The organism is Streptomyces sp. NPDC048434 (assembly GCF_043200375.1).
Taxonomy (GTDB): domain Bacteria; phylum Actinomycetota; class Actinomycetes; order Streptomycetales; family Streptomycetaceae; genus Streptomyces.
Genome location: NZ_JBICXQ010000002.1, coordinates 288,789 through 345,459, shown reverse-complemented (window position 1 = coordinate 345,459; position 56,671 = coordinate 288,789). Strand labels below are relative to the sequence as shown.

Annotated in this window: 50 protein-coding genes and 1 riboswitch (2 of these 51 only partly in view); of the genes, 29 read left to right on the top strand and 21 right to left on the bottom strand. The window is 69.3% G+C overall.

Going from position 1 to position 56,671, the window contains the following annotated elements; all coding sequences use genetic code 11:
* Window positions 1-359 carry the 5' portion of a PadR family transcriptional regulator gene (locus ACGFWI_RS03865; RefSeq protein ID WP_393904286.1) on the bottom strand. The gene continues 322 nt to the left of window position 1, outside the view, so the window shows 359 of its 681 coding nt (coding positions 1-359); its start codon is at window positions 357-359; the stop codon falls past the left edge of the window.
* Between the two features lie 361 nt (window positions 360-720).
* Here ACGFWI_RS03865 and ACGFWI_RS03860 point away from each other — a divergent pair, with 361 nt between their 5' ends.
* Both ACGFWI_RS03860 and ACGFWI_RS03855 read left to right on the top strand, forming a co-directional pair.
* A complete protein-coding gene (locus ACGFWI_RS03860) occupies window positions 721-3,387 on the top strand; it encodes a transglycosylase domain-containing protein (protein ID WP_393904285.1) in 2,667 nt (888 codons plus the stop codon).
* A 125-nt stretch (window positions 3,388-3,512) separates the two neighbouring features.
* Entirely contained in the window at window positions 3,513-4,997 is a 1,485-nt protein-coding gene (locus tag ACGFWI_RS03855) for a glycosyltransferase family 87 protein (protein WP_393904284.1), read from the top strand.
* Window positions 4,998-5,093: 96 nt separating this feature from the next.
* Here ACGFWI_RS03855 and ACGFWI_RS03850 read toward each other — a convergent pair whose 3' ends face one another.
* The 3 genes from ACGFWI_RS03850 to ACGFWI_RS03840 all read right to left on the bottom strand — a co-directional run bounded on the left by ACGFWI_RS03850 (window position 5,094) and on the right by ACGFWI_RS03840 (window position 7,750).
* Window positions 5,094-6,125: an alanine racemase gene (locus tag ACGFWI_RS03850; RefSeq protein ID WP_393904283.1), complete on the bottom strand. Its 1,032-nt coding sequence runs from the start codon at window positions 6,123-6,125 to the stop codon at window positions 5,094-5,096.
* A 65-nt stretch (window positions 6,126-6,190) separates the two neighbouring features.
* Window positions 6,191-7,309 (bottom strand): lipid II:glycine glycyltransferase FemX, encoded by a 1,119-nt coding sequence (locus ACGFWI_RS03845; RefSeq protein WP_393904282.1) that lies wholly within the window; start codon window positions 7,307-7,309, stop codon window positions 6,191-6,193.
* Window positions 7,310-7,432: 123 nt separating this feature from the next.
* Window positions 7,433-7,750, bottom strand: coding sequence for a hypothetical protein (locus ACGFWI_RS03840; protein WP_393904281.1), 318 nt, complete (start codon window positions 7,748-7,750; stop codon window positions 7,433-7,435).
* A 228-nt stretch (window positions 7,751-7,978) separates the two neighbouring features.
* On the opposite strand from ACGFWI_RS03840, the gene rpsF reads away from it, so the two are divergent.
* The 4 genes from rpsF to rplI all read left to right on the top strand — a co-directional run bounded on the left by rpsF (window position 7,979) and on the right by rplI (window position 9,767).
* Window positions 7,979-8,269, top strand: coding sequence for a 30S ribosomal protein S6 (rpsF, locus tag ACGFWI_RS03835; protein ID WP_006604399.1), 291 nt, complete (start codon window positions 7,979-7,981; stop codon window positions 8,267-8,269).
* A gap of 82 nt (window positions 8,270-8,351) precedes the next feature.
* Window positions 8,352-8,954: a single-stranded DNA-binding protein gene (locus ACGFWI_RS03830; RefSeq protein ID WP_393904280.1), complete on the top strand. Its 603-nt coding sequence runs from the start codon at window positions 8,352-8,354 to the stop codon at window positions 8,952-8,954.
* Between the two features lie 111 nt (window positions 8,955-9,065).
* Window positions 9,066-9,302 carry a 30S ribosomal protein S18 gene (rpsR, locus tag ACGFWI_RS03825; RefSeq protein ID WP_003978893.1) on the top strand — a complete coding sequence of 79 codons (237 nt, stop codon included), beginning with the start codon at window positions 9,066-9,068 and terminating at the stop codon, window positions 9,300-9,302.
* An 18-nt stretch (window positions 9,303-9,320) separates the two neighbouring features.
* Window positions 9,321-9,767, top strand: coding sequence for a 50S ribosomal protein L9 (gene rplI, locus ACGFWI_RS03820; RefSeq protein ID WP_393893019.1), 447 nt, complete (start codon window positions 9,321-9,323; stop codon window positions 9,765-9,767).
* An 80-nt stretch (window positions 9,768-9,847) separates the two neighbouring features.
* On the opposite strand, the gene ACGFWI_RS03815 is transcribed toward rplI, so the two are convergent.
* The gene (locus ACGFWI_RS03815; RefSeq protein WP_393904279.1) at window positions 9,848-10,717 is read right to left on the bottom strand and encodes a trypsin-like serine peptidase; all 870 of its coding nucleotides are present in this window, start codon (window positions 10,715-10,717) and stop codon (window positions 9,848-9,850) included.
* 40 nt (window positions 10,718-10,757) lie between these two features.
* On the bottom strand, window positions 10,758-12,095 hold the full coding sequence (locus ACGFWI_RS03810) for an MATE family efflux transporter (protein ID WP_393904278.1): 1,338 nt from the start codon (window positions 12,093-12,095) through the stop codon (window positions 10,758-10,760).
* A gap of 477 nt (window positions 12,096-12,572) precedes the next feature.
* Here ACGFWI_RS03810 and dnaB point away from each other — a divergent pair, with 477 nt between their 5' ends.
* The gene (dnaB, locus tag ACGFWI_RS03805) at window positions 12,573-14,030 is read left to right on the top strand and encodes a replicative DNA helicase (RefSeq protein WP_393904367.1); all 1,458 of its coding nucleotides are present in this window, start codon (window positions 12,573-12,575) and stop codon (window positions 14,028-14,030) included.
* 322 nt (window positions 14,031-14,352) lie between these two features.
* On the opposite strand, the gene ACGFWI_RS03800 is transcribed toward dnaB, so the two are convergent.
* On the bottom strand, window positions 14,353-15,525 hold the full coding sequence (locus ACGFWI_RS03800; protein WP_393904277.1) for an epoxide hydrolase family protein: 1,173 nt from the start codon (window positions 15,523-15,525) through the stop codon (window positions 14,353-14,355).
* A 103-nt stretch (window positions 15,526-15,628) separates the two neighbouring features.
* Between ACGFWI_RS03800 and ACGFWI_RS03795 the strand changes: the two genes are divergently transcribed.
* Both ACGFWI_RS03795 and ACGFWI_RS03790 read left to right on the top strand, forming a co-directional pair.
* Entirely contained in the window at window positions 15,629-16,204 is a 576-nt protein-coding gene (locus ACGFWI_RS03795; protein WP_393904276.1) for a CGNR zinc finger domain-containing protein, read from the top strand.
* Between the two features lie 74 nt (window positions 16,205-16,278).
* Window positions 16,279-16,569: a hypothetical protein gene (locus ACGFWI_RS03790; protein ID WP_393904275.1), complete on the top strand. Its 291-nt coding sequence runs from the start codon at window positions 16,279-16,281 to the stop codon at window positions 16,567-16,569.
* Window positions 16,570-16,930: 361 nt separating this feature from the next.
* Here the strand turns inward: ACGFWI_RS03790 and ACGFWI_RS03785 are convergent, their stop codons facing one another.
* Complete coding sequence (locus tag ACGFWI_RS03785) at window positions 16,931-17,896, bottom strand: NADP-dependent oxidoreductase (RefSeq protein ID WP_393904274.1); 966 nt, start codon at window positions 17,894-17,896, stop codon at window positions 16,931-16,933.
* Window positions 17,897-18,041: 145 nt separating this feature from the next.
* On the opposite strand from ACGFWI_RS03785, the gene ACGFWI_RS03780 reads away from it, so the two are divergent.
* The 5 genes from ACGFWI_RS03780 (at window position 18,042) to ACGFWI_RS03760 (ending at window position 23,500) form a co-directional block, all read left to right on the top strand.
* Window positions 18,042-19,016, top strand: a complete 975-nt coding sequence (locus ACGFWI_RS03780) for a GlxA family transcriptional regulator (RefSeq protein WP_393904273.1) — start codon at window positions 18,042-18,044, stop codon at window positions 19,014-19,016.
* Between the two features lie 78 nt (window positions 19,017-19,094).
* Entirely contained in the window at window positions 19,095-19,235 is a 141-nt protein-coding gene (locus ACGFWI_RS03775) for a MerR family DNA-binding transcriptional regulator (RefSeq protein WP_393904272.1), read from the top strand.
* A 283-nt stretch (window positions 19,236-19,518) separates the two neighbouring features.
* Window positions 19,519-20,967, top strand: coding sequence for a serine hydrolase domain-containing protein (locus ACGFWI_RS03770; protein ID WP_393904271.1), 1,449 nt, complete (start codon window positions 19,519-19,521; stop codon window positions 20,965-20,967).
* Window positions 20,968-21,069: 102 nt separating this feature from the next.
* Entirely contained in the window at window positions 21,070-22,206 is a 1,137-nt protein-coding gene (locus tag ACGFWI_RS03765) for a pyridoxal-phosphate-dependent aminotransferase family protein (protein ID WP_393904366.1), read from the top strand.
* Between the two features lie 547 nt (window positions 22,207-22,753).
* Window positions 22,754-23,500: a TetR/AcrR family transcriptional regulator gene (locus tag ACGFWI_RS03760; protein WP_393904270.1), complete on the top strand. Its 747-nt coding sequence runs from the start codon at window positions 22,754-22,756 to the stop codon at window positions 23,498-23,500.
* A 33-nt stretch (window positions 23,501-23,533) separates the two neighbouring features.
* Here the strand turns inward: ACGFWI_RS03760 and ACGFWI_RS03755 are convergent, their stop codons facing one another.
* A complete protein-coding gene (locus tag ACGFWI_RS03755; RefSeq protein WP_393904269.1) occupies window positions 23,534-23,986 on the bottom strand; it encodes a GNAT family N-acetyltransferase in 453 nt (150 codons plus the stop codon).
* 98 nt (window positions 23,987-24,084) lie between these two features.
* Window positions 24,085-24,618 carry a MarR family winged helix-turn-helix transcriptional regulator gene (locus tag ACGFWI_RS03750; protein WP_393904268.1) on the bottom strand — a complete coding sequence of 178 codons (534 nt, stop codon included), beginning with the start codon at window positions 24,616-24,618 and terminating at the stop codon, window positions 24,085-24,087.
* A 144-nt stretch (window positions 24,619-24,762) separates the two neighbouring features.
* Between ACGFWI_RS03750 and ACGFWI_RS03745 the strand changes: the two genes are divergently transcribed.
* A complete protein-coding gene (locus ACGFWI_RS03745) occupies window positions 24,763-25,983 on the top strand; it encodes an MFS transporter (RefSeq protein ID WP_393904267.1) in 1,221 nt (406 codons plus the stop codon).
* A gap of 118 nt (window positions 25,984-26,101) precedes the next feature.
* Complete coding sequence (locus tag ACGFWI_RS03740) at window positions 26,102-26,548, top strand: heme-binding protein (RefSeq protein ID WP_393904266.1); 447 nt, start codon at window positions 26,102-26,104, stop codon at window positions 26,546-26,548.
* Between the two features lie 76 nt (window positions 26,549-26,624).
* Here the strand turns inward: ACGFWI_RS03740 and ACGFWI_RS03735 are convergent, their stop codons facing one another.
* Window positions 26,625-27,182 carry a DUF2269 domain-containing protein gene (locus ACGFWI_RS03735; protein WP_393904365.1) on the bottom strand — a complete coding sequence of 186 codons (558 nt, stop codon included), beginning with the start codon at window positions 27,180-27,182 and terminating at the stop codon, window positions 26,625-26,627.
* Window positions 27,183-27,412: 230 nt separating this feature from the next.
* Here ACGFWI_RS03735 and ACGFWI_RS03730 point away from each other — a divergent pair, with 230 nt between their 5' ends.
* The 3 genes from ACGFWI_RS03730 (at window position 27,413) to ACGFWI_RS03720 (ending at window position 31,384) form a co-directional block, all read left to right on the top strand.
* Window positions 27,413-28,048: an HAD family hydrolase gene (locus ACGFWI_RS03730; protein WP_393904265.1), complete on the top strand. Its 636-nt coding sequence runs from the start codon at window positions 27,413-27,415 to the stop codon at window positions 28,046-28,048.
* Between the two features lie 452 nt (window positions 28,049-28,500).
* Window positions 28,501-30,396, top strand: coding sequence for a globin domain-containing protein (locus tag ACGFWI_RS03725; RefSeq protein ID WP_393904264.1), 1,896 nt, complete (start codon window positions 28,501-28,503; stop codon window positions 30,394-30,396).
* Window positions 30,397-30,445: 49 nt separating this feature from the next.
* A complete protein-coding gene (locus tag ACGFWI_RS03720) occupies window positions 30,446-31,384 on the top strand; it encodes a pyridoxamine 5'-phosphate oxidase family protein (protein WP_393904263.1) in 939 nt (312 codons plus the stop codon).
* Between the two features lie 39 nt (window positions 31,385-31,423).
* Here ACGFWI_RS03720 and ACGFWI_RS03715 read toward each other — a convergent pair whose 3' ends face one another.
* The 5 genes from ACGFWI_RS03715 to ACGFWI_RS03695 all read right to left on the bottom strand — a co-directional run bounded on the left by ACGFWI_RS03715 (window position 31,424) and on the right by ACGFWI_RS03695 (window position 35,290).
* Window positions 31,424-31,903, bottom strand: coding sequence for an NUDIX domain-containing protein (locus tag ACGFWI_RS03715; RefSeq protein WP_393904262.1), 480 nt, complete (start codon window positions 31,901-31,903; stop codon window positions 31,424-31,426).
* Window positions 31,904-31,951: 48 nt separating this feature from the next.
* Window positions 31,952-32,848, bottom strand: coding sequence for a LysR family transcriptional regulator (locus tag ACGFWI_RS03710; RefSeq protein ID WP_393904261.1), 897 nt, complete (start codon window positions 32,846-32,848; stop codon window positions 31,952-31,954).
* Between the two features lie 310 nt (window positions 32,849-33,158).
* Window positions 33,159-34,286 (bottom strand): cystathionine gamma-lyase, encoded by a 1,128-nt coding sequence (locus tag ACGFWI_RS03705; protein WP_393904260.1) that lies wholly within the window; start codon window positions 34,284-34,286, stop codon window positions 33,159-33,161.
* A complete protein-coding gene (locus ACGFWI_RS03700; RefSeq protein ID WP_393904259.1) occupies window positions 34,283-34,909 on the bottom strand; it encodes a low molecular weight protein-tyrosine-phosphatase in 627 nt (208 codons plus the stop codon). Before ACGFWI_RS03700 ends, ACGFWI_RS03705 begins: the two co-directional genes overlap by 4 nt.
* A 3-nt stretch (window positions 34,910-34,912) precedes the next feature.
* Entirely contained in the window at window positions 34,913-35,290 is a 378-nt protein-coding gene (locus ACGFWI_RS03695) for a phage holin family protein (RefSeq protein WP_393904258.1), read from the bottom strand.
* 49 nt (window positions 35,291-35,339) lie between these two features.
* Here ACGFWI_RS03695 and ACGFWI_RS03690 point away from each other — a divergent pair, with 49 nt between their 5' ends.
* The 3 genes from ACGFWI_RS03690 to ACGFWI_RS03680 all read left to right on the top strand — a co-directional run bounded on the left by ACGFWI_RS03690 (window position 35,340) and on the right by ACGFWI_RS03680 (window position 37,272).
* Window positions 35,340-35,657: a cupin domain-containing protein gene (locus ACGFWI_RS03690; RefSeq protein WP_393904257.1), complete on the top strand. Its 318-nt coding sequence runs from the start codon at window positions 35,340-35,342 to the stop codon at window positions 35,655-35,657.
* Between the two features lie 226 nt (window positions 35,658-35,883).
* Window positions 35,884-36,108, top strand: a complete 225-nt coding sequence (locus ACGFWI_RS03685) for a DUF5326 family protein (protein ID WP_393904256.1) — start codon at window positions 35,884-35,886, stop codon at window positions 36,106-36,108.
* Between the two features lie 741 nt (window positions 36,109-36,849).
* Window positions 36,850-37,272, top strand: a complete 423-nt coding sequence (locus ACGFWI_RS03680) for an SsgA family sporulation/cell division regulator (protein WP_088798884.1) — start codon at window positions 36,850-36,852, stop codon at window positions 37,270-37,272.
* A gap of 168 nt (window positions 37,273-37,440) precedes the next feature.
* On the opposite strand, the gene ACGFWI_RS03675 is transcribed toward ACGFWI_RS03680, so the two are convergent.
* Complete coding sequence (locus tag ACGFWI_RS03675; RefSeq protein WP_393904255.1) at window positions 37,441-38,847, bottom strand: YibE/F family protein; 1,407 nt, start codon at window positions 38,845-38,847, stop codon at window positions 37,441-37,443.
* Between the two features lie 71 nt (window positions 38,848-38,918).
* Window positions 38,919-39,075: riboswitch (TPP riboswitch) on the top strand.
* On the opposite strand from ACGFWI_RS03675, the gene thiC reads away from it, so the two are divergent.
* On the top strand, window positions 39,069-40,853 hold the full coding sequence (thiC, locus tag ACGFWI_RS03670; RefSeq protein WP_393904254.1) for a phosphomethylpyrimidine synthase ThiC: 1,785 nt from the start codon (window positions 39,069-39,071) through the stop codon (window positions 40,851-40,853). It overlaps the preceding riboswitch by 7 nt.
* 113 nt (window positions 40,854-40,966) lie before the next feature.
* Here the strand turns inward: thiC and ACGFWI_RS03665 are convergent, their stop codons facing one another.
* From ACGFWI_RS03665 to ACGFWI_RS03655, 3 genes are all read right to left on the bottom strand, one after another.
* On the bottom strand, window positions 40,967-41,851 hold the full coding sequence (locus ACGFWI_RS03665) for a hypothetical protein (protein WP_393904253.1): 885 nt from the start codon (window positions 41,849-41,851) through the stop codon (window positions 40,967-40,969).
* A gap of 229 nt (window positions 41,852-42,080) precedes the next feature.
* On the bottom strand, window positions 42,081-43,208 hold the full coding sequence (locus tag ACGFWI_RS03660; RefSeq protein ID WP_393904252.1) for a metallophosphoesterase: 1,128 nt from the start codon (window positions 43,206-43,208) through the stop codon (window positions 42,081-42,083).
* Between the two features lie 263 nt (window positions 43,209-43,471).
* Window positions 43,472-44,572, bottom strand: a complete 1,101-nt coding sequence (locus tag ACGFWI_RS03655) for a LacI family DNA-binding transcriptional regulator (RefSeq protein WP_393904251.1) — start codon at window positions 44,570-44,572, stop codon at window positions 43,472-43,474.
* 403 nt (window positions 44,573-44,975) lie between these two features.
* Here ACGFWI_RS03655 and hisC point away from each other — a divergent pair, with 403 nt between their 5' ends.
* From hisC to ACGFWI_RS03630, 5 genes are all read left to right on the top strand, one after another.
* Window positions 44,976-46,055, top strand: coding sequence for a histidinol-phosphate transaminase (gene hisC / locus ACGFWI_RS03650; protein WP_393904250.1), 1,080 nt, complete (start codon window positions 44,976-44,978; stop codon window positions 46,053-46,055).
* 326 nt (window positions 46,056-46,381) lie between these two features.
* Window positions 46,382-47,890, top strand: coding sequence for a cytochrome ubiquinol oxidase subunit I (locus ACGFWI_RS03645; protein ID WP_393904249.1), 1,509 nt, complete (start codon window positions 46,382-46,384; stop codon window positions 47,888-47,890).
* A 9-nt stretch (window positions 47,891-47,899) separates the two neighbouring features.
* Complete coding sequence (gene cydB / locus ACGFWI_RS03640; protein WP_393904248.1) at window positions 47,900-48,901, top strand: cytochrome d ubiquinol oxidase subunit II; 1,002 nt, start codon at window positions 47,900-47,902, stop codon at window positions 48,899-48,901.
* 49 nt (window positions 48,902-48,950) lie between these two features.
* The gene (cydD, locus tag ACGFWI_RS03635) at window positions 48,951-52,691 is read left to right on the top strand and encodes a thiol reductant ABC exporter subunit CydD (protein ID WP_393904247.1); all 3,741 of its coding nucleotides are present in this window, start codon (window positions 48,951-48,953) and stop codon (window positions 52,689-52,691) included.
* A 229-nt stretch (window positions 52,692-52,920) separates the two neighbouring features.
* Window positions 52,921-54,600 (top strand): GAF domain-containing sensor histidine kinase, encoded by a 1,680-nt coding sequence (locus tag ACGFWI_RS03630; RefSeq protein WP_393904364.1) that lies wholly within the window; start codon window positions 52,921-52,923, stop codon window positions 54,598-54,600.
* Window positions 54,601-54,652: 52 nt separating this feature from the next.
* Here ACGFWI_RS03630 and ACGFWI_RS03625 read toward each other — a convergent pair whose 3' ends face one another.
* On the bottom strand, window positions 54,653-55,630 hold the full coding sequence (locus ACGFWI_RS03625) for an HAD family hydrolase (RefSeq protein WP_393904246.1): 978 nt from the start codon (window positions 55,628-55,630) through the stop codon (window positions 54,653-54,655).
* A gap of 156 nt (window positions 55,631-55,786) precedes the next feature.
* On the opposite strand from ACGFWI_RS03625, the gene ACGFWI_RS03620 reads away from it, so the two are divergent.
* A protein-coding gene (locus tag ACGFWI_RS03620; protein WP_393904245.1) for an LLM class flavin-dependent oxidoreductase crosses the window boundary here: on the top strand, window positions 55,787-56,671 show its 5' portion. Its footprint extends 15 nt past the window's final position; the window shows 885 of its 900 coding nt (coding positions 1-885); the start codon lies at window positions 55,787-55,789; its stop codon lies off the right edge, out of view.

Genomic DNA, 56,671 nt, shown 5'->3' with positions numbered 1-56,671 from the left:
GTCTGGCCGAAGAACGCGAAGCGGACGCCGAAGTGCTCGTCCTCCCATGCATCCGGTCCGGAGTGCGCGAGCAGCTCTTCGAAGTGCTCTTTGCCCGCTGAGGTCAATCGGTAGACGATCTTGGCTCGGCGCCCTGTCAGCGTTGCGGCCGGTACGCCCTCCGCGGTGCTGTCCGTCTCCTCGATGAGCCAGCCGCTCGCGACCAGCGCCTTGAGACAGGGGTAGAGGGTGCCATAGCTGAACGCGCGGAAGACCCCGAGCGAGGTGTTGAGCCGTTTTCGCAGCTCATAGCCGTGCATCGGGGATTCGCGGAGCAGGCCGAGGACGGCGAACTCGAGGATGCCGGAACGTCTGCTCATCCTCCGCCTCCTTGGTCCTGTGCGTTCTTTATGTCGTGCTGATGTATCGACTCGATACATCCAGACGATAGAGGGGTCACCTGGGCGGAACAAGTGGGGGGATGGTGAACGGCATCACATCACCGAATCGTTCTCATCAACCTGACTGATTTGGAGTGAATTTCAACACTGGGGAGGTTTTGGCCGTGCGTAGTCTGTGCGGCATGCAGACTGCCGGGAACCGTGGGCCGATATCTGGCGTCCCTGTCCTCGGTGTAGTGCGGCTCGCGCCTCAGGAGCGGGTCGCGCATCGGGGGGACCTGAAGACAACTGCCGCCTTCAGGCGACGAGAAAGCGCGCCTGCCCGAGGAGTATTCGTTCCATGAGCGAGCACCGTCGCAAACCGCCACAGCCGCAGAGTGGCGGACGTGCCGCGGCCCGACGCGCCGCACAGCAGCCACCGGGGCGTCGTACCGCCCCTCCGCGTGGCTCCGCTGCCGGTCCTGCCTCCCACTCCGAGCCGACCGGGCAAGAGCCCCGGCAAGGAGGTCGTGCCGAGGCCCGTAGAGCTGCCCAGCGCAGCGGTCGCCGACGCGAGTCCGATGCCGCTGCGGTGGCTGCCGGTGAGGGCGCCGGCGGCCGTGGTGGTGGTGGCCGGCGCGGTAGTGGCGGCGGCGGCCCCGAGGGAGGCCGGGGACGCGGCCGCGGCAGCGGAAAGCCTGCCAAGAAGCGTCTGATCGACTACCCGCGTGCCAACCGCGTCGGGTGGCGCCGCTTTGTGCCCTCCTGGAAACAGGTCGCCACCATGAGCGTCGGTTTCATAGGGCTGATCGTGGGTGCCTCCGGCGTCGCGCTGGCCTTGGTGCACGTTCCCAACGAGAGCCTGGCCGCCAAGTCGCAGAACAACGTCTACCTCTGGGCCAATGGCAAGGTCATGGCGCGTGACGGTGAGACGAACCGGCAGAACGTCACGATCAACGAGATTCCGCGCTCGATGCAGAATGCCGCGATTGCTGCGGAGAACGCGTCGTTCAAGACGGACTCGGGTGTGGACCCGATGGGCATCGCACGTGCGGTGTTCAACATGGCCAAGGGTGGCGAGACCCAGGGTGGCTCGACCATCACTCAGCAGTACGTGAAGAACGCGATGCTGAGTCAGCAGCAGACCCTTGACCGCAAGTTCAAGGAACTGTTCATCGCGATCAAGGTCGGCTGGTCGAAGAGCAAGGACGAGATCCTTCAGGGGTATCTGAACACCAGCTACTACGGTCGTGGGGCCTACGGGATCCAGGCAGCGGCTCAGGCGTACTACGGAGTGGACGCCGCCAAGCTGGACGCGAACCAGAGCGCCTTCCTGGCCACTGTGCTCAAGGGTGCGGACCTGTATGACCCCGCGGGCGGCACCAGCCCGGGAGCCACGCGGGCGGCAAATACCGCGCGTGCCAAGGCGCGGTGGTCCTGGATCCTCGACCGTGAGGTCGATAACCACCTCTTGTCGAAGGCCCAGCGGAACAAGTTCCGACAGCACTTCCCCACGCCACATCTGCCGAAGCCGGTGGCCAGCAAGAGCGGCCAGATCGGCTACATGATGGACACCGCGAAGAAGTACGTGCTGAAGCACGCGGGTCTCAGCGAGGCCCAGTTCGACAAGGGCGGCTACACGATCCGGACGACCTTCGACGCGCATAAGACCAATGAGCTCGAGGGCGCGGTCAAGAAGGTCAACAAGCGCTATATCGACCCGAAGAAGCGCGCAAAGGACAAATACGTCCAGTTCGGTGGCGCCTCCGTGGTGCCGGGAGACGGCAAGATCGTCGCCCTGTACGGCGGCGAGGGCTACGACAAGGGACACTTCAGCAACAACGCCGACACCTTCGGTGTGCCGGTCGGCTCGACCTGGAAGCCGTTCGTGCTCGCAGCGGGGATGAAGTACGGAACGAGCAGGAGTGACGGGCCGATCTCACCGGACAGCCGTTACAACGGCAATGACCACCTCAAGGTGAAGAATGCCGACGGCAGCTACGTCACGAAGCGGGACAACTCGCCCTTCTACCAGGAGAACGAGAGTAATCACCGCTGGGGCTACATCCCCTTGACCAAGGCGATGGAACAGTCCGTCAACACTCCCTTCGTGCAGCTCGGCATGGATGTCGGGATGCCCAAGGTCCGGGAAATGGCGCACTCCGCGGGTATCGCGTCGGCCAGCTTCGACAAGAACCTGAACCCGTCCTTTGCGCTGGGTACCTCCACACCGAGCGCGATTCGTATGGCCGATGCCTATGCGACGTTCGCCCAATCGGGAACGAAGGTGGAGCCCTACTCGGTGACCAAGGTGACGTTCGAGGGTGAAGACCTGGGGGGCTTCGACAAGCCCAAGCAAGAGACGGCGATGGATTCCAACATCGCCAACAACGTGACCAAGGTGCTGCAGAACGTCATCAAGAACGGCACGGGCAAGTTGGCCAGTCGGCTGCACATGCCGGCGGCGGGCAAGACGGGTACCACCGACGAGAACAAGTCGGCCTGGTTCGTCGGCTACACCAGGCAGCTTTCGACGTCCGTCACCATGTTCCGTGAGGACGCCAAGAATCCGCGTCAGCTGTCCATGAACGGTGTCGGTGGTTTCGACTCGATCCACGGTGGTGCACTGCCCACAGAGGTGTGGACCGAGTACATGCTGCAGGCGATGAACGGCGTCACGGGGGAGCCTTTCCCGCCTGCCACGCCCATCGGGCGACGGGTGGACGAGGCCGGCATGCCGTCTCCGACGCCGACCCCCACGCCGTCGGACACGCCGTCGGACACTCCGTCGGGGACTCCCAGCGACTCCGCTTCCCCGTCGAACTCGCCCAGCCCGACCCCGACAGACACCTGCTCTCCTTGGGACATCAACTGCAAGAACAGTGGTGGAACCGGTAACGGCGGTGGCACCGGAGGAGGCCCTGGCGGGCCGGGTGGCCCGGGCGGTGGCACCGGAGGCACGAGTCCGACGCCTGACCCGACGGACGCGAACGGTGGTGGAGGCTTGTTCGGCGGCCCTAGCGGCTGACCGACCGTTTCACGTGAAACGGTCGAATGTTTCACGTGAAACGCAGAGCCATGAAGCCCCCGCCCGGCTCGACCGGGCGGGGGCTTCATCGTCTTCTGCACGGAGTTGTACGGCAAGATGGGCCCATGACGAGCGTGGGACGGGACGAGTCGGTACGGCCGACGCGGCGGGATGAGGTGGCGGCGGCCGGCAGCGAGCTGATCGGCGGGCCGATCGGCCGACGCGCACTGCTCGGGACGCACTGGCTGACGCCGGTGAGGATCATCGCGCTCGTCGCCATCGGCATGTTCGCCCTGGGGATGGTGCAGAAGCTGCCCTGCTACAACGGTGGCTGGTTCTTCGGTGCCACCAGTCAGTACACCCACGCCTGCTACTCCGATATCCCCCATCTCTATGCGGGGCGGGGCTTCGCCGATGGGCTGATCCCGTATTTCGACCGGCTGCCCGGCGATATGGAGTATCTCGAGTACCCCGTGCTCACCGGCGTCTTCATGGAGGTCGCCTCCTGGATGACACCGCACGGCGGGGGAATCCAGCACCGCGAACAGATCTACTGGCTGGTCAACGCCGGCATGCTGATGATCTGCGCCGCTGTCGTCGCGGTGTGCGTGACCCGCACCCACCGGCGGCGCCCCTGGGACGGCCTCCTCGTCGCCCTGGCGCCGGCCGCCGCCCTCACCGCCACCATCAACTGGGATCTGCTGGCGGTCGCCCTGACCGCCGCCGGGATGCTGATGTGGTCACGCAGCCGCCCGCTGGCGGCCGGTGTCCTCATCGGGCTGGCTACCGCGGCGAAGCTGTACCCGGTGCTGTTGCTGGGCCCGCTGCTGGTGCTGTGCTGGCGGGCGGGGGCCTGGCGCGCGTACGGGAGGGCGGTGGCCGGCGCCGTGGCGTCCTGGTTGGTGGTGAACCTGCCGGTGATGATCACGCACGATGGCGCGGGGTTTCACATCCGGGAAGGCTGGGCGAAGTTCTACACGTTCAGCCAGGAGCGGCCCATCGACTTCGGATCGCTCTGGCTCCTGATCTCGCAGCGGACCGGCAACCCCCTGGAGAACGCGAACACCTATGCCACGCTGCTGATGATCCTGGGCTGTGGCGCGATCGGCCTGCTGAGCCTCTATGCGCCGCGCCGGCCACGCTTCGCACAGCTGGCGTTCCTCGTCGTCGCGCTGTTCATCCTCACCAACAAGGTCTACTCGCCGCAGTACGTCCTGTGGCTGACCCCGCTCGCCGTGCTGGCCCGGCCGCGCTGGCGGGACTTCCTGATCTGGCAGGCCTGCGAGGTCATGTACTTCCTGGGGATCTGGACCTACCTCGCCTACACGGGTAACGGCGACAAGCACCAAGGCCTGCCGCTGGAGGGCTACCAGTTGGCCATCGTGCTGCACCTCCTGGGCACCCTCTATCTGTGCGCGGTCGTCGTACGGGACATTCTGCTGCCGGAGCGCGACGTGGTCCGCAGGGACGGAGACGACGACCCTTCGGGCGGAGTCCTGGACCGCAGCCCCGATGTCTTCGTGCTCGGTCGCCGGGCATACCACCGCCCCCGGCACGCGGTGCAGTTCGAGGGGGCGCCGCAGGTGCGCTGGGGCGCCGTACGGGAATGAGCCGGCACCGGCCCGTCCATGCACCGGGCCCGGTGTCGCAGAGAACGTCTGTGGCACCGGGCCCTTGGCGTGTGTCCGAGCTGGGGTGCGGCCGGCTCAGCGGTCCATGATGCGGTCGAACTGCGTGGTGGTGTGCCGCAGATGGGCCACCAGTTCCTCCCCGACCTGCGGCTCCGGTGCGTCGCTCGGCACGAACAGGATCGACACCTGCATGTGCGGCGGCTCCGCGAACCAGCGCTGCTTCCCGGCCCATACGTACGGGGCGAGGTTGCGGTTGACGGTTGCCAGGCCGGCCCGGGCCACGCCCTTGGCGCGCGGCATCACTCCGTGCAGTGCCTTGGGCGACTCCAGGCCGACACCGTGCGAGGTGCCGCCGGCCACCACGACCAAGTAGCCGTCGGAGGCGGCCTTCTGCTGGCGGTAGCCGAAGCGCTCGCCCTTGGCGACCCGGGTGACATCGAGCACCGAGCCGCGGTACTCGGTGGCCTCATGGTCGCCGAGCCACAGCCGCGTACCGATCCGCGCGCGGAACCGTGTCTGGGGGAACTGCTGCTGGAGACGGGCGAGTTCATCGGCCTTGAGGTGGCTGACGAACATGGTGTGCAGCGGGAGGCGGGCGGCGCGGAGCCGGTCCATCCAGCCGATGACCTCCTCGACCGCGTCGGACCCGTCGGTGCGGTCCAGCGGCAGGTGCAACGCGAAGCCTTCGAGCCGGATGTCCTCGATGGCCGCGGCCAGCTTCGGCAGATCCTCCGGCTTGACGCCATGGCGCTTCATGCTGCTCATGACCTCGATGACGACCCGGGCGCCGACCAGGCCACCCACGCCCTCGACCGAGGAGACCGAGCGGATCGCCCGGTCGGGCAGCGGCACCGGCTCCTCGCCGTGGCGGAACGGCGTCAGGACGAGCAGATCGCCGCTGAAGAAGTCCTTGATACGGGCCGCTTCGTAGGTCGTGCCGACTGCCAGGATGTCGGCACCCAGGCGGGTCGCCTCGTCGGCGAGGCGCTCATGGCCGAAGCCGTATCCATTGCCTTTGCAGACCGGGACCAGCCCGGGGAACTGCTGGAGAACGCTCTGCTGATGCGCCCGCCAGCGCGCGGTGTCGACGTAGAGGGTGAGCGCCATGGCCGGGCCCGGAACCTTTCTCGTGGCTGGGGTGTGTCAGGAGTACGGACGGTGCGGTGAAGCGGTCAGCGGCGCGACATATACATGTCGAGCGCCTTGTGCAGCAGCTTGTTGAGCGGGAAGTCCCACTCTCCGAGGTACTCCGCTGCCTGCCCACCCGTGCCGACCTTGAACTGGATCAGGCCGAAGAGATGGTCGTTCTCGTCCAGCGAGTCGCTGATGCCGCGGAGGTCGTAGACCGAAGCGCCGAGCGCGTAGGAGTCCTGCAGCATCTTCCACTGCATCGCGTTCGAGGGCCGGACCTCACGCTTGTGGTTGGCGGAGGCGCCGTAGGAGTACCAGACGTGGCCACCGACGATCAGCATCGTGGCCGCCGCGACGTTCTCGCCCTCGTGGCGGGCGAAGTAGAGCCGCATGCGGTTGGGGTCCTCGGAGTTGAGGGCCGTCCACATACGCTGGAAGTAGCCCAGCGGCCGCGGGCGGAAGTGGTCACGCTCCGCGGTGATCTCGTAGAGCCGCTGCCACTCGGCCAGCTCCTCGTAGCTGCCCTGGACGACCTCGACCCCGGCCTTTTCGGCCTTCTTGATGTTGCGGCGCCACAGCTGGTTGAAGCCCTTGTGGACCTCCTCCAGCGAGCGGTCGGCCAGCGGCACCTGGAAGACATAGCGGGGCTGCACATCGCCGAAGCCGGCGCCGCCGTCCTCGCCCTGCTGCCAGCCCATGCGCCGCAGACGGTCGGCCACCTCGAAGGCGCGTGGCTCGATGTGGCTCGCCTCGACGTCCCGCAGGCGCTTGACGTCCGGGCTCTGGATGCCGGACTTGATCGCGGCGGAGTCCCAGCGGCGGATGATCACCGGCGGGCCCATCTTCACGGAGAAGGCGCCCTTCTGCTTGAGGTGGCTGAGCATCGGCTGCAGCCAGTCCTCAAGGTTCGGTGCGAACCAGTTGATGACCGGACCCTCGGGCAGATAGGCGAGGTAGCGCTTGATCTTGGGCAGCTGGCGGTAGAGCACCAGACCCGCGCCGACCAGCTCGCCGCTCGCGTCGAACCAGCCCAGGCTCTCCGAGCGCCATTCGGCCTTGACGTCTGCCCAGGCAGGGACCTGCATGTGGCTGGCCGCGGGCAGACTCTGGATATATGCCAGATGCTGCTCTCGGCTGATGGTCCTCAGGGTCAGGCTCATGCGGGGCGCTCCTCGGCAGGTGTGTCCCCTTGGTCGGGGCTCCGGCTCTCGCGCCGAAGCCTACTGTGACCGGGGAGCGCCCCGTCTGGGCCATACGGGCCGGGGCCCCGTATGCCGCAGTGGCTAGCCGATAATGCCGCCGAAGAGGCCACCGTGAGCCAGGCCGAGGTAGAAGCCGACGGCCGCTGCCCCGAGGCCGATGATCAACAGGAAGCGTTCACCTGTCGTCGACGAGATGAACTGTCCCCACAGGCCGGTGCCGATTCCGATCAGACCGACCCAGGAACTGACCAGGTGCAGGCTGGGAGAGAGCGTGGTGAAGACCGCGATCGCGCCGAGAACCACGGTCACGATGGCGATGGTGTTCTCGACGGGATGGTCCTTGCCGTCGCTGTTGAGAAGCGAGAGCAGACTGCGCTGGGTCCGTGCTGCCTGTGCCATGCGGCACCTCCGATGACAGGGCGGCGCACTGTAACGCCGCTCACACCCGTTGTGTTCCAGATTGAGGGGTGGAGCGGGCGGATTTCAACCGGAAGGCTTCAGGCGGGTACTCTGTACGGTCTGCGCCCATGTCTGTCCGGATGACCGGACGGGCTCGGTGCGGAACGCATACGACCCTCCTGCCACGGAACGACCGTGGCCGCTGAGTCCAAAGGAGGTGGGTTCTACATGCGTCACTACGAGGTGATGGTCATCCTCGACCCCGATCTCGAGGAGCGCGCTGTCTCCCCGCTGATCGAGAACTTCCTCTCCGTCGTCCGTGAGGGCAACGGAAAGGTCGAGAAGGTCGACACCTGGGGCCGTCGTCGTCTCTCTTACGAGATCAAGAAGAAGCCCGAGGGCATCTACTCGGTCATCGACCTGCAGGCCGAGCCTGCGGTCGTCAAGGAGCTCGACCGTCAGATGAACCTGAATGAGTCGGTCCTCCGGACCAAGGTCCTTCGTCCCGAGACCCACTGAGCGCGTAAGCGTCCAGCGGTAACCGGGTCCGAGTAGCAGCAACACCAGCAGCCAGCAGCACACCCGCCGAGAGGTTCCCCTAATGGCAGGCGAGACCGTCATCACGGTCGTCGGCAATCTTGTCGACGACCCCGAGCTGCGCTTCACCCCGTCCGGTGCGGCGGTCGCGAAGTTCCGCGTCGCGTCCACTCCCCGCACCTTCGACCGTCAGACCAATGAGTGGAAGGACGGCGAGAGCCTGTTCCTGACCTGCTCGGTGTGGCGTCAGGCGGCGGAGAACGTCGCCGAGTCCCTGACGCGGGGTACCCGCGTGGTCGTCCAGGGCCGCCTCAAGCAGCGGTCGTACGAGGACCGCGAGGGCGTGAAGCGCACGGTCTACGAGCTCGACGTCGAGGAAGTCGGCGCGAGCCTGAAGAACGCCACGGCCAAGATCACCAAGACCAGTGGTCGCGGTGGCCAGGGCGGTGGCGGCTTCGGCGGCGGTCAGCAGGGCGGTGGCCAGGGTGGCGGCGGCTGGGGCGGCGGCCCCGGCGGCGGTCAGCAGCAGGGCGGCGGCGGTGCTCCCGCCGACGACCCGTGGGCGACCAACGGTCCTGCCGGCGGCGGTCAGCAGGCTGGCGGCGGCGGTGGCGGTGGCTGGGGCGGTAGCTCCGGCGGTGGCTACTCGGACGAGCCGCCCTTCTAGGTCCGTACAGCTGGTTCGACTCCGCGCTGTTTCACGTGAAACAGCGCCGTGAGGCGGCCAGGGGCCTTGAGGGCGTCAGCACAAACTTCTTGAACTCATTGGAGAGAGATAATGGCGAAGCCGCCTGCTCGCAAGCCTAAGAAGAAGGTTTGCGTGTTCTGCAAGGAGAAGATCTCCTATGTGGACTACAAGGACACGAACCTGCTGCGGAAGTTCATCTCCGACCGCGGCAAGATCCGTGCCCGCCGGGTCACCGGCAACTGCACTCAGCACCAGCGTGACGTCGCCACGGCCGTGAAGAACAGCCGTGAGATGGCGCTGCTGCCCTACACGTCCACCGCGCGATAAGGGAAGGGTGACCGAATCATGAAGATCATCCTCACCCACGAGGTCTCCGGCCTCGGCACCGCCGGCGACGTCGTTGACGTCAAGGACGGGTACGCCCGTAACTACCTGGTCCCGCGTGGTTTCGCGATCCGCTGGACCAAGGGTGGCGAGAAGGACGTCGAGCAGATCCGTCGCGGTCGCAAGATCCGCGAGATCGCCACGATCGAGCAGGCCAACGAGGTCAAGGGCCGGCTTGAGGGCGTCAACGTGAAGCTGGCCGTTCGCGCCGGCGACGCGGGCCGCCTGTTCGGCTCCGTCACCCCGGCCGACGTCGCCTCGGCGATCAAGGCCGCCGGTGGTCCGGACGTCGACAAGCGTCGTGTCGAGCTCGGCTCGCCGATCAAGACCCTGGGCGCGCACCAGGTCTCCGTGCGTCTGCACGCCGAGGTCGTTGCGAAGCTCGGCGTCGAGGTCGTCGCCGCGTAATCGCCGCACCACGCCGAAGGGCCGCATCCCGTCACCGGGGTGCGGCCCTTCGCCGCGTCCGGGGCGCCGACGGTCCGCTGTCAGTCCTCGTCCTGGGCGCGCCTGTAGAGCTTGGCGACGTCGTCGTCGAAGTACGCGGCGTAGGAGACATCGTCTTGGTCGCCGCCGCCTTCATGGCCGCCGAGAACACCGATGACCGTGCCGGTGTGGCTCTTGGGGTCGTAGTCGGCCAGCCAGGGACTGCCGCTCGTCCCGCCCTCGAAGTCGGTGCACTGGATGCGCAGCTGGGTGTCGCTGTACTTCGTGGTGCGGTTCTGGCAGGAGATCGGGGTGTTACGGCTGGTCGGATAGCCGGTGATCTTGACCTCGTTGTCGAAGCCACGGTCGATGCCGAGGGTGTTGCCGCCCAGGACGTCCTGGATCTGCTTGCCGTCCTTCTTGTCGAGCACGAGGAAGGCGACGTCGAGATCCTCGTCCTGCGACTTGGCCCAGCGGTCGTCGACGACCACCTTCTTGACCTTCCAGAGGCCGGTGGGCTCCTTGCCATCGCGGTAGTCGGGGGCGAAGACGAGATCGTCCACCGTCGTCCCGGCGTCTGCGTCGAAGGCACAGTGCGCCGCCGTGATCAGCATGTTCCGGCCCGGGCTCTGCACCACGCTCGCCGAACAGAAGTGGTCGCCGGAGTCGTCCTTCTCGAAGACCGCGCCGACCCGGGCGTTCTGCTCGGTTCTGCGCGGGGTGTACGCACTGCCGTCATCGGCCGGGGCCGTCGCGGCGGGATCCTGGTCCTGGGGATCGTGGTCGGCCTCGCCGGACTTGCCGAAGCTGCTGTGACCGCTGACGTCGCTGCTGCTCGTATCGGCTTCCTCCGAGGCGTAGCCCACCACGGCAGCAGCCACGATGACGACGAACGTCAGCGGCAGCACGGACTTCCTGGCAAGCGAGCGCACACGGTCATTATTGACATGCGCTGGTGTTGCGGGAGGTGGTTCAGCGGGAGGCCCCGGTCACAATCCACCGGCCCGACCGGGTGCGCAGCCACAGAGTCAGCATGCGGACGGTCATCATCAGCGCCATTGCCCACCACAGCGCCACCAGTCCGCCGCCCAGGGCAGGTACGGCCAGCGCGGCCGGAGCGAACAGCGCCAGCGTCACGACCATGGCCCAGGCGAGATACGGGCCGTCCCCGGCGCCCATCAGCACGCCGTCGAGGATGAAGACGATGCCGGAGACCGGCTGTGTCACGGCCACGACCAGGAGAGTGCTCAGCAGCGGGCCCTGCACGGCGGGGTCGGAGGTGAACAGGGGGATGAACAGGGGGCGGGCGAGCGCGACCAGCACACCGAGGACCAGGCCGGAGGCGATGCCCCACTGGACCATGCGGCGGCAGGCGGCCCTGGCACCGTCGCGGTCCTCCGCACCGAGGTAGCGGCCTATGATGGCCTGCCCGGCGATGGCGATGGCGTCCAGCGCGAAGGCCAGCAGGGACCACAGCGTGAGCACGATCTGGTGGGCGGCGACCTCGGCGTCACCGAGCCGGGCGGCGACGGCGGTGGCGATCATCAGCACAGCGCGCAGCGAGAGCGTACGGACCAGCAGCGGGACGCCGGCCTGAGCCGAGGCACGGATGCCCGCGGTGTCGGGGTGCAGCGAGGCGCCATGCCGTCGTGCACCGCGGATGACCACGGCGAGATAGACGGCGGCCATGCCGCACTGGGCGATGACCGTGCCCCAGGCGGAGCCCGCGATGCCGAGCCCGGCGCCGTAGACCAGGCAGACGTTGAGCGCGGCGTTGACGGAGAAGCCGCTGATGGCGACATAGAGCGGGGTCCTGGTGTCCTGGAGCCCGCGGAGCAAGCCGGTGGCGGCCAGCACGACGAGCATCGCGGGGATGCCGAGCGCGCTGATGCGCAGATAGGTCGTGGCGTGCGGGGCGGCGGTGGCGGAGGCTCCGAAGGCCTCGACGAGCCAGGGGGCCGTGGGCAGGAAGGCCGCGATGACGGCGGCGCCGAGCAGCAGGGCGAGCCAGATACCGTCCATGCCCTGGCGGATGGCGGCGGGGAGGTCGCCGGCGCCGACCCTGCGGGCGACCGCTGCGGTGGTGGCGTAGGCAAGGAAGACGAAGACGGAGACGGCGGTGGTGAGCAGGGCGGCGGCGACGCCGAGACCGGCGAGCTGGGGAGTGCCGAGGTGGCCGATGACGGCGCTGTCGACCATGACGAAGAGAGGTTCCGCGACCAGTGCGCCGAACGCGGGCAGGGCGAGGGCGATGATCTCGCGGTCATGGCGGCGGTCGGTGCGCCGCGGTGTCGCGGGAGCCTGGGTCATGCGCTCTAAGGTAATCGTCCACAGGTAAGAGATGCAAACCCCTTGCAGTCCTTACTTTCCGCTGTGCGGAGTTACCTTCCCCGTGCCGTTTGTCGCGATCTTGAGCCGCTTGCGGAAGTTTTTCTTCCCCACAGCCTATGGATGAGAAAACTGCAGGTCAGGCGAGTGAGGGCGGGGTGATTGTGTGCTTGTCCACAGAAGTTTCCCCCGTGCCGTGCACAGGATCCGGGGACTTCTCCACAGCTGTAGGCCAGTCATCCACATGGCCTGTGGATAACCAGATTGGCGGACGGTGCCCACGGGCCTACCGTGGTCCGGCACCCGCCGCCTGTTCCGGCCTGAGAAATCGTCCGAACTCGACGCGCCGTAACCGGAGTCGGGCGTCTCGATTGTCAGAGCTGTGCCGTAAGAAAGAACCGCACAGCAAGGTCCGCGCCGCGGACGGGAGGAGGTGCCGGGGTGAGCATTCCCGAGCCCATGGAAGACCCCTGGGCGGACTCCGGTCCCAGCGACCTGCTGCCGGCCGCCCGCTCCCGACGGGGCGAGGGCAAGGGACGCGGCCGCGGCGACCGCCAGGAACGCGATGACGACGGCGGCTCCTGGGCAGGCGGGTTCGAGCGCGTCCCGCCACAGGACCTGGATGCCGAGCAGTCCGTGCTCGGCGGCATGCTGCTGTCCAAGGACGCGATCGCGGATGTCGTCGAGGTCCTCAAGGGCGAGGACTTCTACCGTCCCGCCCATGAGCTGGTCTTCCAGGCAATTCTCGATCTCTACGCCAAGGGGGAGCCCGCCGACCCGATCACCATCGCCGCGGAACTGACCAAGCGCGGCGAGATCGCGAGGGTCGGCGGCGCCTCGTATCTCCACACCCTCGTCCAGTCCGTACCGACCGCCGCGAACGCCGAGTACTACGCCGAGATCGTCCATGAGCGTGCGGTGCTGCGCCGGCTGGTCGAGGCCGGCACCCGCATCACGCAGATGGGATACGCCGCCGACGGCGATGTCGACGAGATCGTCAACAGCGCCCAGGCGGAGATCTACGCCGTCACCGAGCAGCGGACCAGTGAGGACTACCTCCCGCTCGGCGACATCATGGAGGGCGCCCTCGACGAGATCGAGGCGATCGGCTCACGCCAGGGCCAGATGACGGGCGTGCCGACGGGCTTCACCGACCTGGATTCGCTGACGAACGGCCTGCACCCCGGCCAGATGATCGTGATCGCGGCCCGTCCCGCCATGGGTAAGTCGACCCTGGCACTGGACTTCGCGCGGGCCTGCTCGATCAAGAGCAACCTGCCGAGCGTGATCTTCTCGCTGGAAATGGGGCGCAACGAGATCGCGATGCGTCTGCTGTCCGCCGAGGCACGGGTCGCGCTGCATCACATGCGCTCCGGCAGCATGACGGACGAGGACTGGACGCGGCTGGCGCGCCGGATGCCGGATGTCTCCGCCGCGCCGCTGTTCATCGATGATTCGCCGAACCTGTCGATGATGGAGATCCGCGCGAAGTGCCGCCGGCTCAAGCAGCGCAACGAACTGAAGCTGGTGGTCATCGACTATCTCCAGCTGATGCAGTCCGGCGGTTCGAAGCGCGCCGAGAGCCGCCAGCAGGAGGTCTCGGACATGTCCCGAAACCTCAAGCTGCTGGCGAAGGAGCTGGAGCTCCCGGTCATCGCGCTCTCCCAGCTGAACCGTGGCCCCGAGCAGCGCACGGACAAGAAGCCGATGGTCTCCGACCTCCGTGAATCCGGTTCGATCGAGCAGGACGCCGACATGGTCATCCTGCTGCACCGCGAGGACGCCTACGAGAAGGAGTCCCCGCGCGCCGGCGAGGCCGACCTGATCGTGGCCAAGCACCGTAACGGCCCCACGGCGACGATCACGGTCGCGTTCCAGGGCCACTACTCGCGGTTTGTGGACATGGCGCAGACGTGAGCGGGGCGTCTGTAGTTTCTCAGGTTTCGTGTCGGATTCTCAGGACTGATGTCGGATCAGCGTCGGATGCGACACCGTGCTGAGAACCCCAGGCCGTGGGCTATCGCGTGTTTGGGTTAAGCCGCGAAGGTGTGCCCCCGTCGACGTGTCGACGGGGGCATCGTGCTGTTGATGGCAGTTCGACCTGGAGGTGGGGATGAAGGCGGAGGTCTGCTTCCGGCGGCTGCCTTTTCGATGAGCTCGGTCTGGAAGTCCTCGGGCGACGCCTTGAGGCGCATCCGATCGAGTGCCGGGTTGCCGAGCCGCGTTCACCGACTGGCGGTCACCGATTGGCGGTCAGCACTGCCGCGAGGCCTTCTTGCAGGTCCTCGACAAAGTACTCGGGAACCTCCAGCGACGGGAAGTGTCCCCCGTTTTCGGGCGAGCCCCATCGGACGATCTGTCGGTACCGCTCCTGTGCCCAGGGGCGGGGACACTTCTCGACGTCGCGGGGATACGCAGTGATTGCTGCCGGGACGTCGACCCGGAGTTCGGGGTCCAGCGAGTTGTGGCTCTCGTAGTAGATGCGGGCGGCCGACGCGCCGGACCGCGTCAGCCAATACAGGGTGACGTTGTCGAGAACGCGGTCTCTGGAAATCGTTTCGAACGGGCTGTCTTCGGTGTCCGACCATTCGGCGAACTTGTCGAGGATCCAGGCGAGAAGCCCGACCGGTGAGTCGACGAGCGAGTAGCCGATGGTCTGCGGTCGGGTCGCCTGCTGCTTCGCGTACGCCGCGCGGTGGCGCCAGAAGTCACGGGTTTCCTCGGCCCATTGGCGCTCGGTCGCCGTCAGCCCGTCCGTTGTCAATCCGGGCGGGCCCTCCGCGAACGTGGTGTGGATGCCGAGGACGTGCGCCGGGAACCTGCCGCCGAGGACCGTGGTGATATTGCCTCCCCAGTCGCCACCGTGGGCCGCGAACCGGCGGTAGCCGAGCCTGCCCATCAGTTCCACCCAGGCGGCCGCGATCCTTTCGGTTCCCCAGCCGGTGGTGGCCGGCTTGTCGCTGTAACCGAAGCCCGGCAGCGACGGGACCACGACGTGGAACGCCGGCGCGTCCGCATTGTTCGGATCCGCCAGCTCGTCCACGACGTCGATGAACCGGGCAATGCTGTCCGGCCAGCCGTGCGTCAGAAGCAGAGGAGTGGCATCCGCCCGCGCTGATCGGCGGTGCAGGAAGTGGATTCCCAGACCGTCAATGGTCGTGCGGAACTGGCCGATCCGGTTGAGGCGCTCCTCGAACGACCGCCAGTTGTACCCGGTGCGCCAGTAGTCCACGACGTCGACGAGGTCGGCGAGAGGAACGCCCTGTCCCCACCGGCGGGGGCCGGGTGGGGCGCGATGGACGGTCTCGGCCTCCGGTAGCCGCGCCGCGGCCAGTCGCGCGCGCAGATCGTCGAGGTCGGCGTCAGTTGCGTGGGCTTCAAATGCCTGCACGTCGCTGGTTGGACGGGGCATGGGACCTCCTGGCCATCGCGGAACCGGCTACGACTTATCGTGAACCGGCTATGGCGGTTCTACTATGCCTTCATGTCTGCGTGCAACCAGCTAAGGTGGTTCCATGTGTGCTGGGTTCCCTGACTTTCGCCTCGGTACCGTGCTGGCGACCAGCTTCACGGGGACTCTGTCGGAGCGTTATGGCGATGCTGTGGAGCGCATTCCCACGCCGCACCGACTCGTCGACTGGCTGGCGGTGTACGGCCTCGCCGTGGACTCCTGCACCACCGCCCAGCTCGAACTGGCTCGGGGACTGAGGGAGTCGATTCACGCCGCCGCGACAGCGGCCGCGATCCAGGACGCTCTCCCTGCGTCCGCTGTCCAAGTCATCAATGACTGCAGCGCTCAGGGTCGGGCGGCGGCGGTCCTGACGCCCGAGGGCAAGCGGCGATGGGGGCTCAGCTCGGCTTCCTGCGTGGAAGATGCCCTCAGCGTGATCGCCGCCGACGCGATCAGCATCATCGCAGGCGAACGAGACGGAAAATTGGCCTTGTGTGCATCACCGACCTGCCAAGCCGCCTTCTTCGACACCAGCCAAAGTCGCACTCGCAAATGGTGTGACATGAACACGTGTGGGAATCGTCAGAAGAAAGCGCGCTTCAATGCCAACCAGCGCAAAAAACCCAGATCAGCGGAGTGATCGTTACCTCGGTACATCCAAGTGGGCCCCACGCCTGCGACGAAAACCTCGCCCCTCGAACCTGCCGCCTCCTGATGGTCCTGGACGGAGACGACCTGGTGGGCTGGATCAACATACGTCGCGACACCTTCGCCCACATCACCCACTGGGGAACCCTCCAGCACGTCCAAACCCGCACCGACAGGCGCGGGCAGGGCATTGGCATCGCCCTGATGAAGGAAGCCACACTGTCGCTCGTGACGGGATGGGTCTTGAGCAGCTACACCTGGCTGCACGTGCCGGGGTTGGCTGGAGACCTTGTACGGACGGCTCGGGTGGAAGGAAATCGGGCGCTGGCCGGGAGCTCTTCGACTCGGACCCGGTGACGACCGCAATGAGGTCCTCATGTTCCTCGAACTCGGGGCTGAGGAAATGACACGTTCCTGAGACAGAAGCCCAGCGACACGGACTGAGACAACGAGAAGAGCCGCAGGTCACAGAACCGTCGCCTGACAGCGAAGTTGAGAACCTACGGCGTCAGCGGCGCGGAGCGCGTGAAGGCCGTAACCGCCGGCTCCTCGAATCCAGCGGGATACAGCTGGTCGACGGCTTCGTGGAGTTCGGCGCGCCTCCGGTGAGGTACTCCGTGGGCGTTCAGGGTTCCGTGCCCGCCGGTGAGGTCTCACCGACGGGTGCCGTCGACGGTGAAGGAACCGCCGAGAGTGGGCTCGCCCGCGGGAGACGTCGTCAGGGGGCGACGGACAGGACGATCTTGCCGGTGGTGCGGCCGGTCTCGCCGAGGGTGTGCGCCTTTGCGGCCTCCTCAAGAGGTACGACGGTGTCGACGGTGACCCGCAGCTTTCCGCTGTCCACCAGGTCGGCGATGGCCTGCAGCCCGGCCCGGTCGGGCTCGACGAGCAGGAACCCCGCGCGGACCTGTGCCTCGCGCGCCTGCGCCACCGGGAACGAGTCGTCCAGCGGCAGGATCGACACCAGCGTGCCGCCGGGGCGCAGAGTGCGCAGCGAGCGGGCGCCGTAGTCGCCGCTGATGGTGTCGAGAACGATGTCGATGTCGCGCACCGTCTCCGCGAAGTCCTGCTGGGTGTAGTCGATGAGTTCGTCGGCGCCCAGGCCGCGCAGGAAGTCGTGCTTGGCCTGCCGGGCGGTGCCGATCACATACGCGCCGCGGGCCTTGGCGATCTGCACGGCCAGATGACCGACTCCGCCCGCCGCGGCGTGGATCAGCACCCGCGCGCCGGGCTGGATCTTTGCGGTGTCGACCAGGGCCTGCCAGGCAGTGAGCGACGCCAGCGGGAGGGCGGCGCCCTGGACGTGATCCAGGCTCGCAGGGAGAGGGGCGAAGTGTCGCGCCGGGGCGGTGACGTACTCCGCGTAGGCCCCGGCGGGGTGCGGGAAGCGGGGCATGCCGAAGACCTTGTCGCCCGGCGCGAAGAGGGTCACGCCGGGACCGACCGCCTCGACCACGCCGGAGACATCGAAGCCCAGGGTGAACGGGGGCTCGGCGCCGGTGAGGAACTCGCCCTGCTCGCGCGTCTTCCAGTCGGTCGGATTGACGCCCGCGGCGTGCACCCGGACCAGGATCTCCGTAGGGCCGGGCACCGGCCGGTCGGTGGTGATCACCTTGAGGACATCGGGGCCTCCGGCGGTGTCCTGGCTGACGGCGCGCATCTGCGGGGTCCGGGTCTCGGACATGGTGTCTCCTTCGTACGGTGCCTGCGGCGGGGACCGGGGCGTCCGCGCCGCTGGTCGGGCGCGTTTCCCGGGGGTGCTGTCAGCTTTCCGTGGCGGGCGGGGGCCCAGCGGTGTCCTGATGGCCAACGTTTGAAAGAATCGGGTCATGCATCGCGTCGGTGTTCTCGCCCTGGACGGTGTCGTCCCCTTCGAGCTCGGGATCCCCGCGCGGATCTTCGGCGCCGCGCACAGCGCTGCCGGTGAGCCCCTCTACTCCGTGGTCACCTGCAGTCCGGACGGGCGCCCGGTGCGCGCCGAGGCCGACTACGACATCGCGGTCGCCGAGGACGCCTCCGTACTCGCGAGCGTGGACACCGTCGTCATCCCGCCGTCCCACGCGCTGGGCACGATCGTCGAGGACGGCCGGCTGCCCGATGAACTGCGCAAGGTGCTGGAGTACGTACGACCCGGCACCCGGATGGTGGCCATCTGCACCGGTTCGTTCGTCCTGGCCGCCGCCGGGCTGCTCGATCACCGGCCGGCCACCACGCACTGGCGGGAGGCCGGGCAGCTGCAGCGCCTCTTCACGACCGTCCGTGTCGACCCCAATGTGCTCTTCGTCGACGACGGCGATGTCCTCACCTCTGCCGGAGCCGCCGCCGGTGTGGACCTGTGTGTGCACATCGTGCGCCGTGACCACGGCAGCGCCGTCGCCAATGACGTGGCCCGCTCGTGTGTGGTGCCGCCCTGGCGGGACGGCGGTCAGGCCCAGTTCATCCGGCTGCCCGTCCCCGAACCCTCGGCGGGCGGCACCGCGGCCACCCGCGCCTGGGCCCTGGAGCGTCTCGGCGACCCGCTCACCCTGAGCGCCCTCGCCGCGCACGCCCGGGTCAGCGTGCGCACCCTCACCCGGCGCTTCCGCGACGAGGTCGGTATGAGCCCAGGTCAGTGGCTCGCCGTCCAGCGCATCGAACGCGCCCGGCAGCTGCTGGAATCCACGGACTGGCCCATCGACCTCGTCGCCCATCACGCGGGCTTCGGCACCGGCACCTCCCTGCGCCAGCATCTGCACGGTGCGGTGGGGGTGTCACCGCAGGCGTACCGGCGGACGTTCCGGAGTGCTGCGGCGCTGACCGCCTGACGGCACCGGAATGGGCCAGGCGGCGGGCGGGTCGCGCCCTTTGACCTTCAGGTTGGTCGAAGCTCCACCATCGTGTACATGGACGAGACCGAAGAGCTGTTGACCATCGGCACGTTTGCGCGCCGGGTGGGGCTCGCGCCGAGTGCCCTGCGGTTCTACGACGACTGCGGGGTGCTGCGGCCCGCGCGGGTGGATGCCGTGACGGGATACCGCCGCTAGGGGGCGGGGCAGGCGGCGCGGGCGGTGAAGCTGCGGCAGTTGCGTGCGGCGGGGCTGCCGCTGGTGGACGTCGCGGTCGTGCTGGACGGGCCCGGGGATGCGGCGCGGAACGTACTGCGGACCGACGCGTACGGCTGCGGTCCGCGCTGCACATGCTGCATGCGGCGCGCCGGCTGCCGGCGGACGAGCAGAGCGAACTGGGCGCGTTGACCGGGGCGGAAGCGCTGCGGTGATGCGGCGAGGATGGGGCCCGGCCGAACCGGATCCGCTGTTGAGGAGCGCCATGACCATCGGACAGTCCACGGAGTCCCACGAGCCCGGGCCGGCCGGCCACGGGCCGGGAGCGGTGGCTACGCCTGAAGAGCCCACGGAGCTGTTGCCGCAGACGCGGCGGGCGTTGCTGCGCCGGCTGGCGGTCGGGCAGGCCGAGGGGCGGGCGCCCTCCATGACGGGCGCGGTGGTCCGCGGGGGACAGGCGGTGTGGACGGCGGCCCGGGGCTCGGTGGAGGGGGCGGTGCCGCACCGCGATGTGCAGTACCGGATCGGCTCGCTGACCAAGACCTTTGTCGCCGTGCTGGTGCTGAGGCTGCGGGACGAGGGGCTGCTGCGGCTGGAGGACCCGGTCGGCAGGCATCTGGACGGGACTCCGGTGCCGGACGCGACGATCGCTCAACTGCTGGCGCACAGCTCGGGGCTGGCGGCCGAGCCACAAGGGCCGTGGTGGGAGCGGACCGCCGGCACACTGCGGCCCTATCCGGCCGACCTCTTCGGTGAGCGGCCGCAGCGGCTCCCCGCCGGACGGCGGCACCATTACTCCAACCTTGGCTACGCGCTGCTCGGCGCGCTGGTCGAACGGCTGCGAGGCGGTACCCCGTGGGGTGAGGTGCTGCGGAGCGAGGTGCTGGAACGGCTGGGCATGGGGCGTACGACGCTGCGGCCGGAGAGGCCGCACGCGAGTGGCTGGGCGGTCCACCCGTGGGCCGACGCCGTGCTGCCGGAGCCGGCCGAGGACACCGGTCTGATGGGCCCGGCGGGGCAGTTGTGGTCGACGCTCGCGGACCTGTGCCGGTGGGCGGGGTTTCTGCTGCGGGGCGACGAGCGGGTGCTCGGTGCGGCGAGTCTGGCCGAGATGCGGACACCGGCCGTACCGCCGGAGGGGAATGCGTGGGATGCGGGGTACGGACTGGGTGTTCAGCTCGTACGGCGCGAAGGGCGGTTGCTGGCCGGGCACGTCGGTTCGATGCCCGGGTTTCTGGCGGCATTGTGGACCGATCCCGAGGAGGACGTGGCCGGGGTCGTGCTCGCCAACTGCACCTCGGGCCCGGCGGTCGCGGCCCTCGCCGCCGATCTCACCGGGATCGTGAGCGAGCATGAGCCCCGGATCCCCGAGCCCTGGCGTCCGCTGTCCGGGCCGCTGGATCCGGAACTGCTGGCGCTGACCGGGCCCTGGTACTGGGGCGCGAACCCGCATGCACTGCGGCTACGGAGTGAGCGCGAGCTGGAGCTCACACCGCTGTCCGGGTCGGGGCGGGCCTCGCGGTTCCGGGCCGAGAAGGACGGTACTTGGACGGGGCTGGACGGCTATTACGCGGGCGAGACGCTGCGAGTGGTGCGCGAGCCGGACGGTTCGGTCAGCCATCTGGATCTCGGCACCTTCGTGTTCACCCGCGGGCCGTACGAGCCGTCGGAACCGGTGCCCGGTGGGGTGGATCCGGAGGGCTGGAGGGCGTGAGGCCCGTACGGGCGGGGGCCTAGGGAGCGGACGTACAGTCGAACCAGATGTCAGGAGCCGCGCCGAGTCGGCTCGCTACCGCTGGAAGGCCCTGTGACTGCCGTGTCTGACCCGACCGCGAACGCCGCCGCCCCGGACCTGCTCGACCTGCCGCCGCTCACTGCGGCCCACTTCGCGCGGATCGAGGACAAGGTCGCCGCCCTGATGCACACCCGCTGCGATGTGGTGGCGATGCAGGGCGAGGCGCTGCTGCCCCTGGAGGCCTGTATCCGCTCGGCCGTGGGGCCCGGCAGCACCGCGCTCAACATCATCACCGGCCCGTACGGCGAGACGTTCGGCGGCTGGCTGCGCTCCTGCGGCGCAGAGGTGGTCACCATCACCGCACCGTTCACGGGTGCGGTCGACCCGGGGCAGGTGGCCGATGCGCTGCAGGAGCACCCCGAGATCGACTTTGTGAGCCTGGTGCACGCGGAGGCGGCCACCGGCAACACCAACCCCGTTGCCGAGATCGGCGCGGTGGTGCGGGAGCACGGCGCGCTGCTGATGCTGGACGCGGTCGCATCGGTGGGCGCCGAGCCGCTGCTCACCGACGAGTGGGGCGTGGACCTGTGTGTGATCGGCGGACAGAAGGCAATGGCGGGACCTGCCGGGGTGTCGGCGGTGTCGGTCAGCGCCCGTGCGTGGGAGCGGATCGCTGCCAACGAGCAGGCGCCGCGGCGCTCGTACCTCTCGCTGCTGGACTGGAAGGAGCGCTGGATCGACGGCGGACGCACGGCGCTGCCGCACGCACCGGCGCAACTGGAGATGCTCGCGCTGGAGCAGGCCGCGGACCGTATCGACGCCGAGGGTCTGGATGCCGTCATCACCCGGCACCGGGCGGCGGCCGCGGCCACCAGGGCCGGTGTGCGGGCGCTGGGCGGGCTTGTTCCGTACGTCGTGCGCGACGAGGACGCGGCGCCGGCCGCCACGACGCTACGTGCGCCTGAGGGAGTGGACGCCCGGGAGATCGTGACCGCGGCGCTCGCGATGGACGCAGCGGTGCCGGTGCAGGCCGCGGCGGGCGCGCTGGCCAAGGAGATGATCCGGGTGAATCACTATGGCCGCGCCGCCGACCGGACGGTGGTCACGGCCTCGCTGGCGGCACTGGCGGGCGGACTGCGTGCGCTGGGTGTGTCCGTGGACGCCGAGGCTGCGGATCTGGCGGCGGGCGCCGCGTGGGATGCGGTGGTTGCACGCTGAGGCGAACCGGCGCCCGGCTGTAGGGCGAGTCGTCGTGGTGGGGTCGTGTTTCACGTGAAACGCGACCCCACACGTGCGTCGGGACGCGGCGTCGTTTCACGTGAAACGCCCATGCCCGCGGATGAGCCCTCGATGGCTCGGTGTTCTCCAATTTCCTTTACCTGCAGCGGAGTTGGGCGCTGTTGGCGGACGGCGAACGAGGTTCCGTGCATCGAGGGAGGCGGCGTCGGCGACAGTGCGGCAGGCGGTGATCTCGTCTGTCGCCTGTCAGGAGCAGTCCGGTGGCGTGCCCGGGACTCCGGAGGCAGGCTGGACGCGGAAGACGCCTTGGGCGCCGTCGCTCGCGGGCCTCAGCGCAGCGGGGTCGGTCACGCCGACGGCTCGTATGTCTGCACCGAGGTCGGCCGCCGGCCGGTTTCCCCGGCCGCCGCGTCGCTGAGGCGTTGAACGATCATGCTGGAACCCTCCCATAGAATCGGAACGAGCGACCCGTTTGAAAAGACGGAACACGCGCACCGGGTGACGACGTTTCTCAGGAGGTCCGGCGGTGATCGAGGGCGGTGTCACGCGCTCCCGTGCGGATGCGCGGCGCAACAGGGCGCTGGTGCTCCAGGCGGCTCGATTCGCCTTCGAGGAGCGGGGGTTGGGGGTTCCGCTGGGAGAGATCGCGCGCCGTGCGGGCGTCGGTGCGGGCACGGTCTACCGCCATTTTCCGTCCAAGGAAGCCCTGTTCAGGGCGACGATCGTGGAGCGGATCGAGCTTTTCACCGACACCGCCAAGGACTTGGCCGAGGCACCGGACCCCGGCGCGGTGTTCTTTCGCTTCCTCTCCTCCGTGGTGCGGCTCGCGTCACGGAACAAGGCGTTGTGTGACGCGCTGGAGGCGGCCGGCGCGGGCCGTTTCGAGCCGTCGCCGGGGGTCGGGCAGGACTTCGACGATGCGCTGGAGGTCCTGCTCGGGAGGGCCCAAGAGGCAGATGCCGTACGGCAGGACGTCGGGATAACGGACCTCAGGGCCCTGCTGGTGGGCTGCCTTTCGATGGAGCGGGCCACGGCGGGAACCGGCGCGGCGGCCGAGCGGTCGGGCCGGATGACGGCGCTGATGTGTGATGCGCTGCGGCCGCCGCACGCCGTGACGAAACTCCCGGTGGAGTTGGAGAAACGTCACGCAACGCGGTGTGAGGCATGTGGCGCGGCCATCGCGACGGCGCGCACGGGCCGGCCCGCACGCTACTGCGGTGGTGCCTGCCGGCAGAGGGCGCATCGGACGCGGGGACGTACGCGGCAGACGTGATCGGGTGAGGCCGTGCGCCGGCCGCCGCGTCTCTCAGAGCTGGAGCTTGAAGCCCAGGTGGGAGGCCTCGAACCCGAGGCGCTCGTAGAAGCGGTGCGCGTCGATGCGGGTCGCGTCCGAGGTGAGCTGCACCATCTGGCAGCCGAGTGTGCGCGATTCCGCGATCGCCCACTCGATGAGCTGGGTGCCGAGGCCGCTGCCGCGCTCGTCGCGGTGGACCCGGACCGCCTCGATGATCGCGCGGGTGGCACCCCGCCGGGACAGGCCGGGGATGACCGTGAGCTGAAGCGTGCCGACCGTCCGCCCCTCGCGGACCGCCACGATCTGGTGCTGATGCGGGTCGGCGGCCAGTGTCTCGAACGCGGCTCGGTAGGGAGCCAGATCGTCCGGTGATTCGCGGGCGGCACCCAACGAGTCGTCGGCGAGCATCGCGATGATGGCGGGCAGGTCGGCCTCGGTCGCGCGGCGTATCTCGATATCGCTCATGGGCGCGACCTTATGCCGTGCGACTGCAGAGGCCGCAGGCAGGCGGCCGTGCCGCGTGCCGCCCGTTCAGCGGTTGGCATGAGCTCGCGCCGCCGGCGTCACTCCGGCGGCGCGAGCGTCTCGACGGCGGTGACCAGCGGCGCCAGCTCGGGGCGCTGTGCGGCGTCCTGGAGGGCTTCGCGCAGCGCCCCGTCGTGGGTGGGCCGGGCCTCCACCAGGAGCGCGAGGCCATCGAGCGTCACGTTGGTGTAGATGCCGCGCCGGTCGTCGGGGCACAGATAGCGCGAGAGCAGCCCCCGCTCCTCGAGCCGCGTGACCAGGCGGGTCGTGGCGCTCTGGCTGAGGACGACGGAGTCCGCGACCTGGTGCATCCGCAGATGGCCGCCGGGACCGTCGTGCTGCTCGCTGAGCACATTGAGGACCGAGAACTCGCGGACGCTGAGCTCGTGCCCGGTCTGCAGGGCACGTTCGATGTGGGACTCGATGCGGCTGTGCAGCGCGGAGAGCGCGCACCAGCCCTGCGCGAGTCCTGGGGCGGGTGCCGGCGGGCAGCCGGGAGCGGCCGGTGCTGAAGGCTGCGGTGCCTCCACCATCTCCTGCGTCTCCTGCTTCTCCCGCGTCTGCTGCGTCATCGACGACCTCCTCAAGGGCGCACCTCATGGGCGCACCACCCAGGATAGGACACCCGCGAAATATCCAGCGCTTGCAATTAACCGCGTCTGCAATTATTGTCGACGCTTGTAAGGGATGGACGCAATCATTTGAAGGGATCCGTCATGCCTCTCGCACTCCTGGCCCTCGCCATCGGTGCCTTTGGGATCGGAACGACCGAGTTCGCGGTCATGGGCCTGCTGCCCGACATGGCGGCAGGCTTCGGTGTCTCCATCCCGCTCGCCGGATACGCGACCACCGTCTACGCCCTCGGCGTGGTCATCGGGGCGCCACTGATGACCGCCGTCGGCACGCGCTTCACCCGCAAGCAGATGCTGATGCTGCTGATGGGCCTGTTCATCGTGGGCAACCTGCTCACGGCCATCGCGCCCAACTTCGGGATCATGCTCGCCGGGCGGATCGTGGCCGCGTTCACGCACGGCGCGTTCTTCGGCATCGGCGCGCTCGTCGCCGCCGACCTCGTCGCGCCGGAGAAGCGCGCCACCGCCATCTCGCTGATGTTCAGCGGCCTGACCATCGCCAATGTCGTGGGCGTACCGGCCGGCACCATGCTCAGCCAGCAGTCCGACTGGCGCACTACCTTCTACGCCATTACCGCGCTCGGTGTGATCGGCCTGCTGGGCATCGTCAAGCTGGTCCCCGCGCAGCGGGCGAAGGCGGCCTCTCCCCTGGGCAGCGAACTCGCGGTGTTCCGCAACCCGCAGGTCGGTCTCGCGATGCTGATGACGATCCTGGGCTTCGGCGGTGTCTTCGCGGCCGTCACCTACCTCGCCTCGATGATGACCGAGGTCACCGGCTTCGCGCCGTCCTCCGTGATCTGGCTGACGGCCATCTTCGGCCTCGGCATGGTCGGCGGAAACCTGATCTCCGGTCGCTTCACCGACCGCGCCATGATGCCGATGCTGTTCGTGTCGATGACCGGTCTGGCGCTGTCGCTGGCGGCGTTCAACTTCACCGCGCACAACAAGACCGCCGCCATCGTCACCATCGCGCTGATCGGCATCTTCGGCTTCGCCACCGTTCCGCCGCTGCAGAAGCGGGTGATGGACCAGGCGGCCTCGGCGCCCACCCTCGCCTCGGCCGGCAATATCGCGGCCTTCAACTTCGGCAATGCGCTGGCCGCTTGGCTCGGCGGGATCGTCATCTCGGCCGGCCTCGGCTACACCGCGCCCAACTGGGTCGGTGCGCTGATGACCGTCGCGGCGCTGGGGGTGGCGATATTCGCCTCCGTTCTGGAGCGGCGTCAGACGAGCCGTGGCCGCGTGGTGGCCGCCGGCGGAGCCACCGCGGCTGCCGACGAGCCCATAGCGGCGGCGCACGGCTGAGGTATCCGGCCGTACCGCGCCCCCCGGGCCATCTGCGCTACGAGCATCACCGGCCACCGAGAACCAACCAGCGCAAGACGCACCACCAGCACCACTTCACCCCCAAGGAAGACTCCTCATGAGCCCCACCACCCCTGACACGCTCACCCTCACCGTCCGTCCCCTCACCACACGCGACGCCGAGGGCCTCATCGACGCCGCCGTCCGTGCCGCCGAGGGCCTCGGGGTCCGGGGCAGCGTCACCGTTCTGGATGCGGGCGGGCATCTGCTCGGCTTCCGGCGGGACGACGCGGCCGTGCTGATCTCGGGGGAGACCAGCACCCGCAAGGCGTACACGGCACTGCAGTTGGACGCCCCGACCGCTGACCTGGTCGAGCTCGTACGGCCCGACGGGCTGTTCCACACCCTGCCCACGGCGTTGGACCGGCCGCTGCTGTTCCTCGCGGGCGGTGTGCCGCTCCACCGGGACGGCCGGCTGATCGGCGCGCTCGGCTTCGGCGGCGGTGCCCCCGAACAGGACCACCGGATCGTCACCGGGGCGACAGCGGAGGCCGGCCTCGCCTGACGGCGCCCGGCCCTGGGGCGTGTCCGCAAAGTCCCGCCCGGCCTGTGGGCGAACGACGGGACCTTGCGGACACGCCCTAGCGGATGCCCGCGCCCTTGATGCCGCTCCTTCGCGACCGGCCGGCGCGGGCCTCGGCCGACTGCGCCTCGCGCAGTCGGCTGCCGCGTTGGGTGAGTCCCCAGGGCTTGAGGACGGAGATCGCGGTGATGAAGAGGTAGGTGGCCGTGGCGACCGCGGGCGCGACGACGAGGTTGATGTCCGGGGTCGGGGTGCCCGCGGCGGCCTCGGCGGCGAGCTGGTTGATGCCGGGGCGGAGTGAGAAGACCGACAGCAGCACGGTGATGAGCGTCAGCCAGAACTTGACGTAGACCCAGCGGTGCCTGGCCAGCCCCCAGGCGGTGCGCAGCGACAGCACCAGTCCGCTGACCAGCGAGACCAGGGCGACGGGGAGGACCAGCCAGTCACCGAAGATCTTCATGGCCCGGTAGGCGACGCCGGCCATGTCGGGGGAGCCGGTCGTGTAGCCGGTGATGCTGAGCGTGAGCAGCCCGACGGTGAGACCGAGCCAGCTGACGGAGACGGCGACGTGCAGGACGAGGAGGGCCCGGCGGGCGGGTCGGCTGAGCTGCTGCATGGTTTCCACGGTGGCGCTCCGTGCCCCGCGGTACATCTGCCGGCGGGAGTATCCGCGCGTACGCGGGCTTGAGTACGTCCCGAAGTGCGGTGCCCGCCACCCCCGGTCCCCGGGCGACCGCCCGTACGGGCCGGTCGCCCGCTCTCCCGGTACCGGGAACCGTGCCCCGCTCGCACCCTCGTACGGTCCCGCTCTCGCCTGCCGGCCCCGGGCCTCCTAGGCTCCGGGGCATGGGCAAGCTGCATCTGTTCGACATGGACGGGACTCTGCTCCATGGGTCCGCGGCCGCCATGGAGATCTCCCGACAGCTCGGGCTGGACCGGGAGATCGCCGAGCTGGAACGCGGATTTGCCGCGGGTGAACTGACTCCCCCGCAGTTCGCGCAGCGGGCATGCGATCTATGGGGCGCAGAGTTGACCGAACTCACGGTGGCCGCGGCTTTTGACGGCGCGCCCTGGCTGACCGGTATCCGGGAAGTCTGGGCGGATATCCGGGCGCGCGGCGAACAGTGCGCGGTGATTTCTCTCTCGCCGGGCTTCTTCGTCGAACGGCTGCTGGCCTGGGGCGCCGACGCAGCGCACGGTTCCCGTTGGCCCGTGTTGCCGATCCGGGAGGCGGTGGATCCGGCCGGCATCCTCTCGTCGGCGGCGAAGGTACGGATCGCGGATGAACTCTGTGTGCAGTACGGGCTGACCCGAGCCGACTGTGTGGCATACGGCGACTCCATGTCGGACACCGAACTGTTCGCGGCAGTTCCGCAGTCGGTGGCCGTGAATGCGGATCACCATGTCAGTGGGCTGGCCTCATATGCGTACGCGGGCGGTGATCTGCGTGAGGCATACGCACTGGTGCGTACTGGCCAGTAATTCCGAAGTTTCTCCGGCGGATTCGTCCGCTGTGTGCGCTGAAAATGCAGTCTGTGGGGAGGATCACTGTTATTGGCGGGGCCGCGCGGAGTGTTCCAAGATCAGGGCTTGTGGTTTCAACTGCTGCCGGTATGGTCGAGTCCGGCTTGGCGGAGGTAGGGGTTCCGCGGGTGCGCGAAGGACGAGCTCAAAGCTCGTCAGCCTAGCGGCGAAGCGGCCCTCGGCACCCGGACTTCCGACTATTTGTCCGATGTGATGAGCAGGAGCGACATGCTGCTGACGCGGCATCTGATCCGCATTGTCGCAAGGGAGTGAGATTTGTCCGCTTTGGAGGGTGTTGCCGGAATCGCTTGAGTCGATGAAGAATTCCGGGGCAGGGCGGGGGAATTCCGGGCAGTTCCGATCCACGGAAGTGCGAAGACAACCGAAAGACGTTCGAGGCGAGGCAGACCATGGACGCTCCGACCACCACGTCGGCCGATAGCGGTTCTTCCGGCGGGAGCAGTGGCGATTGGGGTTGGTTCACTCCGCCGGCGAAGAAGTCCTCCGGAGAACAGCAGGAGCGGCAAAACAGCCAGGACCGGCAGCAGAACCAGGACGTCCCGGCGGAACCGGACGACCGGAGTGAACACCGCGACCGCGGCGACCGCAGAGACCACCATGAGTGGAACGAGAGAGATGAACGGAACGACCGGGAACAGATACCCAGTCGGCCGGTCAATCCGATCCGGCCGGTAGGCACCGCCGCCACGCGTGAACGCGAGACGGAGCCGTCGCAGGTTCCTCCGTCGCGGCACGAAGCGGGCCGGCCGTCCGCGGCAGCCGGCTATCCCGAGCAGCCCGCCGCGGCTGCTTACTCCGGGCAGCCCGCCGCAGCCCCCGGGTACGCCGCCCCGGCCTCCGCACCGCCGCGCCGCGAGGCCGAGCCCGCCTGGGGTGGTGAGCCGCCCGCGGACCGCCCCTCGGACCGGGAGCGCGAACCCGTCCGGGGCCGGGAGCCCGAGCCCGTACACGAATCGGCGCGCGCCACGCGAGCGCCCGAGGGAAGTGCTCCCACCGGCGCCGCTCCTGCCACGGAACCGGCCGCCCAGAATCAGGCTCCCGCCCCCGCGCCCTCCGCCTTCACCCCCAAGGCGCGTCCCACCGCCCCCGCCCCGGAGCCCTCTCTCGGCGCTCTGCAAGCCTCGGCCTCTTCCGCAACACCTGCCTCCCCCGACGCGATCCTCATCCGTCGAACCATGGCGGAAATCGAGCCCGTGGCCGACAAGGTCACCTCGTACTTCTACGCGCTGCTCTTCGTCCAGTACCCCGATCTGCGGGCGCTGTTTCCCGCCTCGATGGACACCCAGCGCGACCGGCTGTTCAAGGCGCTGCTCACCGCCGCCCAGCACGTCGACGACGCCGATGTGCTCACCGCCTACCTCGCGAACCTCGGCCGTGGGCACCGCAAATACGGCACCCAGCCCGACCACTACCCGGCGGTCGGCGAATGCCTGCTCAACGCGCTCGCGCGCTATGCGACGTCCAGTTGGGGACCGGAGGCCCAGGCCGCATGGGTGCGGGCCTACACCGCGATCTCGCAGATCATGATCGATGCAGCTGCCGAGGACGAGGCCGTCGCGCCCGCCTGGTGGCAGGCCGAGGTCGTCTCACACGAGCTGCGTACGCCCGATATCGCGGTGGTGCTGGTCCGCCCGGACCAGCCCTACCCGTTCCTCGCGGGGCAGTACGCCAGCGTGGAAACCCCCTGGTGGCCACGGGTCTGGCGGCACTACTCCTTCGCCTCCGCACCGCGTTCCGACGGCCTGCTCTCCTTCCACGTCAAGGCGGTCCCGGCCGGCTGGGTCTCCAACGCGATGGTCCACCGCGCCCGCCCCGGCGATGTCATCCGGCTCGGTGCCCCCGGCGGCTCGATGACGGTCGACCACAGCACGCGCAGCGGTCTGCTGTGCGTCGGCGGCGGCACCGGCATCGCCCCCATCAAGGCGCTGGTGGAGGACGTCGCGGAACACGGCGTCCGGCGCCCCGTCGAGGTGTTCTACGGCGCCCGCAGCGACCACGACCTCTACGACCTCGACACCATGCTGCGCCTGGAACAGACCCACCCCTGGCTCTCCGTCCGTCCCGTCGTCGCCAACGGACCCGCGGCCCGCGGCGGAACGAGCAGCGAAACCGGTCAACTCCCGGACGCAGTGCGGCAATATGGGCCATTCCGGGAATACGACGCGTATCTTTCCGGGCCGCCGGGGTTGATCCGCAGCGGTGTGGACGCTTTGGTGGGGGTCGGCATCCCGACCGAGCGCATCCGGCACGACTCCGTGGCAGAGCTGGTCTCGGCAGGAGATTGAGGTCTTGGCAGCACAGGTCGAATTCGGTCCGACAGGGGAGGGGTGGGGCATGCCACGGCAAGAGCGCCCCGGAAGCGACGGCGAGCACTTGGTGCAGCAGAGGCTCGGTACGACCGAGCGCGCCGATCGATTCTACGGGGACCAGGTCCTGGACCATCTGAACGTCCGTATGCAGGAGTTCGCGGCCCGGCAGGAGATGTTCTTCCTGGCAACGGCCGACCGGCACGGCGAATGCGATGCGACGTTCCGGGCCGGACCGCCGGGGTTCGTCCAGGTGCTCGACGCCCGGACGCTGGCGTACCCGGAATACCGTGGCAACGGTGTCATGGCGTCCATCGGCAATATCTCGGAGAACCCGCGCCTGGGCATCCTGATGGTCGACTTCACCCGCGACCGCATCGGGCTGCATATCAACGGCCGGGCGCGGGTCGTCATGGACGAGGAAATGCGGGCGCACCACTCCGGTCTGCCGGTCGACCCGGTCCCCGGCCGGCGGGCCCAACTGTGGGTCACCGTCGAGGTCGAAGAGGCGTACATCCACTGCGCCAAGCACATTCCACATCTCCAGAAGATCCCGGCGCAGCAGCGCGGCGCGCGGGCCTGGGGCACCGACGACGTCAAGCGCAAGGGCGGCGACTTCTTCGGCTCGGCGGCGGAGGCGGGTCAGCGGCCGCCCTTCCGGCGCGCGGAGCGCAAGAACGAGCACCTTCGGGGCGGACTGCACGAGGACACGGACGACGCGGTGTATCAGGGTGCGGCTCCGGCGTACGGCAGCGATCCGGCGTACGGGGGCGGCACGGCCCCTGCCCCACGGGTCGGTGCCGCGTACCCCGGCGCGCCCCCTGTCCCGGGCCGGGACGACTTCGTGGAGGAGCTGAACGCGGAGTTCCTCGACCGGGTCGAGCGAGTGCTCGCCCGTGCCCAGCCCCGTCGGTCCGCGGAGGACGGTCCCGCATTCCGCGGATGGTTCGACCGGCGCGACGGCTGACCCGGCGCCCGCCTCCGGGGCGGGCACTGCGGGCTCCGCTCAGCCCAGATCGGGGGCGTGCATGGCCCACACGCCCTCGATGTTGCCGTCGAGGTAGTGCCGCAGCGACAGCGGTACGACCTCGACGGAGGCGATGCCGACACGGGTGAAGGGGACCCGCACGATCTCGTACTCCCCGCAGGGTTCCTCCACCTCGGGGCCGTGCCGGCGTGAGAGGTCCATCGAGTCGAGCCGGCAGACGAAGAAGTGCTGGACCTTCACGCCGTCCACCCCGCCGTCGCTGAAGTGCTCGACGGTGTCGACGAAGACCGGCACCACGTCCTTGATCTTCGCGCCCAGCTCTTCGTCCAGTTCACGGTGGAGAGCGTCGATGACGGTGGCGTCCTCGGGCTCCACGCCGCCGCCCGGAGTGATCCAGTACGGGGCCCGGCCCGGCTTGGTGCGCTTGATCAGAACGAGGTCCGCGCCGTCGAGCAGAATCGCGCGGGCGGTGCGTTTGACGACTGGCCGTACGTTCATAGGGGACAGATGCCGCAGTCACGGCCCGGTGAAACCCACGCCCCTCGGTCACCAGTCGACAGCGGTTCGCAGCAGCCACTCATGCGCCCGGGCAATATGCGGCAGACCGAGCGTCCCGGTCCGTACGGCCAGGAAGTATGTCCGCAGCGGGGGCACCGGCGGGTCGAGCAGGGCCACGACGGCTCCGCTTTCCAGTGCTCCGGCGCACAGATAGCGGGGCAGCACGGCCAGCCCCGCGCCGGCCGTCACGCAGGACAGCACCGCCCTGAGGTCCGCAGCGATCACGGCGGCTGACGCGGCGGGCTTGGCGTCGAAGACCGCGGACCAGTAACGGGCGATCAGCGGCAGGCTTTCGTGGACCTCGATGAGCGGCACGGGGTCCAGCACGCGGACTCCCCCGGCCTGCAGCACCGTGCTGCCTCCCAGCTCGGCGGCCCAGTGCGGGGCGGCGATCAGTACATGCTCCTCGTCGCAGAGCGGGGTGGCGGTCAACAGCCCGCCGCGCGGCCGGGTGGTGGTGACGGCCAGATCGTGGTGGCCGGCGGCCAGGCCGGTCAGCAGCTCCTCCGCGGGGCCGAAGGCGGTGCGTATGGACAGGCCCTGGGCGATCAGCGGGGTCAGCGCCGGGAGCGCGCGCTCGGCGAGGAACTCCGGGGGTCCGGCGAGATGGAGAGTGCGGGTGATGGAGTCCCGGTCCAGGCCGGCCTGTGTGATCTCGGTGAGCGCGTCCAGGTGCGGTGCGACTTTGTGGGCGAGTTCATCGCCGATGGTGGTGGGGGTGACGCCACGGGCGTAGCGGAGGAAGAGAGGGCGGCCCAACTGGCGTTCCAGTGCCCGGATTTGGCTGGTCACCGCGGGCTGGGAGAGGCCGAGCAGCGCCGCGGCGCGGGTGAAGGAGCCGGCTCGGTGCACTGTGACGAAGGTGCGCAGCAGAGCCAGATCCATCGCGTACCTCCTGCGCCTCTCGGAAGCCTGGTCGCGGGCCAACTATAAATTTGTCGATAGGGCTGTGTCGCTAGCGTGATTGGACAATGACGCTCAGTCAACTAGCCTTGTTCGAGCGGTTCGTTTCACGTGGAACATCTGGTTTCACGTGAAACGCGTGGACTCGGGGCCATGTGGAAACCGCAGGCCGGCAGGGTGACGAGGGGGGATACCCTGCCGGCCGACCTCATGCCACTTCCCGTGCGCGGGTGTGGGGCACGCGCCGCTTGTTCGACGCGTTCTCCTGCTTCGCTTCATCCCGGTCATCCGCTCAGTTCTGTGCGGCCGCGACCAGTGCCCGGATGACATCCGCGACCAGATCCTCCGGCTCCTCGACGCCGACCGAGAAGCGGATGAAGCCCTCCGGCACGGCGTCACCGCCCCAGCGGGCGCGTCGCTCGGCGCTGGACCGTACGCCCCCGAAACTCGTGGCATCGTCCACCAAGGTCAGCGCGTCCATGAAGCGCTCCGCGTAGGCCTTGTCGGGCAGCACAAAGGACACCACGGAGCCGAAACGGCCCGGGCGCATCTGCCGGGCGGCGAGCTCGTGGGACGGGTCGGACGGGAGGCCCGGGTGACGCAGGCCGGTGACCTCGGGACGGTCGGCCAGCGCCGTGGCCAGCGCCAGCGCACCCTCCGACTGCTGGCGGACGCGCAGCGCGAGGGTGGCCAGCGAACGATGCGCGAGCCAGCTCTCCATCGGGCCGGGGATCGCGCCCACCGTCTTGCGCCACAGCCGTACGGAATCGGCCAGCGCGGCATCGCGGGTGCTGGCATACCCCAGCAGGACATCGCCGTGGCCGGTCAGCGCCTTGGTGCCACTGGCGACCGAGAAGTCCGCCCCGAGGTCGAGCGGCCGCTGGCCGAGCGGGGTGGCGAGGGTGTTGTCGACGGCCACCAGCGCGCCGCGGCGGTGTGCTTCGTCGGCCAGCCGCCGGATATCGCAGACATCGAGGCCGGGGTTGGAGGGTGTTTCGATCCACAGCAGCCGGGCGCCGTCCAGCACATCGAGCTGTGCGTCGTGTGCGGTCGGAGCGGTACGGACCTCGATGCCATAGCTCTCCAGACGGGTGCGGACGGCCGGCAGCAGCTGGTATCCGTCGCTGGGGAGCACCACGGCGTCGCCGGTGCGCAGCTGGGAGAAGAGGACGGCGGTGATCGCTGCCATTCCGGAGGCGAAGGCGACGGTATGGGTGCTTTCATCCGGTGATTCGAGCTCGCCGATGGCCTGTTCCAGACGGGTCCAGGTCGGGTTGGCGTCGCGGCCGTAGGTATACGGGCCGACCGCATCGCCGGGGAGGTGGTAGTGCGCCGCGAACACCGGACCAGGGAGGGGCGGCTCATAGGCCTCGGGCTCCGGAAGCCCGGCGCGTACGGCGCGGGTGCCGTCGCCGGTCATGCGCTCTCCTTTTCCTGGTGCGGTTCCTGCGCTCGGTGCCGGCCGGTGTCATGCCCGGGTGCGGGGGCGGTGGCCACGCTGCGGGCCGTGATCGCGGCCCGGACCGCTGCCAGCAGGCCGTCGCTCGCCGCCTCGATCATCTCCAGGCACTCCTCGAAGCCGGCGAAATCGCCGTAGTACGGATCGGGAACGTCGAGGTCGCGGAGGAGGTCGGGGCCGGACGTACGGCCGGGCACCGGCCCCGGCCCTGCCTCTGCCGCTGCGCCCGTCCCGTACGAGCGCAGCAGGCGGATCTTGGAGGCGTCCCGCACGGTCGGGGCCAGGTCGCGCAGCTCGCGCAGATGGCCGGAGTCGAGCGCAATGACCAGGTCGAGGTGGTCGAACCACGAGGCGTGGAACTGCCGGGCGGTGTGAGCGTTTTCATAGCCGCCCGCGCGCAGCACGGCGACCGTGCGCGGGTCGGCTCCATCGCCCTCGTGCCAGCCTCCGGTCCCCGCGCTGTCGACCTCGACCAGGCCGTCGAGCCCGTCCTCCGCGAGGCGGGCGCGGAAGACGGACTCCGCCATCGGCGACCGGCAGATGTTGCCGGTGCAGACGAAGCAGATGCGGAAGGGAACGGGCAAGGGTCAGTCCTCGTCGGGAAGGATCACGTGCGTCGCCCACGCGACGATGGAGATGATCACGCCGCCGAGCAGTGCCGTCCAGAAGCCGTCCACATGGAAGGCGAGGTCGGCCTTGCCGGCGAGCCAGGAGGTCAGCAGCAGCATCAGCGCGTTCACGACCAGCGTGATCAGGCCGAGGGTGAGGATGAACAGGGGGAAGGACAGCAGCTTCACCACGGGCTTGACCAGGAAATTGACCAGCCCGAAGATCAGCGCGACGAGGACCAGGGTGAGTATTTTGCGGCCGGTGTTCTCACCGGTGAGCGTGATGTCCTTGAGCAGCCAGATAGCCACGGCAAGCGCCGCGGCGTTGGCGATCGTCTTGACGAGAAAATGCTTCATGGTGAGATCGTCGCAGACGAGTCTGAATCATCAGAGGGGTGCGATCGGCATGAAGGCTTTCAGACTGGATGAGCTGGAAGCGGAACGGGCCGCGAACGACGGTGCGTATCTGCAGTTCCTCCGGGAACGCAACATGTCGGTCGGGCTGTATGCGCTGGACGCCGGCAGCACCGACCCGCAGCAGCCGCACGCCCAGGACGAGGTGTATCTCGTGGTCAGCGGCCGGGCGGCGATCACCGTCGGCACGGAGACCCAGTCCGTGGCCCGGGGCAGTGTGGTCTATGTGCCGGCCAGGGTGCCCCACAAGTTCCATCACATCAGCGAGGACCTCCGGGTGATGGTGGTCTTCTCTCCTCCTGAGAGGTAAGGGTCTGACCCCGGGACCCGTAGGGGAAGGGTCAGGGGAGAGCCGGGGCTGCGAAGCCCCCACGGCCGCGGTCCGCGTCCTAGCATCGTTGGTGCAGGGGGAACCGGAGGTGTGAGGCGACAGACACGCCGCACGCGGACGGCGACACCACCGCGACAACAGCGCAGCAGACGGATGGCGCGGTACGGACAACGACAGCGCGACAGACAGAAAGCAGGGCAGAGCAGTGGCTGGTAAGGGGATATTCGCAGGACTTCCGTGGTGGGTCACCTGGGTCGTGGTGCCCGTCGTCCTGATCGTGGTCTTCGGCGGACTGATCACCACGGCGCTCGGCTTCCTGATCAGCGTGCTGTTCAAGGTCCTCATAGCGGCAGCTCTGATCGCCGGAGTCATCTATCTCGTCCGCAGGACCAGTGGCTCGTCCTCGTCCTCATCGAAGGGCGACTGGTAGGCCGCAGGCCTCCCACCGACCGGCTCCCGTGCCCGCTGCGAGCGGACCCGGGGGGTCGGCGTTGGCGATCGTGAACGGCAAATGATCCTCCCGCCCCCGTCGGCGTCCGGCCCGGAGTCGGGTGCCGGCAACGGGCCCGGATCCCGACGTGCCGGCCGTGACGGGTCGGAGTAGGTACCGCCGTCTACTTCGCCGTCTACCGAGAGGGTGATATTGAGGCGGTGACGGTCGCCGACGGCCCGGAGTAGCCATCGGCGGAGGAAAGGGCCGGCTTCCGTGCCGCCGCACCGCCCACGTGATCGGGCAATGTCTGCTCGCGCAGTTTGACGAGGCATCGAACAAAGAGTGTCTAGCCCGCCGCACCGTCCAGCCGATATCGCCCTTTTCTGTGTGATCTGAGGGCGAATTGCCGCACCGTTTGGATACGGTGCGTGGCAACCTCCGGGCTTTCGGGTGTCAGAAATATGCCCAGGGCACGGCGTTCTCGGCTATCCCGGTCCCGGTCGAGGCGGTCGCCGCGGTGTCGGCGGTTTCTCTGTCCGTGGGCGAACTGCATCGATTGCGGTCCGTTACAGACCGACTACGAAGAATGGCGGAGGCGTCACTAACGACACTCGCCTTCTCTGTCAGTATCTGGAAACTCACTCCTTGTGATCTGCTTGCGCCTGGCAGACGATGGCGCCAATAGGGCTACGGGCGATGCTTCCCGGCCATCTCCGATCAAGTGCGGGGCAGTGGTTGATGACCGACACAGTTCAGGCAGAAGTGATCATGAGCTTCGTCGTCTCGGAAGAGCTCGCGTTCCGGATTCCGGTGGAGCTGGATTTCGCCAGCGCCGATCCGTACGCCGTCCGCCTCACCTTCGATCTGCCCGGCGATGCGCCCGTGACGTGGGCGTTCGGTCGAGAGCTGCTGCTGGACGGGCTGAGTCGGCCGTCCGGTGAGGGTGATGTGCGTATCGAGCCGGCCTCCCCCGCGCACCTCAGCGATGTCTTCATCAGCCTTCAAGTCGGCGCCGAGCGTGCGCTGTTCCGGGTGAGCGCGGCGCCGCTGGTCGCCTTCCTGGACCGTACGGACCGGCTCGTACCGCTGGGCAAGGAAGAGGTCTGCGACACCCTGGAGGCTGTACTCGACCGGATCCTCACGGAGGCACCGGCCGGCTGACCCCGACCCCGGACGGGCCGTTCACGACGGTGTCGTACCGGGTGCGCCGGTCATCCCGCGTACCCGTGTGCTCCGCCCCGCCGTACCGTCTGCCCTTCCTCGCACCTGTCCCCGTGCCCCCGCTCCGCTCACGGTCTGCATTGCCTGCCGGACCGGCCCCGAGTCCCGTCACCGCTTACGGCGCCTGCCGCGTCCCCCGCGCCGGCCCGGCCGGGACTCCGTGGCGCCCATCGGCACGTCGGCGCCAACCCCGACTCCGGAACCCGCCCCGGAGCGCTGTCCGGCTCCTGCCCCGCCGTCACTCCCCACCGCGCCCTGTCCCTTCCGGTCCGCCGAGACGACCAGGGCCGCCAGCAACGTCGTCAGCGGCACTGCGGCGACCAGTCCGATGCTGCCCACGAGCGTGCGGATGATCTCCTCCGCGACCACCTCGCTCGTGGCGACCGTGCCGACGCTGCTCTGTGCGATCGAGAACAGCAAAAGCAGCGGCAGCGCGGCACCCGCGTAGGCCAGTACAAGGGTGTTGACGACGGACGCGATGTGATCCCGGCCGATCCGCATCGCGGCGCCGTACAGCTTGCGCCAGCCGGCGGCCAGGTCCGCCTCCTTGAGCTCCCAGACGGCGGCGGTCTGGGTCACCGTCACATCGTCGAGCACACCCAGTGACCCGATGATGATCCCCGCGAGCAGCAGGCCGCGGATCTCGATGTCGGGGTACAGGCCGTGCACCAGCCCGGTCGTTTCGTCCGTATTGCCGGTCAGCAGCGCCCAGTTGATGAACACCGAGCCGAGCAGCCCGATCAGCAGCAGTGAGGCGAGGGTGCCGAGCACGGCCACCGACGTACGGGCCGTCAGCCCATGACACAGGTACAGCGCGATCAGCATGATCGCGCTTCCCCCGACCACCGCCACCACCAGCGGATTCGAACCCTGCAGGATCGCCGGGAGGATGAACAGCGTCAGGACCGCAAAGCTGGCCGCCAGTGCCACCAGCGCCAGGACGCCACGCAGTCGGCCGACGATCACCACCGCGAATGCGAAGATCGCAGCCAGCACCCACATCGGGAGCGTCCGGTCGACATCGCTGACCGAATACTGCAGATCCTTCGGCGCCTTGGGGGAGTACGCCACCACCACGTCCTGGCCGGTGGTGTAGTGGCGCAGGGCGTCCGGCGTCACCACCGTCTGGAAGGTGCGCCCGGCGTTCTCTCCCGTGGTGACTTTGATCGTCGTCTGCTGGCAGGGCTTGCCCTTGGCCGCTCCCCCGGCCGGTGGCTGCCCTGTCGGAGACGGTTGTTGGGGCTGCTGCTCGGCATGGACATCCGCACAGTTCACCTCCGCCACCTTGATGACTCGGGCCCGCTCCGTGGGCTGGTCGAAGCCGACGCCGGACGGCTTGTGGGGTGGCGCGCCGCCCGGCCAGAGCACGACGAGACCGACCGCCACCGCGGCCGCGAAGGGGATCAGCACCGCCGCGATGACCTTGCGCAGATGCCGGGAGACGGGCGTGGCAGGGCCATGGCTGTGCGCATGTGAGTGCACGGCGGAATGGTGGTGGGACTCGTCAGGGCTCACCGCTAGATCATCGCAAGAACTCCTGGGGCCCCCTGTTCACTCCGCCACATCGGCCGCTACCGTGGTGCCACCTTTGCAATCGCGGGAGCTCGGAGCACCGGGCTGAGAGGGCGCTGACCTTCGTCCCAGCGGCGTTTCACGTGAAACGCCCATGGATGGAAGCCGCTGCGTCGACCGCCGAACCTGTTACCGGGTAATGCCGGCGTAGGGAGTTGGGTCTTATGACTCTGCAGGATGCACACACGCCCGAAAACGGAAACGGTGCCAGCGGCAGCAATGAGCCGCAGATTGGCTGGCACAAGGGCTATGTCTCCGGATCGCGCCCGGACCTTCGCGTCCCCGTCCGGCGGGTGCACCTCACCAACGGCAAGGACGTGACGCTCTACGACACGTCAGGGCCGTACACCGACCCTCAAATCGATACCGACGTCCGCCGTGGTCTGGCGCCGCTGCGGGAGAACTGGATCATCGCCCGCGGCGACACCGCGGAGTACGCGGGCCGACCCATGCGGCCGGAGGACGACGGCCTCAAGCACACCTCGCCGCGCGGCGGTCTCAAGAACCTCGATGCGGTCTTCCCGGGCCGCCCCCGCCAGCCGCGCCGTGGCCGTGACGGCGCCGCGGTCACCCAGCTCGCCTACGCCCGGCGCGGCGAGATCACCGCGGAGATGGAGTACGTCGCCCTCCGCGAGAACGTCACGCCCGAGTTCGTCCGCGATGAGATCGCGGCCGGCCGGGCGGTGCTGCCGTCCAACATCAACCACCCGGAGATCGAGCCGATGATCATCGGCAAGAACTTCCTGGTGAAGGTGAACGCCAACATCGGCAATTCGGCGGTCACTTCCTCCATCGAGGAGGAGGTGGAGAAGATGACCTGGGCGACCCGCTGGGGCGCCGACACGGTGATGGACCTCTCCACCGGCCGCAACATCCACACCACCCGGGAATGGGTGCTGCGCAACTCCCCCGTCCCCATCGGCACGGTCCCCCTCTACCAGGCGCTGGAGAAGGTCGACGGCAAGGCCGAGGACCTGACCTGGGAGGTCTACAAGGACACCGTCATCGAGCAGGCCGAACAGGGCGTCGACTACATGACGGTGCACGCCGGTGTGCTGCTCCGCTATGTCCCTCTGACGGCCCGCCGCAAGACCGGCATCGTCTCCCGCGGGGGCTCGATCATGGCCGCCTGGTGCCTGGCGCACCACAAGGAGTCGTTCCTCTACACGCACTTCGAGGAGCTCTGCGAGATCCTCGCCTCGTACGACGTCACCTACTCGCTGGGTGACGGCCTGCGCCCCGGATCCATCGCGGACGCCAACGACGAGGCGCAGTTCGCGGAGCTGCGGACGCTCGGCGAGCTGAACACCATCGCCAAGCGGCACGGCGTACAGACCATGATCGAGGGCCCGGGACATGTCCCGATGCACAAGATCAAGGAGAACATCGACCTCCAGCAGGAGATCTGCGAGGAGGCCCCGTTCTATACGCTCGGCCCGCTGACCACCGACATCGCGCCCGCCTACGACCACATCACCTCCGGTATCGGAGCAGCGATGATCGCCTGGTGGGGCACCGCGATGCTCTGCTACGTCACGCCCAAGGAACATCTGGGCCTGCCGGACCGCGACGACGTCAAGACCGGCGTCATCACGTACAAGATCGCGGCCCATGCGGCCGACCTGGCCAAGGGGCACCCGGGCGCCCAGGAATGGGACGACGCGCTCTCCGACGCCCGCTTCGAGTTCCGCTGGGAGGACCAGTTCAACCTGGCCCTCGACCCGGACACGGCCCGCGCCTTCCACGACGAGACGCTGCCCGCCGAGCCGGCGAAGACGGCCCACTTCTGCTCGATGTGCGGCCCGAAGTTCTGCTCGATGAAGATCAGCCAGGACATCCGCCGCGAGCACGGGGGTGACCTGTCGATCGACCCCGAGGCGGGGATGGCCGAGAAGTCGAAGGAGTTCGCGGCGGCGGGTAACCGCGTGTATCTGCCGATCGCGGACTAGCCGTCGTTCGGACGCCTCCGTGTGAAGGCCTCTGCCGAAAAGGCGGGGGCCTTCCGCCTGCCCGCCCCGGGGCCGGCAGGCGGCCCCGTGACGTGCAGGGCGCCGGGCAGGCCCTAATCCGGCTGGTGGTCCGGTCCCCCGTGATCCGGGCTGGTGAAGTCCGGGCTGGAGTAGCGCGGGCGGGACCCCGAGGAGCCGTTGTCGGGGCTGGTGAACTCGGGGCGGGTGTAGCCGAGGGTGGGGATGCGGCTCTCGGACGGCGGGGTGCGGCGGGGGACATAGCGGACCGGGTCGTCGTCCGGAGTGGCCGTGGGGTCGGCAAGGGCCTCCCGGAGAAAGGGCAGCACGCCGCGCTCCAGGAGGGCGCGGCGCCACACCTCACGCGCGTGGTCCAGCGCCTTGCCCAGTTCGCCGGCTCTGGCGGCCTGGGCGGACGAGCCGTTGCGCAGCGCCGTGATGACCAGGCCGGCCATCGCGACAAGGGTGCCTGCGGCGGTCAGTGCCGCGAATATCCAGCCGACGCTGATCAGCGGCTGCGCCAGCGACTTGTCGGGGCTGATGGCACGCAGCACATAGCCGATGAGGAGGAAGAGGACCGCGGCGATGCCGGCGAGGACGGGCGCGAGGACGGCGACCATGGCGGTGAGTCCGGCGCCGGTGGTTTCGGCCTCGCCCAAGGCCGTGGCACTGGCCGGTCCTGAGCTCCCGTCATCCCCCACGCTCTGCTCCTCGCCGTCCGCTTCGGCGCGGGACGGTGCGGGTGTCGGTGCGCGCAACTCGGCGCGGAGCTCTACATAGCGTTGATATTCGGCCGTGGCGCACGCGGCGATGGCGGTGGTCGCGCTGAGCGCCATCGTCCGCAACTGCTCGGTATTGAGATGGTTTCCCGCGACGGCGGTGAAGTCGTCCGGGCGGTATTCGGCGGTGCGCAGCGCCTCATCAAGGATCCGCGCAAATTCCGCGCGGTCCTCGTTCAGCAGGTGCGGAGCGCTGTTCATGTGGATCCCCCGATGCTCCGTAGGGCCGTACGGCCGGCGTTGGCCGGGCAGTGGGCGGAAACGGAGGAGAGCCTGCTACGGATAGTCCGATGGTAGAGCGACTCCGGCGCAGGGTGACAGAGAGTTTACGGAATTTGAGTAATGCCACGACCGGTTTCCGCCCGTACCGTCCCCCGACGGCGTGCCGGCCGCCCGCCGTCCGGCTGCCGCACGCCTGCCCCGATAACGCTCAGCCAGTCAGCGGAAGTTGAACGACCAATAGCTTTCCGGCCATCGTGATACCGCCGTCCATGGCGATGGCCAGACCGTCTGCGTAGACGTGCGGACCGTCGACCGCGACGCCCTCGCTCTCGCTGTCCTCCGTGCCCACCTCGCCCAGCAGATAGGGGATCGGGCTGTGGCCGTGTACGACACGGTCGCCACCGTAGGCGTCGAGGAGTTCGCGTACGGCGTCCGAGCCGGCCTCGTCGCGGAAGGCGAAACGCTTGGTGAACTTGCGGAACAGATCCCAGACTTCGTCCGCGTCGCTGCGGGTGAGCACGTCGTGGACGGTGTCATTGACCGCCTCGATGGAGTCGCCGTATTCGAGGTAGGCGGTGGTGTCGGAGTGCACGAGCAGATGCCCGTCCTCCTCCATCACGGCGTCCAGGCGGGCCATCCACTGGAGGTGGTGGTCCTCCAGGCGGTCCATATCGGTCTTCTGACCGCCGTTGAGGAGCCAGGCCGCCTGGAAGGAGGCGGTGCCGGCGCCGGACTGCACGGGGGTGTCGCCGAACCGCTTGGCGCCCAGCAGCAGGAGTTCGTGGTTGCCCATCAGGGCCTTGCAGTAGCCGCCGGCCGCGGCGGCCTCGGCGGAGAGCTGCATGACGAGGTCGATGACGCCGATGCCGTCCGGGCCGCGGTCGGTGAAGTCGCCGAGGAACCAGAGCCGGGCGTTGCCGGCTGCCCAGTTGCCGTCGGCGTCGATCAGGCCCTCGGCGGCCAGCGCCTCGCGCAGCTCGTCGTAGTAGCCGTGCACATCGCCGACGACGTACAGCGGGCCCATGCCCTCGGGCGCGTCGGGGTCCTGGGCCGGTTCGGGCACCGGGACGACGGCCGGGCGGTCGATGAGGGTGTCCGTACGGCCGGACTCGATCACCGGGAGGTCGCGCGCGGTCGGCGTGTACTCCTCGGGCAACTCGGCCGGCGGGGCGGCGGGCGGCACCACGGGGGGCGCAGCCGGTGGCGCGGCAGGAGGCGCGGCCGGGGTGCCGGCGGGAAGGTCGAGCGGCGGGCCGGCAGGCGGCACGGGGGACCCGGCGGACGCGCCGGAGGGCACTCCGGGTGGCGGAACAGACGCCGGAGTTTCTCCCGCCATGGTCCACACCATGGGTCCCTGACTGGCCCCCTGAGTCATCGACCCCTCCACCGTCGCGCCGCCGTGCACCTCTCGGACCTTTGCCTGGTCGACGGCGGTCCGCGGTGTCGTGCGCCCATCATAGGAATGCCGATCGCAGGTTGTGACGCACCCGGGGGTGGTCAATCCGCCGAAGCCCGGCATTCGCGGTGGGTTTCTCCCGTGATCACCCTGTTTTTTCCTCGTAGAAGTGATCACACAGTCGCTCGTATGTGGGAGCACGATCAGTCGCCGGTGGGTCCTCGTGGTGGGCTGACGGTCGTTCTGGGCGAACGTCGCTGCGACGAGGCCCGGATGATCAGGTCGGTCGGTATCACCTGTTCGACGGGCCGGCCGTTGTCGAGCCCCTCGATGGCGTCGATGAGGATCTGCACGACGGCGGTGCCGATGCGGCGCGGCTTGAGGGACAGCGTGGTGACGGGCGGCTCGGTGGCGGCGTAGAGGGTGGACTCGCTGCAGCAGACCAGTAACAGGTCCTCCGGCACTCTCAGGCCGTAGCGCCGGGCGGCGGCGAGCAGATCCGTGCCGTTGGGGTCGAAGAGCCCGTAGACGGCATCCGGGCGGTCCGGGCGGGCCAGCAGCCGGTCGGCGGCGACGGCTCCCGCGCACGGGTCATGTGCCGGGTAGGACTCGTACACCGGATCCTGGCCGACCCGCTCGCACCAGTGCAGATAGGCGGTGGTCGACAGGCGGGTGTAGGTGTCGGTGGTGTTGCCCGTGAGCAGCCCGATGCGACGGGCGCCGGCGTCGGCGAGATGGTCGAGCAGGCCGAGGACGGCGGCCTCGTGATCGTTGTCGACCCAGCCGGTGACGGGCAGCGCGCCGCCGGGGCGGCCGTCGGAGACCACCGGGATGCCGTGCCGGACGAGCTCGGTGACGACGGGGTCGCCGTCGGCGGGGTCGATGACGACGGTGCCGTCCAGGGCGACGTTGGACCACACGTCGTGGCGGGAGGTCGCGGGGAGGATGACCAGCGCATAGCCGCGGGCCAGGGCCGCGGAGGTGGCCGCTCTGGCCATCTCGGCGAAGTACGCGAATTCGGTGAAGGTGAAAGGTTCATCCCCGTACGTGGTCACGGTCAGGCCGAGGAGCCCTGACTTGCCGGTACGGAGGGTGCGGGCGGCTGCGGACGGGCGGTAGCCCAGCCGGTCGGCCACCTCGCGGACATGGCTACGGGTGGCATCCGGAAGCCGGCCCTTGCCGTTGAGCGCGTCGGAGACAGTCGTGATCGACACACCGGCTGCGGCGGCCACGTCCCGGATGCCCGCCCGCCCCAGCCGGCGACCGGTCGACCGGCTCACCTGGTGCTTCCCTGCTGCTGTCATGGCGAGCCGATAGTAGGGCTCATTAGGGCCATTCGCGGGGCTTGGCCGACAGCTGTGAAGAGGTACGTTTCTGCATGGTAGGGAGCCGTCAATTCTCGGGAAAACAAAGGGAGTTGGCACAATAGGTGATCATTCTGGGGGAGATGTGGTGCCTTCATCTGTCGATCGGTTCAGGTCTCGAAGCGGTCTCAAGTCACCTTGACGGGGGATGCGCGCCACGGCGTAAGCCACCGGCGCACGCCGGATTGGACGGCGCCCCTCTGAGGCTCTGCGCGGGGCTTCCCGGTAGCGGGCCGGGGTGCGTGGGTGAGCTCGGCGGCGGGCCGGGACTGCCGCCGAACGGGTCAATCCTCATAAGGTGTGCAGTATTGGAGAAGAGCAGGACGGTCGAGGAGGACCTGCGGTGAGCGAGAAGACCCCGAAGCTGCGTGCTGCGCTGGACGGCGTTCCCACCTACAAGCCGGGGCGGCCGGCGGCGACCGGCGGCCCCGTCACGTACAAGCTGTCCTCCAACGAGAACCCCTATCCGCCGCTGCCGGGAGTCCTGGAGAGTGCGGTGACCGCCGCCGGTTCCTTCAACCGCTACCCGGACATGGCCTGCACGGGCCTGATGGCGGAGCTGTCCGAGCGGTTCTCGGTACCGGTGGAGCATCTGGCGACCGGCACCGGATCGGTGGGCGTGGCCCAGCAACTGGTCCAGGCGACGTCCGGGCCCGGCGATGAAGTGATATACGCCTGGCGGTCGTTCGAGGCGTACCCGATCATCACCCAGGTCTCCGGCGCCAGGTCCGTCCAGATCCCGTTGACCTCCGGTGAGGTGCACGACCTGGATGCGATGCTCGCCGCGATCACCGACCGGACCCGGTTGATCTTCGTCTGCAACCCGAACAACCCCACCGGCACCGTCGTGCGCCGTGCGGAGCTGGAGTCCTTCCTGGACCGGGTGCCGAGCGATGTGCTGGTGGTGCTGGACGAGGCGTACTGCGAATTCGTGCGCGATCCCTTGGTGCCGGACGGCATCGACCTCTACCGCGACCGTCCCAATGTGTGTGTGCTGCGCACCTTCTCCAAGGCGTACGGCCTGGCGGGACTGCGGGTCGGCTTTGCGGTGGCCCATGAGCCGGTGGCCGCGGCGCTGCGCAAGACGGCGGTGCCGTTCGGTGTGAGCCAGCTGGCGCAGGAGGCGGCGGTCGCGTCGCTGCGCAGCGAGGCGGCGCTGCTGGAGCGGGTCGATGCGCTGGTGGCCGAGCGGGCGCGGGTGGTGGACGGCCTGCTGGGGCAGGGCTGGACGGTTCCCGAGTCGCAGGCGAACTTCGTCTGGCTGCGGCTGGGGGACCGTACGACCGACTTTGCGGCGGCCTGCGAGCGGGCCGGGGTGGTCGTGCGGCCGTTCGCCGGCGAGGGCGTACGGGTGACGATCGGCGAGAGCCCGGCGATGGACCTGTTCCTGCAGGCCGCGGAGGAGTTCCGCAAGGCGCTGTAAGCCGCCGTCGGACGTGGCACCGAGGCCGTGGGTCTGCTGACCTGCGGCCTCGGGTCGTATGTGGCCGGATCTGATCCCCGCTGCGGGCGGTGACCAGGGTGCGGGGGCCGCCGTGGAGGGGGCCCGGGACGTTGCGGGGGAAGGCGTCGCGCGCCTTGGATTCCGGCGTGACCGCAGTCACGTACCCCCCACAGAGAAGGCTGAGGAGCGGTAGGAGATAATTGCTTGTGAATGTGAACGCGTTCACAAGCGCGCCTGTTATGTGCCCCTTTGCGGGGTTCAAATGGGGCACTGCGGTAGTGCAACGGCGACGTAAGGAGCACGGCATGGAACTGGCGTTGGCGCCAGAGACTCTGGCGCGATGGCAATTCGGCATCACCACCGTCTACCACTTCCTGTTCGTCCCCCTGACGATCTCCCTCGCCGCTCTGGTGGCCGGACTGGAGACCGCATGGGTACGCACGGGCAAGCAGAAGTACCTCAAGGCCGCCAAGTTCTGGGGCAAGCTGTTTCTGATCAACATCGCGATGGGTGTCGTCACCGGCATCGTCCAGGAGTTCCAGTTCGGTATGAACTGGTCCGCCTACTCGCGATTCGTCGGTGACGTCTTCGGTGCCCCGCTGGCCTTCGAGGCGCTCATCGCGTTCTTCTTCGAGTCCACCTTCATCGGCCTGTGGATCTTCGGTTGGGACAAGCTGCCGAAGAAGATCCATTGCTTCTGCATGTGGATGGTCTCGATCGGCACGATCCTGTCGGCGTACTTCATCCTCGCGGCGAACTCCTGGATGCAGCACCCGGTCGGCTACAAGTACAACGCCGCGAACGGCCGTGCCGAGCTGACCGACTTCTGGAAGGTGCTGACCCAGGACACCACCCTGGTCGTCGTCTTCCACACGCTGACCGCGGCCTTCCTGACCGGCGCCGCGTTCATGGTCGGCATCGCCGCCTTCCATCTGATGCGCAAGAAGCACATCACGGTCATGCGGACGTCACTGCGGCTCGGGCTGATCACGCTGGTCATCGCGGGCATCCTCACCGCGGTCAGCGGCGACTCGCTCGGAAAGGTCATGTTCAAGCAGCAGCCGATGAAGATGGCCGCCGCCGAAGCGCTGTGGGACAAGGAAGAGCCGGCGCCGTTCTCGGTCTTCGCCTACGGCGATGTCGACAAGGGCCACAACACGGTCGCCATCGAGATCCCCGGCCTGCTGTCCTTCCTCGCGCACAACGACTTCACCTCGCCGGTCCCCGGCATCAACGACGTCAACAGGGCCGAGCAGCAGAAGTTCGGGCCCGGTGACTACCGGCCCAACATCCCGGTCGCCTACTGGGGCTTCCGCTGGATGATCGGCTTCGGGATGTCGTCGTTCGCCATCGGGCTCGCCGGGCTCTGGCTCACCCGTAAGAAGTTCTGGCTGGCCCCGGGGCTGCGGACGGGGGACGAGGAAACACCGCACCTCGCGCTCACCAAGAACAAGGTGCTCGGTGCCCGCCTGAGCAAGTGGTACTGGTCGCTCGCCTTCATCACCCTCGGCTTCCCGCTCATCGCGAATTCGTGGGGCTGGATATTCACCGAGACGGGCCGCCAGCCCTGGGCCGTCTACGGCGTGCTGCGCACCTCGGACGCGGTGTCCCCGGGTGTCTCGCAGGGCGAGGTGCTCACCTCGATGATCGTCTTCACCGCGCTCTACGCGATCCTCGCCGTGGTCGAGGTCAGGCTGCTGGTGAAGTACATCAAGGCCGGACCGCAGGAGCTCACCGACTCCGACCTCAACCCGCCCACCAAGATCGGCGGCGACAGCACGGACGCCGACCGGCCGATGGCCTTCTCGTACTAGGAGGCGACTGTGCAACTCCACGACGTCTGGTTCGTCCTTATCGCCGTCCTCTGGACCGGGTACTTCTTCCTCGAAGGATTCGACTTCGGAATCGGCATCCACACCAAGCTCCTCGCCCGCGACCGGCGTGAGAAGCGCGTACTGATCAACACCATCGGCCCGGTCTGGGACGGCAACGAGGTCTGGCTGATCAGCGCGGCCGGTGCGACCTTCGCCGCCTTCCCCGACTGGTACGCCACCCTCTTCTCCGGCTTCTATCTGCCGATGCTGCTGATCCTTGTGTGCCTCATCGTGCGCGGGGTCGCCTTCGAGTACCGCCACAAGCGGACCGAGGAGCACTGGCAGCGGAACTGGGAAAACGCGATCTTCTGGACCTCGCTGCTGCCCGCGGTGCTGTGGGGTGTCGTGTTCGGCAACATCGTGCATGGCGTCAAGATCGATGCTCACAAGGAATATGTGGGCAGCGTCCTCGATCTGCTGAACCCCTACGCGATCCTGGGCGGGCTGGTCACGCTGACGCTGTTCACCTTCCACGGTGCGGTGTTCGCCTCGCTGAAGACGACGGGCGACATCCGGGAGCGGGCGCGCAGGATGGCGACCGTCCTCGGACCGCTGACCGCGGTGCCGACGGTCGGCTTCCTCGGCTGGACCCAGGCCGACAAGGGCGACAGCAGCAGCCTGATCGCCATGATCGTCGCGGTGGTCGCGCTGGTCGCGGCACTCGGGGCCAATAAGGTCGGGCGCGAGGGCTGGGCGTTCGCGTTCTCCGGCGTCACCGTCGTGGCCGCGGTCGCGATGCTGTTCCTGTCGCTCTTCCCGAACGTCATGCCGTCCACGCTGAACGAGAGCTGGAGCCTCACGGTCGGCAATGCCTCGTCCAGCCCCTACACCCTGAAGATCATTACGTGGTGTGCCGGTTTCGCCACACCGCTGGTGATGCTCTACCAAGGGTGGACGTACTGGGTGTTCCGCAAGCGCATCGGCACCCAGCACATCGCCGATGCCCACTAGCTGAGTCGCCGCCCTCTCGGGGGCGGCCCCAGCAGGACGGAAGTTTCACGTGAAACCGGTCGACCCGCGTCTGCTCCGCTACGCCCACGCCACCCGCGGCTTCCTGGTCGCGGTGGTGGTACTCGGGCTGGCCGGAGCGGGCCTGGTCGTCGGCCAGGCGATGCTGATCGCCGAGATCGTCGTCGGGGCGTTCCAGCACGACCTCGATCCCGGCGCGCTGACCACACCGCTGGTGCTGCTCGCCGCGATCTCCATCGGGCGCGGTCTGGTCTCCTGGCTCACCGAGCTGGCCGCGCACCGCGCCGGCGCGGCGGTCAAGTCCGAGCTGCGGATGCGGCTGATCGAGCGGGCGGCACGGCTGGGGCCCGGCGCGGTGATCGGCCGCACGGACGGTGGCGCACAGGCTGCGGGTCCGTACGGTCCGGGGGCGGACGGCGCGGGCACACCCGGCGGTGCGGGCACCCTGGAGATGCGCACCGGCGAACTCACCGCCCTCGCCACCCGCGGCATCGACGCGCTGGACGACTACTTCGCCCGCTATCTGCCGCAGTTGGGGCTGGCGGTCGTCGTCCCCCTCGCGGTGCTGGCGCGGATTGTCACCGGTGACTGGATCTCGGCGCTCACCATCGTCCTCACCCTCCCGCTGATCCCGCTGTTCATGATCCTGATCGGCTGGGCGACCCAGGCACGGATGGACCGCCAATGGCGGCTGCTCGCCCGGCTGTCGGGACACTTCCTCGATGTCGTCGAGGGCCTGCCGACCCTCAAAGTCTTCGGCCGGGCCAAGGCTCAGGCCGCCTCCATCCGGGCCATCACCGGCGCATACCGCCGGGCGACGATGCGCACCCTGCGGATCGCCTTTCTCTCGTCCTTCGCGCTCGAACTCCTCGCCACCATCTCCGTCGCGCTGGTCGCGGTCGGCATCGGTATGCGGTTGGTGCACGGCGAACTCGATCTCTACACCGGCCTGATGGTGCTGGTGCTGGCGCCCGAGGCCTATCTGCCGCTGCGGCAGGTCGGCGCGCAGTACCACGCCGCGGCCGAGGGGCTCTCGGCCGCGGAGGAGATCTTCGCGGTACTGGAGACACCGCTGCGTACGCCCGGCACCGCACCCGCGCCCGAGGGCACGGCGCTGGCCGTGGAGGATCTGGTGGTCCGCCACCCCGGGCGCACCGCCGACTCGCTCCCGGCGACCTCGTTCGAGGTCCGGCCCGGCGAGACCGTCGCCCTGATCGGTCCTTCCGGCGCCGGCAAGTCGACGCTGCTGAGCGTGCTGCTCGGTTTCACCGAGCCTCACGCGGGCCGGGCCCTCGTCGACGGCCGGGACATCGCCAGCCTCTCTCCCGAGAGCTGGCGGCAGCGGATCGCCTGGGTGCCGCAGCACCCGCATCTGTTCGCCGGCACCATCGCCGAGAACGTACGGCTGGCGCGTCCGGACGCGGAGGACGCCGCGGTGCGCGCCGCACTGGACGACGCGGGCGCGCTGGACTTCATCGACGCGCTCCCGGAGGGCATGGCGACCCGGCTCGGCGAGTCCGGTTCCGGGCTCTCGGCCGGCCAGCGCCAGCGCCTTGCGCTCGCCCGCGCCTTCCTCGCCGACCGCCCGATCCTGCTCCTGGACGAGCCCACCGCCAACCTGGACGGCGCGACCGAGGAGGCGATCGTGGCCGCGGTGCGCCGGCTCGCCGTTGGCCGTACGGTCCTGCTCGTCGTCCACCGGCCGGCGCTGCTGGCGGTGGCGGACCGGGTGGTGCGGTTGCCGGATCCGGCGGGTGAGGCGGATTTGCCGGGTGCGGTGGGTGCGGAGCCGCGCGCCGGTGTGGCCGTGGCGGCGGCTGCGCGCCAGGAGACGGCCATGGCCCCGTCCGCCGCGGAACGGGACTCCGCCGAGGCGGCAGCCGGGGCTCCGGACAAGGACGAAGACGAGGGCACCGAGCCCGACTTCCACCCCGGCCTCGCCCGGGGTTCGGCGCTCACCCGGCTGCGGCGGACGGCCCGTGCCCATCGGGCGCAGTTCGCGATGGCGCTGCTGCTCGGGAGCCTTGCGCTGGGCAGCGCGGTGGGCCTGATGGCGACCTCGGGATGGCTGATCTCACGGGCGGCGCAGCAGCCGCCGGTGCTGTATCTGATGGTGGCGGTGACCGCGACCAGGGCGTTCGGTATCGGCCGTGCGGTCTTCCGGTACGCCGAGCGACTGGTCGCCCATGACGCGGTGTTCCGGATGCTCGCCGAGGTACGCGTCGCCGTCTTCCGGAGGCTGGAGCGGCTGGCACCGGCCGGGCTGAAGGAGCGCAGCCGCGGCGATCTGCTGTCGCGCCTGGTGGCCGATGTCGATGCGGGGCAGGACTACTTCCTGCGCTGGCTGCTGCCCGTCGGGGCGGCGGTACTGGTCGGCGCGGGCGCGGTCGGTTTCACCGGATGGCTGTTGCCGGAGGCCGGTGTGATCCTCGCCGTCGGCCTGCTGCTCGCGGGTGTGGGGGTGCCCCTGCTCTCGGGTGCGCTGGCCCGGCGGGCGGAGCGTCAACTGGCGCCCGCGCGCGGACGGCTCGCGACCCGCGTCGTCGATGTCCTCACCGGAACCGCCGAGTTGACGGTGGCCGGTGCCCTCCCCGCCCGTACGGAATCGGTGCGGCGCGCCGACCGGGATCTGACCCGGATCGCCTCCCGCTCGGCCACCGTGGCCGGGACCGGCGCCGGGCTGTCGGCGCTGCTGTGCGGGCTGACGGTCGTCGCGGCGGCGGTGGCCGGCGTCCAGGCCGTGCATGAGGGCCGGTTGGAGGGCGTGGCACTGGCCGTGGTCGTGCTCACCCCTCTCGCCGCATTCGAGGCGGTGACCGGGCTGCCGCTCGCCGTGCAGTACCGCCGGCGCACCCGGCACGCCGCCGAGCGGGTCTTCGAGGTGCTGGACGCCCCGGTCCCGGTGCAGGAGCCGGCCGTGCCCGCCGACGCTCCCGAGACGCCGTTTCCGCTGGCAGTACGGGATCTGACCGCGCGCCACCCGGGACAGGACCGGCCGGCGCTGGACGGCGTCGGCTTCACCTTGACCGCCGGCCGCCGGCTCGCCGTCGTCGGCCCGTCCGGCTCAGGCAAGACCACGCTGGCGCAGGTGCTGCTGCGCTTTGTGGACCGGGAGTCGGGGACGTACCTGCTGGGCGGAACGGATGCCCGGACGGTGGACGGTGACGCGGTCCGGCGGCTGGTGGGGCTGTGTGCGCAGGACGCGCACCTCTTCGACAGCTCGCTGCGGGAGAACCTCCGGCTCGCCCGCCGGGACCGGCGCGGCACCTCGGGCGACGCCGACCAGGACCTGTGGGACGCGCTCGGCCGGGCGCGGCTCGCGGACTGGGTGCGCGGGCTGCCCGACGGCCTGGACACCATGGTCGGCGAGCACGGCGCCCGGCTGTCCGGTGGTCAGCGGCAGCGGCTGGCCCTGGCGCGTGCCCTGCTCGCGGACTTCCCGGTACTCGTTCTGGACGAGCCCGCCGAGCACCTCGATCTGGCCACCGCCGATGCACTGACCGCCGATCTGCTGGCCGCGACCGAGGGCCGTACGACGGTCCTGATCACCCACCGGCTCACCGGTCTCGAGGCCGTCGACGAGGTGCTGGTCCTGGACCAGGGGCGGGTCGCGCAGCGCGGGAGGTACACGGAGCTGGCCGCGGCCGACGGTCCGTTCCGGCGGATGCTGGAGCGCGAGCGGGCGGTGGATACGGCGTACGGCGACGCGCGGCCGGTGGCATACGGCGACGCGCAGCCGGTGGTGCACGACGACGCGCAGCCGGTGGCATGAGGCGGGCTGCCGGTGGCGCGGGACGGCGGACCGCCCCGGGCCCGCACCCGGCCATGCCTCCGCCCTGCACCGGGCTCCCGTCTCCTGCCCCGTCCCGACTCCTCGCATAACTGGACTTTCCTAAGAAAACAGCCCTTATTAGGCTCATGGCATGGCAGCCACGGCAGAACCCCCACCCTCGGACCCCAGGGAGGCCGGGAGCGAGGGCGCGGGTGCCGTCCCCGACCCCATGGACGCCGCCACCGAGGCGACCCGCAGTCTGCGGGGCCTGTCGTCCGAGCTGACCGCCCGGGTGCCGCAGCTGCTGGAAGCGATGCGTACCGTCGGCGCGGGTCTCGATCTGCACATCACCCTGGACCGGATCGTGGAGACCGCCGCCGAGCTCGCCGACGCCCGCTATGCCGCGATCGGGATCATCGACGATGCCCGCGAGGGGCTGTCGGACTTCGTGACGCACGGGGTGAACGGGGAACAGCACCAACGGATCGGCGCGCTGCCCGACGGCCACAAGGGCCTGCTCGGTGCGCTCATCCATGATCCCAAGCCGCTGCGCCTCGGCGACCTCACGAAGGACTCCCGCTCGGCCGGGTTCCCGGCCGGGCACCCGCCGATGCGGACGTTCCTCGGGGTGCCGATCCGGGTCCAGGGCGAGATCTTCGGCAACCTCTATCTGACGGAGAAGCGCGGCGGCGGGGAGTTCAGCGAGGAGGATTTGCACATGGTGCGGGTGCTGGCCACCGAGGCCGGTATCGCGATCGGCAACGCCAGGGTGCATGCGGCAACCCGGCAGCGGGAGCGGTGGATCGACGGCTCCGTGGCGGTGACCACCGAACTTCTCGCCGGCAGCGATGTCGACGATGCGCTCGCGGTGGTCGCCGAGCAGGCCCGCAAGCTGGCGGACTCGGCGGCCGGCATCGTGCTGCTGCCCGACGAGGGGGGCGGTCTGGAGATCGTCGCGGTGTCGGCGGACGACCCCACCGGGATCATGGGGACGCAGATTCCGCCCCACAGCCCGGTGGTCGAGCAACTTCTCGCCGGGGAACCGGTGTTCGTGCACGACTCGGCCACCGACCCGCGGATGATCACGGATATCGCGGCCCGCTTCGGCCCCAGCATGATGCTGCCGCTCAAAAGCGGCGGCCGGGTGCTCGGCACCCTTGCGACCCCGCGTGCCAGGGGCGCCCGCCCGTTCACCGCCGCAGAGCGGACGCTGGCCACCCAGTTCGCGGCGCAGGCCGCGCTGGCGCTGGTGCTGGCCGACGCGCAGCGCGACCGCGAGCGGCTCGCCGTCTACGAGGACCGCGACCGGATCGCCCGTGACCTGCACGATCTCGTCATTCAACGGCTTTTCGCGACGGGCATGATCCTGGAGAGCGCACAGCGCAGATCCGTCGTGCCCGAGGTGGCCCGGGGCGTCGGCAAGGCCGTCGACGAGCTGGACATCACCATCCAGGAGATCCGGACCGCGATCTTCGCCCTCCAACAGGGACCGGCCGAGGCGCCGTCCGGGCTGCGGACCCGGGTCCTGCGCGAGATCGGCACCGCAGCCGTACCGCTCGGCTTCCAGCCGTCGGCCACCTTCGTCGGCCCGGTCGACTCCCGGGTCGGCGAGCTGACCGGCAAAAACCTGATCGCCGCGCTGCGTGAGGCGCTGTCGAACGCCTTCCGGCACGCCGAGGCCTCCCGGATCGAGGTCGTCGTCGACGCCACGATCCGCCTCCCGGACGGCAACGACGGCGTCCGCCTGACCGTCGCCGACGACGGCATCGGCATCGCGGACGGCGGTCGCCGCAGCGGCCTCAAGAACCTCGCCAAGCGCGCGGAGTCGCTGGGCGGCGCCAGCTCGTACGGCCCGGGGCTGGGCGAGGACGGCACGGGGACGAGGGTGAGGTGGGAAGCGCCGCTGTGAGGGGGCGGGCGTCGACGTGAATCCGGCCGCCGCAGCGCCGTCGCCCTCGGTGCTACCGGTCGCCCCGTGGAGGGCCGTGGTGCAGGATCCGCTCGATGACGGCCGCGACGCCGTCGTCGTTGTTGGATGCGGTACGGCCCGTCGTGGCAGCCAGCACGTCCGGGTGCGCGTTGGCCATGGCGTACGAGGTACCGGCCCAGGTCAGCATCTCTATGTCATTCGGCATGTCCCCGAAAGCGACGACCTCCTCCGGGGAGATGCCGCGCTCCGCACAGCAGCGGGCGAGGGTGCCGGCCTTGCTGACGCCGGGCCCGCTGATCTCCAGGAGGGCGGTGGGGCTGGACCGGGTGAAGGACGCGAGAGCGCCCACGGTCGTCCGGGCCAGCGTGAGGAACGCGTCGGGGTCCAGCTCGGGGTGGTGCGCCAGCAGCTTGATCACGGGCTGCTCGGGGAAGGCGGGGCCCGCGGGATCGGTGGGGCTCTCGGGGCCACCGGACGAGGCGCTCGCCCCCTGGGCGCCGTCGGGTCCGGCCGGGTGCGGACACAGCGTCGAGACGAAGTCCTCGGCGAGCAGCTTCTCGGCCGGTGCGACGACCGCGGCCGGGTCCAGGAGGAGGGGCGGGTACTGCGGCTCGTAGTGGATGCCGCCGGTGCGCTCGACAGCGAACGAGACGCCGGGTGCGGCGTTGCGCAGCGCGTCCACGACGGTGAGCGCGACGGTGCGCTCCAGGGGGCTGACCTCGACGATCCGGCCGCCGCGGTGCAGATCGACGACGGCTGCGCCGTTCGCGCAGATCGCCAGGCCGTGGCCGTGCACATGGTCGCTGACCACGCCCATCCAGCGGGCCGGGCGCCCGGTGACGAAGAACACCTGGATGCCGGCCTGCTCCGCGGCGGCCAGCGCGGCGATCGTCCGGTCGGAGACCGTCTTGTCGTCGTGCAGCAGCGTGCCGTCGAGGTCGGTGGCGATCAGCCGGGGCGCAACGGCCGTTTCGGGCGCCCGTGGTGGCGTGGCGGGGGCATCAGTCACGGGGCCATCTTCCCGTACCGCCGTGCACAGGCGTGCGGTGGGTTGCGCGCATGAGCCCGAGGCGGCCGGCCCATGGCGTACGGGCGGCGGTGGCGGAGCCGTCCAGGGCATCGAGCGAATCGTCCGTACCCTCCGGACGGCCGTACGCTCGGGGGTATGCGACTGAGCACCGTGATACTCCCCGTCTGCCGTTGGTCCGAAGGCGGACGGGAGGCATGGCAGCGCGCCGAGGAGCTGGGTTTCCACGCCGCGTACACCTATGACCACCTCTCGTGGCGGAGCTTCCGCGACCAGGCTTGGTTCGGCGCCCTTCCGACGCTGACCGCGGCCGCGGCCGCGACCTCCCGTATGCGGCTGGGCACCCTCGTCACCTCGCCGAACTTCCGGCACCCGGTCACCCTCGCCAAGGAACTGATCTCGCTCGACGACATCAGCGACGGCCGGATCACCCTGGGCATCGGCGCAGGCGGCAACGGCTTCGACGCCACCGCGCTCGGCCAGGAGCCCTGGGCGCCGCGGGAACGGGCCGACCGCTTCGCCGAGTTTGTCTCGCTGCTGGACCGGCTGCTGACCCAGGATGTCGTCTCCTACGCCGGCGACCACTACTCCGCGCACGAGGTGCGCAACATCCCCGGTTGTGTGCAGCGGCCGCGGCTGCCGTTCGCGGTGGCGGCCACCGGGCCGCGCGGGCTGAAGCTGGCCGCCCAGTACGGCCAGGCCTGGGTGACGACCGGTGATCCCAAGGTCTCCAACGGGGGCGGTACGCCGGAGGAGTCGCGTGAGGCGATCCGCGGACAGCTGGAGCGGCTGGGCAAGGCCTGCGCCGACCAGGGCCGGGACCTCGCCGACCTGCAGAAGATCATGCTGACCGGCTTCACCCCGGACCGTCCGCTGGACTCCGTGGACGCCTTCGTCGACTTCGCCGGACGTCACGCCGAGCTGGGCATCGACGAGCTGGTCCTCCACTGGCCGATCGCCGATTCGGTCTTCGAGGCCGATGCCGCGGTGTTCGAGCGGATTGCCACGGAGGGGCCGGCGCAG

Bases quoted from the DNA above. Each gene is read 5' to 3' on its own strand.
- ACGFWI_RS03790 (WP_393904275.1), top strand. From the start codon at position 16,279: ATGGTCCTGGACGGAGACGACCTGGTGGGCTGGATCAACATACGTCGC.
- ACGFWI_RS03775 (WP_393904272.1), top strand. From the start codon at position 19,095: ATGGACGAGACCGAAGAGCTGTTGACCATCGGCACGTTTGCGCGCCGG.
- thiC (WP_393904254.1), top strand. From the start codon at position 39,069: ATGACTCTGCAGGATGCACACACGCCCGAAAACGGAAACGGTGCCAGC.
- rplI (WP_393893019.1), top strand. From the start codon at position 9,321: ATGAAGATCATCCTCACCCACGAGGTCTCCGGCCTCGGCACCGCCGGC.
- ACGFWI_RS03705 (WP_393904260.1), bottom strand. From the start codon at position 34,286: ATGACCGGCGACGGCACCCGCGCCGTACGCGCCGGGCTTCCGGAGCCC.
- ACGFWI_RS03730 (WP_393904265.1), top strand. From the start codon at position 27,413: ATGGGCAAGCTGCATCTGTTCGACATGGACGGGACTCTGCTCCATGGG.
- ACGFWI_RS03665 (WP_393904253.1), bottom strand. From the start codon at position 41,851: ATGAACAGCGCTCCGCACCTGCTGAACGAGGACCGCGCGGAATTTGCG.
- ACGFWI_RS03800 (WP_393904277.1), bottom strand. From the start codon at position 15,525: ATGCCCCGTCCAACCAGCGACGTGCAGGCATTTGAAGCCCACGCAACT.
- ACGFWI_RS03830 (WP_393904280.1), top strand. From the start codon at position 8,352: ATGGCAGGCGAGACCGTCATCACGGTCGTCGGCAATCTTGTCGACGAC.
- ACGFWI_RS03630 (WP_393904364.1), top strand. From the start codon at position 52,921: ATGGACGCCGCCACCGAGGCGACCCGCAGTCTGCGGGGCCTGTCGTCC.
- ACGFWI_RS03810 (WP_393904278.1), bottom strand. From the start codon at position 12,095: ATGACCCAGGCTCCCGCGACACCGCGGCGCACCGACCGCCGCCATGAC.
- ACGFWI_RS03855 (WP_393904284.1), top strand. From the start codon at position 3,513: ATGACGAGCGTGGGACGGGACGAGTCGGTACGGCCGACGCGGCGGGAT.
- ACGFWI_RS03795 (WP_393904276.1), top strand. From the start codon at position 15,629: ATGTGTGCTGGGTTCCCTGACTTTCGCCTCGGTACCGTGCTGGCGACC.
- ACGFWI_RS03660 (WP_393904252.1), bottom strand. From the start codon at position 43,208: ATGGCGGGAGAAACTCCGGCGTCTGTTCCGCCACCCGGAGTGCCCTCC.
- ACGFWI_RS03695 (WP_393904258.1), bottom strand. From the start codon at position 35,290: ATGAAGCATTTTCTCGTCAAGACGATCGCCAACGCCGCGGCGCTTGCC.
- dnaB (WP_393904367.1), top strand. From the start codon at position 12,573: ATGGAAGACCCCTGGGCGGACTCCGGTCCCAGCGACCTGCTGCCGGCC.
- ACGFWI_RS03680 (WP_088798884.1), top strand. From the start codon at position 36,850: ATGACCGACACAGTTCAGGCAGAAGTGATCATGAGCTTCGTCGTCTCG.
- ACGFWI_RS03770 (WP_393904271.1), top strand. From the start codon at position 19,519: ATGACCATCGGACAGTCCACGGAGTCCCACGAGCCCGGGCCGGCCGGC.
- ACGFWI_RS03655 (WP_393904251.1), bottom strand. From the start codon at position 44,572: ATGACAGCAGCAGGGAAGCACCAGGTGAGCCGGTCGACCGGTCGCCGG.
- rpsR (WP_003978893.1), top strand. From the start codon at position 9,066: ATGGCGAAGCCGCCTGCTCGCAAGCCTAAGAAGAAGGTTTGCGTGTTC.
- ACGFWI_RS03745 (WP_393904267.1), top strand. From the start codon at position 24,763: ATGCCTCTCGCACTCCTGGCCCTCGCCATCGGTGCCTTTGGGATCGGA.
- ACGFWI_RS03710 (WP_393904261.1), bottom strand. From the start codon at position 32,848: ATGGATCTGGCTCTGCTGCGCACCTTCGTCACAGTGCACCGAGCCGGC.
- ACGFWI_RS03840 (WP_393904281.1), bottom strand. From the start codon at position 7,750: ATGGCACAGGCAGCACGGACCCAGCGCAGTCTGCTCTCGCTTCTCAAC.
- ACGFWI_RS03690 (WP_393904257.1), top strand. From the start codon at position 35,340: ATGAAGGCTTTCAGACTGGATGAGCTGGAAGCGGAACGGGCCGCGAAC.
- ACGFWI_RS03845 (WP_393904282.1), bottom strand. From the start codon at position 7,309: ATGAGCCTGACCCTGAGGACCATCAGCCGAGAGCAGCATCTGGCATAT.
- ACGFWI_RS03750 (WP_393904268.1), bottom strand. From the start codon at position 24,618: ATGACGCAGCAGACGCGGGAGAAGCAGGAGACGCAGGAGATGGTGGAG.
- ACGFWI_RS03755 (WP_393904269.1), bottom strand. From the start codon at position 23,986: ATGAGCGATATCGAGATACGCCGCGCGACCGAGGCCGACCTGCCCGCC.
- ACGFWI_RS03720 (WP_393904263.1), top strand. From the start codon at position 30,446: ATGCCACGGCAAGAGCGCCCCGGAAGCGACGGCGAGCACTTGGTGCAG.
- ACGFWI_RS03780 (WP_393904273.1), top strand. From the start codon at position 18,042: ATGCATCGCGTCGGTGTTCTCGCCCTGGACGGTGTCGTCCCCTTCGAG.
- ACGFWI_RS03725 (WP_393904264.1), top strand. From the start codon at position 28,501: ATGGACGCTCCGACCACCACGTCGGCCGATAGCGGTTCTTCCGGCGGG.
- ACGFWI_RS03785 (WP_393904274.1), bottom strand. From the start codon at position 17,896: ATGTCCGAGACCCGGACCCCGCAGATGCGCGCCGTCAGCCAGGACACC.
- ACGFWI_RS03850 (WP_393904283.1), bottom strand. From the start codon at position 6,125: ATGGCGCTCACCCTCTACGTCGACACCGCGCGCTGGCGGGCGCATCAG.
- ACGFWI_RS03715 (WP_393904262.1), bottom strand. From the start codon at position 31,903: ATGAACGTACGGCCAGTCGTCAAACGCACCGCCCGCGCGATTCTGCTC.
- ACGFWI_RS03645 (WP_393904249.1), top strand. From the start codon at position 46,382: ATGGAACTGGCGTTGGCGCCAGAGACTCTGGCGCGATGGCAATTCGGC.
- ACGFWI_RS03860 (WP_393904285.1), top strand. From the start codon at position 721: ATGAGCGAGCACCGTCGCAAACCGCCACAGCCGCAGAGTGGCGGACGT.
- ACGFWI_RS03740 (WP_393904266.1), top strand. From the start codon at position 26,102: ATGAGCCCCACCACCCCTGACACGCTCACCCTCACCGTCCGTCCCCTC.
- ACGFWI_RS03735 (WP_393904365.1), bottom strand. From the start codon at position 27,182: ATGCAGCAGCTCAGCCGACCCGCCCGCCGGGCCCTCCTCGTCCTGCAC.
- rpsF (WP_006604399.1), top strand. From the start codon at position 7,979: ATGCGTCACTACGAGGTGATGGTCATCCTCGACCCCGATCTCGAGGAG.